The 47,466-nt window shown below is 66.9% G+C and carries 40 protein-coding genes and 1 pseudogene (1 of these 41 only partly in view); 28 read left to right on the top strand and 13 right to left on the bottom strand.

Features of this window, described 5'->3' with window-relative positions; genetic code table 11:
* Positions 1–111 precede the first annotated feature (111 nt).
* Entirely contained in the window at positions 112–2,250 is a 2,139-nt protein-coding gene (locus C0541_RS04365) for a TonB-dependent receptor family protein (protein WP_161959878.1), read from the bottom strand.
* Between the two features lie 156 nt (positions 2,251–2,406).
* Here C0541_RS04365 and C0541_RS04360 point away from each other — a divergent pair, with 156 nt between their 5' ends.
* From C0541_RS04360 to C0541_RS04295, 14 genes and pseudogenes are all read left to right on the top strand, one after another.
* Complete coding sequence (locus tag C0541_RS04360; RefSeq protein ID WP_115046099.1) at positions 2,407–3,609, top strand: aromatic amino acid transaminase; 1,203 nt, start codon at positions 2,407–2,409, stop codon at positions 3,607–3,609.
* A gap of 510 nt (positions 3,610–4,119) precedes the next feature.
* Positions 4,120–5,136: a class 1 fructose-bisphosphatase gene (locus C0541_RS04355; RefSeq protein ID WP_104584495.1), complete on the top strand. Its 1,017-nt coding sequence runs from the start codon at positions 4,120–4,122 to the stop codon at positions 5,134–5,136.
* 309 nt (positions 5,137–5,445) lie between these two features.
* Complete coding sequence (locus C0541_RS04350; RefSeq protein ID WP_115047273.1) at positions 5,446–5,913, top strand: LuxR family transcriptional regulator; 468 nt, start codon at positions 5,446–5,448, stop codon at positions 5,911–5,913.
* Positions 5,914–6,144: 231 nt separating this feature from the next.
* Positions 6,145–6,399: a DUF2164 domain-containing protein gene (locus C0541_RS04345; RefSeq protein ID WP_115046097.1), complete on the top strand. Its 255-nt coding sequence runs from the start codon at positions 6,145–6,147 to the stop codon at positions 6,397–6,399.
* A 94-nt stretch (positions 6,400–6,493) separates the two neighbouring features.
* Entirely contained in the window at positions 6,494–6,859 is a 366-nt protein-coding gene (locus C0541_RS04340) for a hypothetical protein (protein ID WP_193725863.1), read from the top strand.
* Between the two features lie 322 nt (positions 6,860–7,181).
* Complete coding sequence (locus C0541_RS04335; RefSeq protein ID WP_161959877.1) at positions 7,182–8,810, top strand: TldD/PmbA family protein; 1,629 nt, start codon at positions 7,182–7,184, stop codon at positions 8,808–8,810.
* An 861-nt stretch (positions 8,811–9,671) separates the two neighbouring features.
* On the top strand, positions 9,672–11,306 hold the full coding sequence (locus C0541_RS04330) for a TldD/PmbA family protein (RefSeq protein WP_161959876.1): 1,635 nt from the start codon (positions 9,672–9,674) through the stop codon (positions 11,304–11,306).
* A gap of 14 nt (positions 11,307–11,320) precedes the next feature.
* Positions 11,321–12,655, top strand: coding sequence for a TldD/PmbA family protein (locus C0541_RS04325; protein WP_115046093.1), 1,335 nt, complete (start codon positions 11,321–11,323; stop codon positions 12,653–12,655).
* Positions 12,652–13,452, top strand: a complete 801-nt coding sequence (locus C0541_RS04320; protein ID WP_115046081.1) for a DUF4159 domain-containing protein — start codon at positions 12,652–12,654, stop codon at positions 13,450–13,452. Before C0541_RS04325 ends, C0541_RS04320 begins: the two co-directional genes overlap by 4 nt.
* Before the next feature lie 250 nt (positions 13,453–13,702).
* The gene (locus C0541_RS04315; protein ID WP_115046079.1) at positions 13,703–14,695 is read left to right on the top strand and encodes an AAA family ATPase; all 993 of its coding nucleotides are present in this window, start codon (positions 13,703–13,705) and stop codon (positions 14,693–14,695) included.
* Between the two features lie 13 nt (positions 14,696–14,708).
* Positions 14,709–15,605, top strand: a complete 897-nt coding sequence (locus C0541_RS04310; RefSeq protein WP_115047267.1) for a DUF58 domain-containing protein — start codon at positions 14,709–14,711, stop codon at positions 15,603–15,605.
* Between the two features lie 43 nt (positions 15,606–15,648).
* Positions 15,649–16,827 carry a BatA domain-containing protein gene (locus C0541_RS04305; RefSeq protein WP_115046077.1) on the top strand — a complete coding sequence of 393 codons (1,179 nt, stop codon included), beginning with the start codon at positions 15,649–15,651 and terminating at the stop codon, positions 16,825–16,827.
* On the top strand, positions 16,824–19,100 hold the full coding sequence (locus C0541_RS04300) for a DUF4175 domain-containing protein (RefSeq protein WP_161959875.1): 2,277 nt from the start codon (positions 16,824–16,826) through the stop codon (positions 19,098–19,100). The genes C0541_RS04305 and C0541_RS04300 overlap by 4 nt, the downstream gene beginning before the upstream one ends.
* 243 nt (positions 19,101–19,343) lie before the next feature.
* Positions 19,344–21,214, top strand: a pseudogene (locus C0541_RS04295) (carboxypeptidase regulatory-like domain-containing protein).
* A 125-nt stretch (positions 21,215–21,339) separates the two neighbouring features.
* Here the strand turns inward: C0541_RS04295 and C0541_RS04290 are convergent.
* Positions 21,340–21,984, bottom strand: a complete 645-nt coding sequence (locus tag C0541_RS04290; protein ID WP_115046073.1) for a DUF938 domain-containing protein — start codon at positions 21,982–21,984, stop codon at positions 21,340–21,342.
* Between the two features lie 183 nt (positions 21,985–22,167).
* On the opposite strand from C0541_RS04290, the gene C0541_RS20640 reads away from it, so the two are divergent.
* Complete coding sequence (locus tag C0541_RS20640; protein ID WP_153064950.1) at positions 22,168–22,524, top strand: hypothetical protein; 357 nt, start codon at positions 22,168–22,170, stop codon at positions 22,522–22,524.
* 93 nt (positions 22,525–22,617) lie between these two features.
* On the opposite strand, the gene C0541_RS04285 is transcribed toward C0541_RS20640, so the two are convergent.
* Positions 22,618–23,406 (bottom strand): EcsC family protein, encoded by a 789-nt coding sequence (locus C0541_RS04285; RefSeq protein WP_115046071.1) that lies wholly within the window; start codon positions 23,404–23,406, stop codon positions 22,618–22,620.
* 172 nt (positions 23,407–23,578) lie between these two features.
* Between C0541_RS04285 and C0541_RS04280 the strand changes: the two genes are divergently transcribed.
* Entirely contained in the window at positions 23,579–24,052 is a 474-nt protein-coding gene (locus tag C0541_RS04280) for an SRPBCC family protein (protein ID WP_115046069.1), read from the top strand.
* A gap of 129 nt (positions 24,053–24,181) precedes the next feature.
* On the opposite strand, the gene proP is transcribed toward C0541_RS04280, so the two are convergent.
* From proP to C0541_RS04255, 5 genes are all read right to left on the bottom strand, one after another.
* Positions 24,182–25,672 carry a glycine betaine/L-proline transporter ProP gene (proP, locus tag C0541_RS04275; protein WP_115046067.1) on the bottom strand — a complete coding sequence of 497 codons (1,491 nt, stop codon included), beginning with the start codon at positions 25,670–25,672 and terminating at the stop codon, positions 24,182–24,184.
* Between the two features lie 355 nt (positions 25,673–26,027).
* Positions 26,028–26,363 (bottom strand): thioredoxin family protein, encoded by a 336-nt coding sequence (locus C0541_RS04270; RefSeq protein WP_115046065.1) that lies wholly within the window; start codon positions 26,361–26,363, stop codon positions 26,028–26,030.
* Between the two features lie 21 nt (positions 26,364–26,384).
* Positions 26,385–26,783 (bottom strand): host attachment family protein, encoded by a 399-nt coding sequence (locus tag C0541_RS04265; RefSeq protein ID WP_104536642.1) that lies wholly within the window; start codon positions 26,781–26,783, stop codon positions 26,385–26,387.
* A gap of 102 nt (positions 26,784–26,885) precedes the next feature.
* Positions 26,886–28,031, bottom strand: a complete 1,146-nt coding sequence (locus C0541_RS04260; protein WP_161959874.1) for an alpha/beta hydrolase — start codon at positions 28,029–28,031, stop codon at positions 26,886–26,888.
* Between the two features lie 303 nt (positions 28,032–28,334).
* Positions 28,335–28,790 carry an NUDIX hydrolase gene (locus C0541_RS04255; RefSeq protein WP_115046063.1) on the bottom strand — a complete coding sequence of 152 codons (456 nt, stop codon included), beginning with the start codon at positions 28,788–28,790 and terminating at the stop codon, positions 28,335–28,337.
* Here C0541_RS04255 and C0541_RS20635 point away from each other — a divergent pair.
* From C0541_RS20635 to C0541_RS04230, 5 genes are all read left to right on the top strand, one after another.
* Positions 28,783–28,962, top strand: a complete 180-nt coding sequence (locus C0541_RS20635; protein WP_153064949.1) for a hypothetical protein — start codon at positions 28,783–28,785, stop codon at positions 28,960–28,962. The genes C0541_RS04255 and C0541_RS20635 overlap by 8 nt on opposite strands.
* Before the next feature lie 223 nt (positions 28,963–29,185).
* On the top strand, positions 29,186–29,842 hold the full coding sequence (locus tag C0541_RS04250) for an SDR family oxidoreductase (RefSeq protein ID WP_115046061.1): 657 nt from the start codon (positions 29,186–29,188) through the stop codon (positions 29,840–29,842).
* Between the two features lie 110 nt (positions 29,843–29,952).
* Positions 29,953–31,023 carry a M4 family metallopeptidase gene (locus C0541_RS04245; protein WP_115046058.1) on the top strand — a complete coding sequence of 357 codons (1,071 nt, stop codon included), beginning with the start codon at positions 29,953–29,955 and terminating at the stop codon, positions 31,021–31,023.
* Entirely contained in the window at positions 31,020–31,331 is a 312-nt protein-coding gene (locus C0541_RS04240; RefSeq protein WP_115046057.1) for a protealysin inhibitor emfourin, read from the top strand. The genes C0541_RS04245 and C0541_RS04240 overlap by 4 nt, the downstream gene beginning before the upstream one ends.
* 352 nt (positions 31,332–31,683) lie before the next feature.
* The gene (locus C0541_RS04230) at positions 31,684–32,832 is read left to right on the top strand and encodes an HDOD domain-containing protein (protein WP_429001331.1); all 1,149 of its coding nucleotides are present in this window, start codon (positions 31,684–31,686) and stop codon (positions 32,830–32,832) included.
* Between the two features lie 74 nt (positions 32,833–32,906).
* On the opposite strand, the gene C0541_RS04225 is transcribed toward C0541_RS04230, so the two are convergent.
* Positions 32,907–35,195: an ATP-binding protein gene (locus C0541_RS04225; protein ID WP_193725862.1), complete on the bottom strand. Its 2,289-nt coding sequence runs from the start codon at positions 35,193–35,195 to the stop codon at positions 32,907–32,909.
* 177 nt (positions 35,196–35,372) lie between these two features.
* Between C0541_RS04225 and C0541_RS04220 the strand changes: the two genes are divergently transcribed.
* Positions 35,373–35,552, top strand: coding sequence for a CsbD family protein (locus C0541_RS04220; RefSeq protein WP_115046049.1), 180 nt, complete (start codon positions 35,373–35,375; stop codon positions 35,550–35,552).
* A gap of 267 nt (positions 35,553–35,819) precedes the next feature.
* The gene (locus tag C0541_RS04215) at positions 35,820–36,266 is read left to right on the top strand and encodes a hypothetical protein (RefSeq protein WP_115046046.1); all 447 of its coding nucleotides are present in this window, start codon (positions 35,820–35,822) and stop codon (positions 36,264–36,266) included.
* Positions 36,267–36,387: 121 nt separating this feature from the next.
* Here the strand turns inward: C0541_RS04215 and C0541_RS04210 are convergent, their stop codons facing one another.
* Both C0541_RS04210 and C0541_RS04205 read right to left on the bottom strand, forming a co-directional pair.
* Positions 36,388–37,125, bottom strand: coding sequence for an RNA polymerase sigma factor (locus tag C0541_RS04210; protein ID WP_238601256.1), 738 nt, complete (start codon positions 37,123–37,125; stop codon positions 36,388–36,390).
* 60 nt (positions 37,126–37,185) lie between these two features.
* Positions 37,186–37,539 (bottom strand): SymE family type I addiction module toxin, encoded by a 354-nt coding sequence (locus tag C0541_RS04205; protein ID WP_115047263.1) that lies wholly within the window; start codon positions 37,537–37,539, stop codon positions 37,186–37,188.
* Positions 37,540–38,150: 611 nt separating this feature from the next.
* Between C0541_RS04205 and C0541_RS04200 the strand changes: the two genes are divergently transcribed.
* From C0541_RS04200 to C0541_RS04190, 3 genes are all read left to right on the top strand, one after another.
* Positions 38,151–38,372, top strand: coding sequence for an XAC0095 family protein (locus C0541_RS04200; RefSeq protein WP_161959873.1), 222 nt, complete (start codon positions 38,151–38,153; stop codon positions 38,370–38,372).
* A 227-nt stretch (positions 38,373–38,599) separates the two neighbouring features.
* Positions 38,600–39,580, top strand: a complete 981-nt coding sequence (locus C0541_RS04195) for an AAA family ATPase (RefSeq protein WP_115046036.1) — start codon at positions 38,600–38,602, stop codon at positions 39,578–39,580.
* A 144-nt stretch (positions 39,581–39,724) separates the two neighbouring features.
* Positions 39,725–42,133, top strand: a complete 2,409-nt coding sequence (locus C0541_RS04190) for a S8 family peptidase (protein WP_161959872.1) — start codon at positions 39,725–39,727, stop codon at positions 42,131–42,133.
* Between the two features lie 471 nt (positions 42,134–42,604).
* On the opposite strand, the gene C0541_RS04185 is transcribed toward C0541_RS04190, so the two are convergent.
* Complete coding sequence (locus C0541_RS04185; RefSeq protein WP_115046034.1) at positions 42,605–43,294, bottom strand: glutathione S-transferase family protein; 690 nt, start codon at positions 43,292–43,294, stop codon at positions 42,605–42,607.
* Between the two features lie 183 nt (positions 43,295–43,477).
* On the bottom strand, positions 43,478–44,230 hold the full coding sequence (locus C0541_RS04180; RefSeq protein WP_115046031.1) for an SDR family oxidoreductase: 753 nt from the start codon (positions 44,228–44,230) through the stop codon (positions 43,478–43,480).
* 120 nt (positions 44,231–44,350) lie between these two features.
* On the opposite strand from C0541_RS04180, the gene C0541_RS04175 reads away from it, so the two are divergent.
* Both C0541_RS04175 and C0541_RS04170 read left to right on the top strand, forming a co-directional pair.
* Entirely contained in the window at positions 44,351–45,253 is a 903-nt protein-coding gene (locus tag C0541_RS04175; protein WP_115046029.1) for a LysR family transcriptional regulator, read from the top strand.
* A 172-nt stretch (positions 45,254–45,425) separates the two neighbouring features.
* On the top strand, positions 45,426–47,466 hold the 5' portion of the coding sequence (locus C0541_RS04170) for a M13 family metallopeptidase (RefSeq protein ID WP_115046026.1). The gene runs 44 nt beyond the window's last position; 2,041 of the gene's 2,085 nt are visible here — the first part of the coding sequence; the start codon lies at positions 45,426–45,428; its stop codon lies off the right edge, out of view.

Raw genomic sequence — 47,466 nt, 5'->3', positions numbered from 1 at the left:
GTGATGCGCGATGGGGTGGAGCTGCGGGTTTTGGCGGGATGGCTTCGTCGCGCCCGGGTGCGCTCCTACGAGGGGCGGGCCGTTGTTGGGCGCGCGTCGGCTGCGGGTGGCTCAGCCGCCAAAGTCCCATTGCAGGCCGACCGTGTAGGTGCGGTCCGGGCCCGGTTCGTAATAGCGCCCGTTGCCGTCGTTGACGATGACCGAGCCGACGTAGTGCCGGTCCAGCGCATTGTCGATGCGGGCGAAGGTGCGCAGCCCGCCCAGCGTGGTGGTCCAGCGCCGGGAGGCTTCCAGGTTGACCAGCGCGTAGCCGGGCGCACGCTCGCTGGCCAGGTCGTTGACCACGGTGGCGTCGGAGGCCACCGTTTCGGCGGCGAACTGCCATTGCAACGGCTGCCACTGCCAGCGCGCGAACAACTGCTGGCGCGGCACGCCCGGCAGGCGCGCGCCGCTGGCCACCGGCGCGGTGGGCGTGGCGCAGCCGCTGCTGGCGCAGGTGAGGTAGCCCTCGCGCACGCTGGCATCGACAAAGGTGTAGGCCAGCTGCAGTTGCTGGGTGGTGCCCACCGGCTGGTTCCAGCTCAGCTCCGCGCCCTGGCGGCGGGTGGCGCCGATGTTGCGGTAGGTGCTGCGGCCGTTGGTGTTGCTGGCCACGGCCAGTTCGTCGTCGGTGTCGGCGCGGAACAGCGCCACTTCCACCGCTGCGCCGCTCTGCGCGCGCCACTTGCTGCCGATCTCATAATTGCGGCTGGTCGCCGCGCCCAGATCCAGCGCCAGGCCCGCGCCGCCATCGCTGCGATAGCCCAGCTCGTTGAAGGTGGGCGTTTCGAACCCGCGCCCGACCGAGGCATAGAAACGCAGATCCTCGGCAGCCCGGAACACGATGCCGGCCACCGGCGTGGTCGCCGAATACGCACGCCGGCCGCTGTCGTCGGGATTGCGCCCGACGATGTAGCGGTCGTCGGAGTCGAAGCGCACTTCGCTGTGGCGCACGCCCAGCAACGTCGACCAGCGATCGCTCCATTGCCACCACAGCTGCGCGAACTGGTCCACGTTCTCGACCTGGTCGCGCTGATTGCGGCGCAGCGCGCCCTGCACGCCCAGCGTGGTGCCGACGAAATTCTCGTAACCGGTGCGGTGCTGGCGTTGGCGATCCACGTTCGCGCCCACGGTCAGCTGCAGGGGCCGGCCCAGGGCCTGCCCCTGCCAGGCCCAACGCGCGTCGGCACCTTCGTAATTGCTGTCCAGATCGATCACCCCGCCCGAGTGCAGCGGATTGCGCTGCACCGCCACCGGGATCGCCAGGAACTGCTCCACGCTGCGCTGCCCGCCGTAGGCCATCAGCCGCAGCGTCTGGCGGTCGAACTGTTGGGTGAAGATCGCCCCGGCCTGCGCCTGGCGCACCGATTTGCGGGTGTTGAACTGGGTGGCCACCGACGTGGCCTGCGCCGGGTCGGCGTTGAACTGCGCGCGGGTCAGGCCGAGCGGGTCCTGCGCGTCGGGTGCGTCCAGGTAGTTGAGCACCAGGTCCAGCCGGCGGCCCTCGGCCAGATCGAAGCCGAGCTTGGCGTTGACCGACTCGCGCCTGGCGCGGCTATGGGCGCGGAAGCCGTCGGTTTCGAAATGATTGGCAGCCAGGTTGTAGTGCACCGCGCCCTGCTGGCCGAGCAATTGCGCGCCCACGTTGACGGTGGCGTTGCTGCCGTAGGTGGCGCGCAGCCGCCACGGGTCGTTCGGGGCGCCGTCGGCGCTCCACAGCTGCAGCACGCCGCCGGAGGAGTTGCCGTACAGCGCCGAGAACGGCCCGCGCAGCACGTCCACCCGCTGCGCGCCCAGCACGTTGAAATGCGAGAGCTGGCCCTGGCCGTCGGGCATGGTTGCAGGGATGCCGTCGACCAGCAGGCGCACGCCGCGCACGCCGAAGGTGGAGCGCGCACCGAAGCCGCGGATCGACAGCTGGGTGTCCTGCGCGTAGTTCTGGCGGTCGCGTGCCACCAGCCCGGGGATGCCGTCCAGCAGCTCGGACACCTGCGCGCCGCGGCGGTTGTCGTCGTCGGCTGCCACCACGGTGAAGGAGGCCGGCAGGTCGAAGTCATCTACCCCGTGCACGCGTGCGGCATCCACCTGCACGGTGGGCAAGCGCTGGGTCGGTGGGGAGGCGGGCGGCGCCGGATCGGCGGCCAGGGCCAGCGGCGCGAAGCCACCGGCGAACAGGCTGCACGCGGCGGCCAACAAGGTGAGTCTGGGCATGGGCATAGTGTCCCTCATCCGTACTGCGGGCGCATTGTTGCGTACGGAACGAAGCATGCTACGCCCGCCTTGCCCTGCTACGATGAAGTGGTTTGGCCCAGCAGCGGTCAACGATCCGGAAGTACCCCACTCTTTCGTCCTTCAGCGAGTCATGCCGTGTCCTTCTTTGCAAACGTGGAACAGGTTCCAGGCGACCCCATCCTGGGCCTGACCGAGGCCTACAACGCCGACAGCCGCCCCAACAAGGTCAACCTGGGCGTGGGCATCTATTACGACGAAAACGGGCGCATCCCGCTGTTGCGCGCCGTGCACAAGATCGAGCAGCAGCTCGCGCAAGAGGCCAAACCGCGCGGCTATCTGCCCATCGACGGCCTGGCCGCCTACGACAAGGCCACCCAGGAGCTGCTGTTCGGCGCCGAGTCGGCGCTGCTGGCCTCCGGCCGCGTGGCGACCTCGCAGACCGTCGGCGGCAGCGGCGCATTGCGCGTGGGCGCGGACCTGCTCAAGAAGCTGCTGCCCACGGCCACCATCGCCATCAGCAACCCGAGCTGGGAAAACCATCGCGCGGTGTTCGGCGCGGCCGGCTTCGAGGTCGTGGACTACACCTATTTCGATGCCGCCAGCCATGGCCTGAACTTCGACGGCATGCTCGCCGACCTGGCCAGGCTGGAGCCAGGCACGGTGGTGCTGCTGCACGCCTGCTGCCATAACCCGACCGGCGCGGACCTGACCAAGGAGCAGTGGAAGCAGGTTGCCGGCCTGTTGAAGGAACGCAACCTGTTCCCGTTCGTCGACATCGCCTACCAGGGCTTCGACAAGGGCATCGAGGCCGATGCCTACGCGGTGCGCCTGCTCGCCGCCGAAGGCATCGACAGCTACGTGGTCGCCAGCTCGTACTCCAAGTCGTTCTCGCTGTACGGCGAGCGCGTCGGCGCATTGTCGGTGGTCTCGGCCACTGCGGCCGAGGCCAAGGCGGTGCAGTCGCAGGTCAAGCGCATCATCCGCACGATCTACTCCAGCCCGTCCACGCACGGCGCCGCCCTGGTGGCCGGCGTGCTGACCAGCCCGGAGCTGCGCGATCTGTGGGAGCAGGAACTGACCGAAATGCGCGAGCGCATCCACGCCCTGCGCGCGGGCCTGGTGGCCAAGCTCGCCACGCTGGGCGCGCCGGAGTTCGCGTTCATCCAGCGCCAGGCCGGCATGTTCTCGTACTCGGGCCTGACCCGGACCCAGGTCGACCGCCTGCGCGATGAGTTCGCCATCTATGCCGTCGGCACCGGCCGCATCTGCGTGGCCGCGCTGAGCCAGCGCAACCTGGACTATGTGGCGCAGGCCGTGGCGACCGTCAGCCGGATGTAAGCAACCGCATCGCAATCGGCCACACCGGCCAATGCCAGCACACCGGGAGCGCGCCAGCCTCCCGGTTTTTTTGTGCCGGCAGACGCCACTGCCTCCCCCGCCCTCGCCCTCGCCGCCACCTTCCCCCGCCTGCGGGGGAAGGTGCCCGAAGGGTGGATCGAGGCAAGCGCAGCGCAACCATCGCCAATCCACCACCACCCACGCACCGGCAACGCTCCCTTCTCCCGCCTGCGGGGGAAGGTGCCCGAAGGGCGGATGGGGGCAAGCGCAGCGCAACCATCGCCAATCCACCACCACCCACGCACCGGCAACGCTCCCTTCCCCCGCCTGCGGGGGAAGGTGCCCGAAGGGCGGATGGGGGCAAGCGCAGCGCAACCATCACCAATCCACCACCATCCCCATTCGCGCACGTTCGATCAATCACGCTGCAAAACGCGCAGCAAGTGATCGAAATCTAACGGCGCAATGGCGACAATGGCGGACCACTTCCTACACAGGCTGCCCGCCCCCATGTCGCGTCCCTCGCTGACCCGCTTCCTGATCGAAGAGCAACACGCCGGCCGTATCGACCCGGAATTGCGCCAGCTGATCACCATCGTCTCGCGCGCCTGCAAGCGCATTTCCATCGCCGTGAGCAAGGGCGCCCTGGGCGGCGTGCTCGGCGATGCCGGCACCGGCAACGTGCAGGGCGAGGCACAGAAGAAGCTCGACGTGCTCAGCAACGACATCCTGCTCGAAGCCAACGCCTGGGGCGGCCACCTGGCCGCGTGCGCGTCGGAAGAAATGGATCACAGCCAGCCGGTGCCCGACCAGTACCCCAGCGGCGACTTCCTGCTGCTGTTCGATCCGCTGGACGGCAGCTCCAATATCGACGTCAACGTCTCGGTGGGCACCATCTTCTCGGTGCTGCGCGCGCCCAAGGGCACCGAAAAGCCCGGCGACGAGCACTTCCTGCAGCCGGGCACCCAGCAGGTTGCCGCCGGCTACTGCATCTACGGCCCCAGCACGATGCTGGTGCTCACGCTGGGCCATGGCACCCACGCCTTCACCCTGGAGCGCGAGGAAGGCAGCTTCCTGCTGACCCAGGCCAACATGCGCGTGCCCGACGACACCGCCGAATACGCCATCAACATGTCCAACCAGCGCCACTGGGAACCGGCCATGCAGTCCTATGTCAGCGATCTGCTGGCCGGCAAGGACGGCAGCCGCGGCAAGGACTTCAACATGCGCTGGATCGCCAGCATGGTCGCCGACGTGCACCGCATCCTCACCCGCGGCGGCATCTTCATCTACCCCTGGGACAAGAAGGACGCGTCCAAGCCGGGCAAGCTGCGCCTGATGTACGAAGCCAACCCGATGAGCATGCTGGTGGAACAGGCCGGCGGCGCGGCCACCACCGGGCGCGAGCGCATCCTGGACCTCCAGCCGACGCAGCTGCACCAGCGCGTGCCGGTTTTTTTGGGCTCGAAGAACGAAGTCAACGAGGCCACGCGGTATCACGTGGAGTTCGACAAGGCGCAAGGCTGATTGGCGGCGCAAGCCACACGCAGCGCTGATTCACCCACGACACCCGCCCAGTGCGGGTGTCTTTATTTGCGGCAATAACCGACTGCGCAGCACGCGACGGCGCGGCGATCGACGAGGACCGCACCAACCGTCGTCTCCTGCGCGCAATTGACTCCGCGCTGGGCAGCGAGGTATACCGCGCTCGGACCGGAGTGGGACGGTCTACGGGACGTTGATCTACTCACCGTGCCTTGCCAGCCGTCGCATGACGGCCCGCAAGGACCATGTATCGATCAGGGAGTTCACATGAAGACCGCATGTGTTGCACTGGTGGCTGCCGTCATGTTGCAAGCCACACCCGCCTTCTCCGCATCAACCGCAACCTCGCCACTGGTCGGAACCTGGCTGCTGGACACCAGCAGCCTGCCGATGCCACCTGCTGCACGCCCCAAACGTGTCGTCCTGGAGTTCAAGCAGGTCCCCGGCAACAAATGGGCAACCAGCGCCGAGATCATCGAACACGACAACAACACCTTGCAGGCGCAATCCACGCTGTCGCTGGACGGCACGCCGGGCAAGGCATCCGGCACCTACCTGGTCGATCGTGCCGCCGTCAAAATGCCCGAGCCGGGCGTGCTGGTCATGCAGTTGATGTACCAGGGCGTGCCGGCATCCACACGCACCTATACGGTCAGCGCCGACGGCAAGGTCATGACCGAGATCGAAGCGTACTTCAAGGACGGCAACCCGATGATGCGCACGGCGTATTTCAAGCGCGCGCAAAGTCAAACCAGGTAAGCAACCTGGAGCCGCGCCGCATCACGGCGCGGCTCCAGGCGTCTGTGGAGCAGCAGCGGATTGAAGGCAAGCGGGCAGGCAGGCTTTGTCGTTGGCCGGTTGCCAGCTGACCCGCAATCTCAAAAAATGCCGGCCCGGCATGCGGTCGGGTTCGTTCGCCAGAGCAGCCCGAACTATCGGTGTCGTAACGTCAATTATCCCGATACCGTCGTTGAGCAGACCAGAACACCCATGACCGACATCAAATTCACCGACGGCGAACGGGCGGCGATCACCCGCAAGATCCAGCTGTATTTCAGCGAAGAGTTGAAGCAGCAGATCGGGCGCTTCGATGCCGAGTTCCTGCTCGATTTCTTCGCCGGGGAAGTTGGAGCGTACTTCTGCAACCGTGGCCTCTACGATGCACAGGCAATCGTCGCCAGGCAGCTGGAGGATCTGGGGGAGTCGATCTACCAGCTGGAACGTCCGACCGACTTCAGAAAGTGACTGGTCTCACCACGCGGATGCGATGACGAGAGCCAACACCCTCGTTCCTACCAGCAGCGATGGCGTGCGAACGACCATGCGGAGTTGCCGTTTCATGATTGTGCTGGTTGGCGTGCTGCTGCCCTATGCGGCGCGCCTGCCGCACGGGGTGGAATGGCTTGCGCAATACACCGACACGGCTATCGGCGGCTGGTTGCTCCTGGGCGCGTTCAATACGATTGCATGGGGCACGCTGCTCGGCATCAGCTTCCTGTACCGGCGTCCGATCTCGCTACTTGTCCCCTGTGCGTTGGGCTTCGGTACGCTGGCCTGGGCGCACGCCACGCTGGATCTGCATGCTGACGCGCAGTCTGCGCTGGCGCTGATCTTCATCCCGATCCATGCACTGCTGCCCATCGCCGTCGGCGGCGCGCTCGGCTATCTGCTGGACCGGCGATTGCGGCACACGGCAGCACGCTGATGCACTCAGCGCCTACAGCCTGCCATCGCCAGTGGTCGTGCTCGGTTCTGCTACGGCGCTTGACGTTTCGATGTGCCGCAACGCTGAAGTGTGCAAACGGCACATCGGGATCTGGATCGATACGGGCGCTGCCGCTGCCCGCATGTCGGCGCGCCTTTCGACAGCCGCCCGGTGTCCGCATCGTATCGCCACGCACCATGTGATCTGGACACGGACGCCGGCCCGCCGGCGCTGCCCCCTTGACCGCCAACGCCCACACCGGCCAGTCTCGGGGGCTGGCGCGGCGGGGAGTCGTGCCGCTGGCCTTCAACGGAGAACCGCCGTGGACCGTCGTACCTTCCTCACCCTGTCGGGCATCGGTGCTGCCGGCTTGCTGCTGCCCAATACGCGCCTGATCGCGGCCGAGCAGTTGCTCACACCCAACGATGCCGTGCGCAGCCGTCGCCTGTCCGATACCGCGCTGAGCACGGCCAAGGCGGCCGGTGCCAGTTATTGCGATGTGCGCGTGGGCCGTTATCTGCGCCAGTTCGTGATCACCCGCGAGGCGCAGGTGGAGAACGTGGTCAATGCCGAATCCAGTGGCGTTGGCGTGCGCGTGCTGGCCGATGGCGCGTGGGGCTTTGCGGCCACCAATACGTTGACCAGCGATGGCGTGGCCACCGCCACGCGCCAGGCGGTGGCGATCGCCAAGGCCAACGCGCGGCTGGGCGGTGCGCCGGTGCAGCTGGCGCCGGTGACGCCTGCCGGGCAGGTGCAATGGCGCACGCCGATCAAGAAGAACGCGATGGAAGTGCCGCTGGGCGACAAGGTGGCGCTGCTGATGGACGTCAACGCCGCGGCCTTGAATGCCGGTGCGACCTTCGTGGCCTCGCGCATGTTTGCGATCAACGAGCAAAAATATTTCGCCAGCAGCGACGGCTCCTATATCGATCAGGATGTGCACCGGCTGTGGTTGCCGTTCACCGTCACCGCGGTGGACAAGGCCAGCGGCAAATTCCGCACCCGCGACGGGCTGTCGGCGCCGATGGGCATGGGCTACGAATACCTGGATGGCGATGCCAGCCAGAAGCACCAGCTGCCTGGCGGACTCATCGGCTACGGCCGCAGCTACGATGCGCGCGAAGATGCCATTGCCGCCGCAAAGCAGGCACGCGCCAAGCTCACCGCGCCGTCGGTGAAGGCCGGCAAGTACGATCTGGTGATCGACCCGAGCAATCTGTTCCTCACCATCCACGAGTCGGTCGGCCACCCGCTCGAGCTCGATCGTGTGCTCGGCTACGAGGCCAACTACGCCGGTACCAGTTTCGCCACGCTGGACAAGCGCGATGCCGGCTATCGCTGGGGCAGCGATGCGGTGACCTTTCTCGCTGACCGCACCCAGCCCGGCAGCCTGGGCGCGGTGGGCTACGACGATGAGGGTGTCAAGAGCAAGCAGTGGGAGCTGGTGAAGGACGGCATCCTGGTCGATTACCAATGCACGCGCGACCAGGCGCACCTGCTCGGCAAGACCGCCTCCGATGGCTGCAGCTATGCCGACTCCTGGTCCAGCGTACAGTTCCAGCGCATGCCCAATGTGTCGCTGGCGGCAGGCAAGACGCCGCTGGCGGTTGCCGAGGTGATCAAGAACGTCGAGCGTGGGTTGTACATCCACGGGCGCGGGTCGTACTCGATCGATCAGCAGCGCTACAACGCGCAGTTCGGCGGGCAGTTGTTCTACGAGATCGAAAACGGCCAGGTCACGCGCCTGGTGGAAGACGGCGCCTACCAGATCCGCACGCCGGAATTCTGGAATGCCTGCAGTGCGGTCTGCGACCAACGCGATTTCCGTTTGGGCGGCTCGTTCTTCGATGGCAAGGGCCAACCCGGCCAGGTGTCGGCGGTGTCGCATGGATCGTCCACGGCACGCTTCGATGGCATCAACGTGATCAATACCGCGCGTGCGTTGGGCTGAGAGCGGCTAATAATGATGTCGATTCTTAGCGTTGTTGGGTGCGATCAAAAGCTTGGTTAGTCGAGTGCGCGGTGCCCTCGCCGCTCGCGGGACACGCCGCAAGTACATCCATGTAGGCTCGGTGGCGGCATCCATGCCGCCACACGGTCCCGCAANCGCGGTGCCCTCGCCGCTCGCGGGACACGCCGCAAGTACATCCATGTAGGCTCGGTGGCGGCATCCATGCCGCCACACGGTCCCGCAATCGGCAAGGACACCGCACCAGAGAGTGATTCGGTTGCTTTTTTTGAAGCCTCAGGTTGATCGCCTCGCGTTGCGAAGATGATCCGCGGCGTTATTCAACAACGCACGTCATGCTTTGCTCTCACTATGCGTACCGATCATCTCGCCTGGTCCTTGCCCGCCCACCGTCGCGGGACCTTACGCGGCATGGATGCCGCGTAAGAGCCTCCATGGACGGATTCACGGCGTGTCCTGCGATGGTGGGCGGGCAAGGGCCCTGCAGCAACCCCGCAGACCATCGTTTCGTTTTCAGCCGCCGTGGGCCATGTGAAACAGCGACTGCGCGCGATGGCACACGCGCGTGGATGCCACGATCGCCAGCGAGAAAGGCACGCGTGGTATCGATCGCACCGAGGGCATCGCGATGAGGAAGCACCACACGCCGCCAGCCGCGCTCGCCACGCGTGCAGGCAGGTTGCGTCACTCGATTCACGCGGGCACAGCGTTTTGCGCATACCCCTGCCGAAAGTCATTTGACGCAGCGTTCATCGCCCGGCAAGAATCGGCGATACCGTGCAGATAGCGATCTGTGCGTCACCACACTACCTGCGCGCCGCGCGGGATCATTGGGGAGTTGCCGTGCAGCGACGTGATTTCCTGGCCCTGACCGGGCTGACCATGGGCGGGCTGGTGGTGCCGGCCTACTTCGGCAAGGCGATCGCCGCCGAGCAGTTGGTGACGCAACTGGATGTGGGCCGCAAGAAGCGCCTGGCCGATGCCGGCCTCAACGCTGCGCGCCAGGCCGGTGCGAGCTATTGCGATGTGCGTATCGGCCGCTATCTGCGCCAGTTCGTCATCACCCGCGAGGACAAGGTGCAGAACGTGGTCAACACCGAGTCCATCGGTGCCGGCGTGCGTGTCCTGGTGGCCGGCGCCTGGGGCTTTGCCGCCACGAATGTGCTCACCGAACAGGGCGTGGCCAAGGCCGCGGCGCAGGCTGCCGCGATCGCCAAGGCCAATGCCAAGGTGCAGGGCACGCCGGTGCAACTGGCGCCCACACCGGGCGTGGGCGAGGTCAGCTGGAAGACGCCGATCAGCAAGAACGCGATGGAAGTGCCGATCAAGGACAAGGTGGACCTGCTGCTGGGCGTCAACGCTGCCGCCACCGCGGCCGGTGCCAGCTTCGTCAACTCGATGCTGTTCGTGGTCAACGAACAAAAGTACTTTGCCAGCACCGACGGCTCGTACATCGACCAGGACGTGCACCGCATCTGGGCGCCGCTGAGCGTGACCGCCATCGACAAGGCCAGCGGCAAGTTCCGCACCCGCGACGGTCTGTCCGCGCCGATGGGGCTGGGCTACGAGTATCTGGATGGCGCCGCCTCGGGCAAGTTCGTCTCGCCCAACGGCGTGGTCAATTACGGCCTGTCCTACGACATGAAGGAAGACGCGATTGCCGCGGCCAAACAGGCGCAGGAAAAGCTCAAGGCGCCCTCGGTCAAGCCGGGCAAGTACGACCTGGTGCTGGACCCCTCGCACACCTGGCTGACCATCCACGAGTCGGTCGGCCATCCGCTGGAGCTGGACCGCGTGCTCGGCTACGAGGCCAACTTCGCCGGCACCAGCTTCGCCACGCTGGACAAGCTCAAGGCCGGTTTCCAGTACGGCAGCGACAAGGTGCACATCCTGGCCGACAAGCTCCAGCCCGGCAGCCTGGGCGCGGTGGGCTACGACGATGAAGGCGTCAAGACCAAGCAGTGGGACCTGATCCGCGACGGCAAGCTGGTGGACTATCAAGCGATCCGCGACCAGGCGCATATCCTCGGCAAGACCGCCTCCGATGGCTGCTGCTATGCCGACTCGTGGTCCAGCGTGCAGTTCCAGCGCATGGCCAATGTGTCGCTGGCCGCCGGCAAGACACCGCTGAGCGTGAGCGAGTTGATCAAGGACGTGGAAAACGGCATCTACATCATCGGCGACGGCTCGTTCTCCATTGACCAGCAGCGCTACAACGCGCAGTTCGGCGGCCAGCTGTTCTACGAGATCAAGAACGGTGCCATCACCCGCATGCTCGAGGACGTGGCCTACCAGATCCGCACGCCGGAATTCTGGAATGCTTGCAGCGCCGTGGCCGATCAACGCGACTACCGTCTGGGCGGCTCGTTCTTCGACGGCAAGGGCCAGCCGAGCCAGTCCTCGGCGGTCTCGCATGGCTCGTCCACCGCCCGTTTCGACGGCATCAACGTCATCAACACCGCCCGCTCGCTCGGCTGACAGGAGAAACCCACATGAGCATCCTTACCGAAGCGCAGGCCAAGGCCATCCTGGACAAGGTCATCAAGCTGTCCAAGGCCGACGAGTGCACCGCCACGCTCAGCGGCGCGATCGACGGCAACATCCGTTTCGCACTGAACAACGTGTCCACCAGCGGCATCGTCGACAACACCGACCTGCAGGTGCAGGTGGCGTTCGGCAAGCGCGTGGGCATCGCCACCATCAACGAGTTCGACGACGCCGCGCTGGAGCGCGTGGTGCGGCGTGCCGAAGACCTGGCACGGCTGGCGCCGGAAAACCCGGAATTCATGCCGGCGGTGGACAAGCAGACCTATAGACCCAGCCCCACCTTCAGCGACTCCACCGCTGCCATCGACCCGGCATTTCGCGCGCAGGTGGCGGCCGATTCGATCGCCCCGTGCAAGGGCAAGGGCCTGATCGCGGCCGGCTTCCTGGAAGATGGCCAGAGCTTCACCGCATTCGCCAACAGCAAGGGCAACTTCGGCTACCAGCGTGGCGCGCGGTTCGACTACACCTGCACCGTGCGCACCGAAGACGGCCGCGGCTCGGGCTGGGTGGGGCGCAACCTCAAGGATGCCGCCGACTTCAAGGCCGAGCAGGACATCCGCATCGCCATGCGCAAGGCCAGCGATTCGTCCGAAGCCAAGGCGCTGGAACCGGGCAAGTACACGGTGATCCTTGAGCCCGCAGCGGCGGCAGGCCTGATTTCTTTCATGATGCGCTACTTCGATGCGCGCATGGCCGACGAAGGCCGCAGCTTCCTGTCCAGGAAGGGCGGCGGCAACAAGCTGGGCGAACAGGTCTACGACCCGCGCGTGAACATCACCGCCGACCCGTGGGATGCGCGTGCCGCCGTGCTGCCGTGGGACGAGGAAGGCCTGCCGCGCGAGAAGATGGCCATCGTGGAAAACGGCAAGATCGCCAACCTGCAGTATTCGCGGTTCTGGGCGCAGAAGAACGGCAAGCGCGCGGTCGGCGAGCCGGGCAACCTGCTGATGGCCGGCGGCGAGAAGAACATCGCCGAGCTGGTGCGCGGCACCGAGAAGGGCATCCTGGTCACGCGCACCTGGTACATCCGCATGGTCGATCCGCAGACCGTGCTGCTGACCGGGCTGACCCGCGACGGCACCTTCTACATCGAGAACGGGCAGATCAAGTACCCGGTGAAGAATTTCCGCTTCAACGAATCGCCGATCATCATGCTCAACAACATCGACGAGCTGGGCCGGCCGGTGCGCGTGGCCGGCGATGAATCCAGCTACGTGATGATGATTCCGCCGATGCGGTTGCGCGATTTCACGTTTACCTCGTTGTCGGATGCGGTGTGAGTCGGAGCCGGGAATCGGGCGTGGGGATTCGGGAATCGGAAAGCAGAAGCCGCTCTTTGCAGACCGATACCTTGCAGGCGCTCGCGCTTGCGGCTCCCCTCTCGCGGCGCCACGTGCTCGGCCTGCTGCTCGGTAGCGTCGCCACTCTGGCGCTGCCGTTGCGCGTGCGCGCGGCGGGCAACTACGATTTCTGGTTTACCCGGCTGCGGTATGACTCGGGCGACTGGGATGTGGATGCGCGCATGCCGTCCAACCTGATCACCTCGCTGATCGACTACACCCAGCTGCGCGTGGACCCGCAGGAGCACGTGCTGGACCTGGCCGATCCGCGCATGCTGCAGGCGCCGTTCTGCTATCTGTCCGGGCACAAGCTGGTGGAGTTCAATCCGGCCGAGCGGCGCAACTTCGAGCGCTATGTGCGCAACGGCGGCTTCGTGTTCGTGGACGATTGCAATCACGATATCGACGGCCTGTTCGCGACCTCGTTCGAGGCGCAGATGACCTCCATCTTCGGCAAGAGCGCATTGCAGAAGCTGCCCAAAAGCCACCGTTTGTATAGCGCGTTCTTCAAGTTCCCCGACGGCCCGCCCGCCACCAGTTTCGAGCTCAATGGCTGGGGCGACGATCTGGTGCACGATTATCTCAGGGGCATCAGCATCGATGGCCGGCTCGGCGTGTTGTACAGCAACAAGGATTACGGCTGCGAATGGGATTACGACTGGCGCAACAAACGGTTCCTGGCCGAAGACAACACCCGCTTCGGCGTCAACATCGTGATGTATGCACTGACCAACTGAAACCATCGCGTAGGAGCGCGCTGGCGCGCGATGAGGCTTTACCGGTAACGCCTCATCGCGCGCAAGCGCGCTCCTACAGGCATCGCGGAGAATTTTTGCAGCATGACATCACCGCCAGCCGTCGGCCGTCGCTTGCGCAAACTCCACGCCCTCGTAGGAGCGCGCTGGCGCGCGATGAGGCTTTACCGGTAACGCCTCATCGCGCGCAAGCGCGCTCCTACGCCAGCAGCCAGACAACGAGATATCCCCCATGACTTCCCCCAGCGACGACATCCTCACCCGGCAGCTCTCCCAACTCGGCGCGCTGCGTGCGGCCCTGGCCCAGGCGGTGGTGGGCCAGGACGCGGTGGTGGAGCAATTGCTGATCGGCCTGCTGGCCGGCGGCCACTGCCTGCTGGAAGGCGCGCCCGGCCTGGGCAAGACGCTGCTGGTGCGCTCGCTGGGGCAGGCGCTGGAGCTGCAGTTCCGCCGCGTGCAGTTCACCCCCGACCTGATGCCCAGCGACATCCTCGGCACCGAGCTGCTGGAAGAGGAGCATGGCACCGGGCATCGGCAGTTCCGGTTCCAGCAGGGCCCGATCTTCACCAACCTGCTGCTGGCCGACGAGCTCAATCGCACCCCGCCCAAGACCCAGGCCGCGCTGCTGGAGGCGATGAGCGAGCGCACGGTGAGTTATGCCGGCACCACCCATGCGTTGCCGGCGCCGTTCTTCGTGCTGGCCACGCAGAACCCGATCGAACAGGCCGGCACCTATCCGCTGCCGGAAGCACAGCTGGACCGCTTCCTGCTGCATGTGCGGGTGGATTACCCCAGCGAGCAGGAAGAGCGCGACATCCTCACCCAGACCACCGGCACCACCACTGCGCAGGTGCCCAGGGTGATGGACGCCGCCAGCGTGCTGGCGCTGCAGCAGCAGGTGCGGCACGTGCATGTGGGCGCGGACCTGCTGACCTGGATCAATCGCCTGGTGCGCGCCAGCCGCCCCGGCCCGCAGGCCAGCGAGGAGGTGCGCCAGTGGATCAAGTGGGGCGCCGGCCCGCGCGCCGGGCAATCGCTGGTGCTGGCGGCCAAGGCGCGTGCGTTGTTGCACGGCCGCCTTGCCGCCACCCGCGAGGACGTCACCGCGCTCGCCGCGCCGGTGATGCGCCATCGCCTGTTGCTGTCGTTCGCGGCCGAGGCCGAACAACGCAGCGCCGACGATGTGGTCGCCGCGCTGCTGCGTGCCGTGCCGTTCCCGGCGTGAGGCGCGCGGCAACGTGAGCGAGGACGTGCCGGCACTGCTTCCTGCCGAAGTGCGCAGCCGCCTGCGCGGCCTGCAGCTGCGCGCGCGGCAGGCGCAGGGCGCGCAGGGCATCGGCCAGCACGCCAGCCGCAGCCGCGGCGCCGGGCTGGAATTCTCGCAATACCGCGCTTACGAACCCGGCGATGCGCTGCGCCAGATCGACTGGAAGCTCTACGCCCGCTCGGACCGCTTCTTCGTGCGCGAAGCAGAGCGCGAAAGCCCGCTCACCTTGTGGCTGCTGCTCGATGCCACCGCCTCCGCCGGCCAGGCCGACCAGGCGCGCCCGCAGGTCACGCGCCTGCAGGCGATGGCGACCCTGGCCGCGTGCGCTGCCGAGGTCGCGCTGCAGCAAGGCGACCAGGTCGGCCTGTTCGCCGTGCATGGCGGTGGCCTGGTGGCCGTGCCGGCCGCTGGCGGGCCGCGCCAGCGCGACCGGCTGTGGCTGGCCCTGCACGGGCTGCGCGCCGGCGGACGCTGGCCGGGCATGGACGCAGTGCGTCCGCTATGGGAACGCATTGCCGCACATACCCTGGTGCTGTCGATTGGCGACGGCTTCGACGAAGAACTGCTCGGCGCCCTGGAAAAACTCGCCGCCGCACGCCGCGAGGTGATGCAGCTGCAGGTGCTGAGCTGCGACGAACGCGATTTCCCTTTCGACGGCGGGCATCGCTTCCGCGACCCGGAAACCGGCGAAGAACTGCTTGGCGATGGCGCCGCGATGCGCGCGGCGTATCTGCAACGCTTCGGCGCGGCCCAGCGCGCGCTGCAGGCGCGCTGTCAGGCCGCCGGCATCGCGCACGCGGTGCATTATCTGGATGCGCCACCGGATGCGGCATTGCGCGCGCTGTTTGCGCACGGTGCGCGGCGATGAGCCGGCGCACCGGCGCGACCGCCGCAGCAGAGGGGGCCCAGCAGTGAACCTGCTCCTGCTGTTCCCCGCCGGCCTGGCCGCGTTGGCCGCGTTGCTGCTGCCGTTGCTGATCCATCTGGCCCGACGCAGCGAACACCGCCCCACCGACTTTGCCGCACTGCGCTGGCTGCGCGCGCTGCCGCGCCCCCGGCACCGCGTGCGTTTCGACGAATGGCCGCTGCTGCTGGTGCGCCTGCTGTTGCTTGCCGCCATGGCGCTGCTGCTGGCCGAGCCGGCGTTGCGCGAGCACCGGCAGGCGCGCCCGCGCATCGCGGTCAGCCCCGGCGTGGATCTGGCCGCCGCCCGGGCCCTCACCCACGCGGCCAACGCGCAGTGGGTCTGGCTGGCGCCGGGCTTCCCGCCGGTGGATACCGATGCGGCGCGCCCAGCTGCCGGCACCGCGCCGCCGGTCGGCAGCCTGCTGCGCGAACTCGATGCCAGCCTGCCGCCGGACACTGCGCTCAGCGTGATCGTGCCCAGCCAGTGGGGGCCGCTGGATGCGCAACGCCTGCAGCTGTCGCGCAACGTGCAGTGGCAGGTGTTGCCCGGCCGGTCGCCGGCGGCCGCCGTGGCGGCCGTTGCGCCGTTGCGGTTGCAGGCCATCGCCGACGCCCCCGCCGACCCGGCGCTGCGTTATCTGCGCGCCGTCCATGCCGCCTGGGCACTGCCCGGCGCACTGCCGGTGGGCACGCCCGCGGACGCCGCGCCGGCACGCTGGCCGGCCGGCACGGTGGTGGCCTGGCTGTCGCAACGCCCACCGCCGGCACCGGTCATCGCCTGGGTCGCCGCCGGCGGGCAACTGCTGCTCGCGGCGCAGACGCCGGCCCCGCCCGCACTCGCCGGCCCGCTGCAACCGCTGCTGCAGGATGCACACGGCGCCCCGCTGATCGACGCCACCGCCGTGGGTCGCGGCCGCCTGCTGCGCTGGGCCGCGCCACTGCAGCCGCAGCAGCTGCCGGCGCTGCTGGAGGCCGATTTCCCCGCCCGCCTGCACGACGCCCTGCAGTCGGTACCCGCACCACAGCGCGCGCTGGCGCAGACCCAGCAGCCGCAACGCGGCCCCGCCATCCGCCTGGCCAATGCCCCCCGGCCGCTGGCGCCGTGGCTGATCGGCCTGGTGCTGCTGCTGTTTGCGGTCGAACGCTGGCTGGCCACCGCGCCACGCCGGGGCAGCGCGGCATGAGCACGCCTGCCCTGCACCAGGCATGGCAGGCCGCGCGACGACGGCAGGCCGCAGGCGTGCTGCTGTGCGGGCTGCCGCTGGCGGTGCTGCCGGCGCTGCTGGCCTGGCGCGCCGGTGCGCAGCCGGCGCTGTTGCCGATGTTGCTGGGCCTGCTGGGCCTGCTGGTGCTGCTCGGCGTGGCAGTGCTGGCGGCCCGCCGGCTCGACCAGGCCTGGCTGATCCGCCGGCTGGACCGCGATGCGGATCTGGAAGACAGCAGCGACCTGCTGTTCGTCCCGCCCGCGCAGCTGGGCCCATTGCAGGCCCTGCAACGCCAGCGCCTGGAACAGCGCCTGCGCAGCACGCCGCGCGACCTGCGCCCGGCCTGGCCCTGGCGACGCGGCAGGCCATGGAGCCTGCCCGGCCTGCTCGCCTGCGCCGCCGTGCTGCTGTGGCCGCACTCCGCCCACCGGCCCACCGCAGGCAACGACCGGGGCACCGCAGCAGCCGGTGCCGGCCCCGGCGCCCCCACGCTGGGTCAGGCCCGGCTGCACAGCACCCCGCCCGCCTACACCGGCCTGCCGCCCACCCGCCTGCCCGGCCTGGATGCGCGCGTGCCGGCCGGCACCCGGCTGCAGTGGCAGCTGCAGGTCAACCCGGCGCCGCGCAGCGTGGCGCTGCGGCTGACCGACGGCCGCAGCGTCGCGCTGGCCCGGCAGGACGGCACCGATCGCTGGCAGGGCCAGTGGATCGCCGAGCGCGCCAGCCTGTACCGCATCCTCATCGACGGCGCGCCGGCCGACCGCCGGCTGCACCGCCTCGACGTGCTGCCGGACCGCCCGCCGCAGGTGCGCGTGCTGGCGCCCGAACAGAGCCTGGTGCTGTGGACGCCCTCCAATGGCGGCTGGACGCTGCGCTTCGAGGCCAGCGACGACTACGCGGTGGCCGCCAGCGCCGAGCTGCGCCTGACCCTGGCCCAGGGCAGCGGCGAGACCATCACCTTCACCACCCAGCGCCGCACGCTCGGCGGCAGCGGCCCGGCCCGGCAGCGCGGCTTTGCCACCACGCTGCAGCCGCAGGCGCTGGGCATGGCGGCCGGCGACGACCTGATCGCCCAGCTCATCGTCCACGACACCCGCCAGCCCGGCCCGCAGGAAGGCCGCAGCGCCAGCGTGATCCTGCGCTGGCCACCGCCGGAGCAGGCCATGGCCGCCGGCCTGGAGGCCAGCGTCAAGCAGACCTTGCCGGCCTACTTCCGCAGCCAGCGCCAGATCATCATCGATGCCGAGGCGCTGCTGAAGGAAAAACCGCGCCTGGACGATGCCAGCTACCTCAAGCGCTCCGACGCCATCGGCGTGGACCAGCGCCTGCTGCGGCTGCGCTACGGCCAGTTCCTGGGCGAAGAGAGCGAAGGCGCGCCCAAGGGCCCGCCGACCGCCGACGCCCCGCCCACCAGCGACGCCCCGGCCGATGCTCTGCCCACCGCCGACATGCCCACCGCGGATGCACCGGCCGCCCCTGCGGCGGCGCCCGCGCCCGCCCGGGACGAACACGGGCATGACGCGCACGACCACCCTGCCGCATCCGAGGCCGGCGCCGCCGCACTGGACGACCACGACCATGCGCACGGCGACGGCGGGCCGGAACGCCGCGGCTTCGGCCAGGCGCAGGATGTGCTGTCCGAGTTCGGGCACACCCACGACCATGCCGAAGCCGCCACCCTGCTCGACCCGCAGACCCGCGCGCTGCTGCGCGCCGCGCTGGACCAGATGTGGCAGTCCGAGGGCGAGCTGCGCCAGGGCCACCCCGAGCGTGCCCTGCCGTTTGCCAACCAGGCGCTGGGCTTCATCAAGCAGGTGCAGCAGGCCGAACGCATCTACCTGGCGCGGGTCGGCACGCAGTTGCCGCCGATCGACCCCGGCCGCCGCCTGAGCGGCGACCGCGCCGGCCTGGGCGACCGTGCCGCCGGCCTGGACACCCGCCCGGATCCGGATCCGTCCGCGCTGCAGCTATGGGACGCGCTGGGCGAACAGGCGCCGGTGCCGGACGCCACCCTGGCCAGCTACGCGCAGTGGCTGCAGACCCGGCAGGACCGCCTGCCCGATCCGCTCAGCCTGGCCGCCGCGGTGGAAACCCTGCGCGCCGAACCCGATTGCACCGGCTGCCGCGCCCGGCTGCGCGCCCAGGTCTGGCGCACGCTCGTTGCCCCGCCGGCGCCGCCGCACCGACGCGCCACGCCGGACGCGCGCGGCCAGCGCTATCTGGATGCCCTGCGCCGGGAGCCGCCACCATGATGCTGTCCCTGCCCCGGCAGACGACCGTCGCCGTTGCCTGGCGCACCGTCGCGCCACCTCCAGCGCGCCCTGGATGTGGCGTACCTGGAGCCAGGCCATGAACCTCTTTCCACGTTTGCACGCCGGCAAGGCCCTGCGGTTGCCGCTGGCGATGGGGAGCTTGCGGCGGCCGGGCGGGCACGCCGCGCCGCCGCGTTGGGGTGGCCGGCGCTGTGCGGATGCACGCCGCCAGGAGCCGCAGCCATGACGCTTGCGCTGCCCTGGCTGGTCGGCAGTGCCTTGCTGCTGCTGGTGCTGCTGGTGCTGCTGAGCGGGTGGCGGCTGCTGCGCACGCACGCGCAGCAGCCCCATGCGCGCTTGCGGCTGTGGCTGTTGCTCGCCGCCCAGCCGCTGCTGGCCGGCCTGCTTTACCCGGTGCTGCTGCCGCCGCCACGCGCCGGCAGTGCGAGCGAGCTGCATGTCGCCACCGCCGGCACCCAGGCAGATCGGGTTCGCCCCGATGCCGCGGCGTGGGTCGCGCTGCCCGAGGCGCCCGCCTTGCCGGGCGTGACACGCATGCCGGACCTGGCCACCGCGTTGCGGCGTGCGCCCGGCACCACCGCGCTGGTCGTGCATGGCAGCGGCCTGCCCGCACGCGACCGCGCCACCCTGCGCATCCCGGTGCGGCTGGCGCTGGCCCCGGCGCCGGCGGGCCTGGTCGCCGTCTCCACGCCGCCCCCGGTCGCGCCCGGCGAACCCATCGCGATCAGCGCGCGCGTGCAGGGCCTGCCGGGCGCGCGGGTGGAGCTGCTGGATCCCGCCGGGCAGGTGGTCGACACCGCTGCCGCCGATGCGCGCGGCCAGGTGCAGCTGGGTGGCCTGGCGCGCGCACCCGGGCAGGTGCTGTTCGCGCTGCGCCTGCGCGATGCCGCAGGCGCCGCACGCGGCCGCGTGCAGGTGCCGGTGCTGATCGCCGCGGTGCCGTCCGCGCGCGTACTGCTGCTGGCCGGCGCCCCGCAGCCGGACCTGAAATACCTGCGCCGCTGGGCCAGCGATGCCGGCATGCAGGTGCGCAGCCAGATCGCGGTCGGCCCCGGCATGCAGCTGGGCGAGTCAGCCGCGCTGGATGCCGCCAGCCTGGACACGCTGGACCTGCTGGTCATCGACCAGCGCCGCCTGCTGGCCCTGGGCAACGCGCAGCGCCAGGGCCTGCGCGCCGCCATCGGCCGCGGCCTGGGCGTGCTGGTGCGCACCGACGGCCCCGTGGATGCGGCCACCCGCGCCGCGCTCGGCGCACTGGGCCTGGCGGTGACAGGCGGCAGCAGCAGCGCCGCGGTCGCCGCCCCGCTGGGGCTGGCAGCGCCCGGCGCCATCGATCCGGCCGCAGCGCCGGCCGACGCCACGCCCCTGCCGCCGCTGCAACGCCGCAACCTGCAAGCACAGGACGCCGACGCGGTGATCGCCGCACGCGCAGGCGACGGCAGCGCGTTGGGCTGGTGGCGCCAGCAAGGTCGCGGCCGCATCGGCATCGGCCTGGTCGAAGACAGCTTCGCCCTGGTGCTGGCCGGCCGCAGCGACCTGCATGCCGCGCTATGGGCGCAGCTGTTCGGTGCGGTTGCCCGCGCCGGCGGCACGGCGCCCGCGGCGGTACAGACAGGCTGGNGGCCGGCCGCAGCGACCTGCATGCCGCGCTATGGGCGCAGCTGTTCGGTGCGGTTGCCCGCGCCGGCGGCACGGCGCCCGCGGCGGTACAGACAGGCTGGTCGCACCAGCGCATGGCGCTGTGCGACGTTGCCGCAGACGCGCATGTCACCGACCCCACCGGTCGCTCCCAGGCGCTGCTGATCGATGCCGCCAGCGGCGCCCGGGCCTGCGCCGGCTACTGGCCGACCAGCGCAGGCTGGCATCGCCTGCAGACCGGCACCCAACCGCGCTGGCTCTATGTGCGCGCGCCCGGCGACGCCCGCGCGCTGCACACCCAGCAAACCCGCGACGCCACCGTTGCGATGGCCGCCATCGACGCGCGCGCAGGCATCGGCACGCCCACGTCGCTACCCGGTGCCCGCTGGCCCTGGCTGCTGGCCTGGCTCACGCTGGCCACCGCCCTGTGGTGGCTGGAACGGCGCCGGCGCTGACTGCCGCAGCGCAGCGCCCTCTCCGTGCATGATCGGGTGCAGTGCGCTTCCCGGTCTTCGCCCTGGCAATCCACTGCACTGGAAAACAGCAGCGCTGCCGCATCGGCAACGTGTCGGCGACACACTCACCGCGACTGCCGTGACCACACCCGGCAGTCGTTGTTCGCCGGCAACGCCACGTCGTCGATCAGCTGCAATCCCACCGACGCCGCCAGTGCGTCCACGGCCGCCGCATCGCGAATTCCCGACGCAGGGTCGCGCTCGCGCAACATCGCATCGAACGCGCGGTTGCTCTCGCTGGTGAATTGCCCATCGCGATTGAACGGCCCGTACACCACCAGCAGCGCATCCGGCGCCATCACCGCCGGCAGCCCCGCAAACAAGGCCTGCACCTGCGGCCAGCCCATGATGTGCAGGGTGTTGGCGCTGTAGACCGCGTCATAGCCGGCCGGCACACCGGCCCGCGCGGGCGGCAATGGCGGTGTGGGCGCCAGGCCGGGCGTCGGTGTCAGCACCGCCTGCAATGCAATCGGTGGCGGCGTGTTCGGCAGTGCCGCCTCGTCCAGCCACTGGCTCATTCCCGGCAGATGATCGGCATGATCGCTGGCCTGCCAGCGCAGCCACGGCATCGCCGCCGCAAAGTGCACCGCGTGCTGCCCGGTGCCCGCACCGATTTCCAGCACCTGATGTCGATCGGCAAGGTGCCTGCGCAGCACCTGCAGGATCGGGTCGCGGTTACGTGCAGAGGCTGGCGAAAATGGCTTGGTCATAAGGAGCATCGCGAGAAACGTCGGGACATTCCTGCAGTATGGATGCAAAACCTCCAACGAGCTCATCCTTTGCTTGGTGGCTGACACGCAGGTGCAGTCCATCGATTTAGCGATCACCATCCCAACTGCCAGGCTACCGCTTGTGCATGATTGCGCGGGGGACATACTCCAGAGGAAATCCGCATGAACAAGGCCGTTGCTTTTTTGACCACGAGTTTCCTGGCGGTTGTTGCAAGTCTTTCCGCCGCACCGACTGCAAATGCACAAGCCTCAACCGTCATACTCGACTGCACCGGCAGTGATTATTGCTGGGCAGGCGTGGACAGCCCGGGATCGCCGGCGCCATTCAAATATGCATGGAGTTTCAACAATACTGCTGGCGCCATCTTCCCCAGAAATTGCACCAACAGCGTGGACTGCAACTTTTACTGCCCACGCAGCAGTACGTTCATCACCGCCAATGTCGTGGTGAGCGACGCCAACAATCAGTTCATCGGCTCGGCCAGCGCGCGCGCACTCTGTACGCCGCAACCGCTCTGAACCCCGGCAGGAACATCGCCTGCCCGTAGTGACCGTGGCACCGGGCCACAAGGATCTGTCCCCATCCTTGTGGTCCGGTGCCTTCTCACTTGTTTAGTGCGTCAATGCTTCATACGCACGCCGCACCGCGTCCTCGCCATACCGTCGCTCCAGGCGGCGCACGATGAAGTGGCCGCGCGCCATTGCCTGGAAGTGGCGCATGAACACCGTATTGAGCGTCGCCCCGCTGACCGCACCAACCAACGGCACCGCCTGCACGGCGAGTTTTTCGCCGACATTGACCGAGAACCTGGCCGCCACACGCGACACCAGCGACACCAGCACCGGCGCGCCCTTGCTGGCAAACCCGTGCGCGGCGACATGGCGGGCAGCGGCGCTGAGTTGTTGGGCCATCGCCGCGCGCACGGCGAAGTAGCCCGATTCGGCACCGTCGTCGCCGACACTGCGCCCGCCATGCGCCAGCACTTCCAGGCAGGCCAGTGCGGTCTGCGGATCGTGCAGCGATTCGCCTTCGGAACGGGCGATATCGGCGATGGAGCGCAGCATCACCGTGGTGGTCACCGGCAGTTCCACCAACAGGCCGGGCAGGCCGAAGAATCCGCCCGCACCACCGGCAACCGCCACTGCCATGGTGTGGCGTGCGGTGGACGCCGGCTGTTGCGTATCGGTCTTGCCGCGCAGGCTCAGTAGCGCCGATTTCATCGCCACCTGCAGCGCGCGGCGGGTGATGCCGTCGATGTTGCGGGTCACCATCCCGGGCAATCGCCGGGTGATCAGGTTCTCGATCGGCGCGCCCAGCGCATTGGCCAGCTGGGCCGCCACACCGGGGTTTTCCAGCAGCGCGTGCGCGGTGGCCAGATCGCGTTGCGCGGCAACGTCCATCACCGGGATCGGAAGCGTCGTCATGCCTGCTCTTCGTTGTTGGGCTTATGCCGATGGTACCCAGCGCCGTGTGAGCGCCGGACGAGCGGACCCGGCAGTCCAGGACAGGCGCATTCTGCAACTGGCCAGCAAAATGGGCCATCATCGGGATCCACGTCGCCATGCCGGTCAGATGAATCGTGCGATCCGCCACAGCATCGTCATCGCGGCCGCGCCGGAAGTGGTCTGCGTCGCGTTGTCCGAGCCCTTGCAGCTGGCGTGCTGGTGGACGCGCGAGGTGAGCCTGGTCGAGAACCGGGTGCGGCTGGACTGGAGCCGGCAGGGCTGGCGGGTGGAGCTGAGCATCGACGACGGTGCCGACTATCGGCTGGTGCGCTGGCGCTGCCACGCCTCCAACATGCTCGACACCGACGCCTGGAAGGGCACGGTGATGCGCTTCGATCTGCAGTCCACCAGCCAGGGCACGCAGGTGGAGTTCGAACACTCCGGCTATCGCGACTCGCCGTGCAAGGAGGCCTGCGCGCGCGGCTGGCGCTTCTTCCTGGGCAGCAGCCTCAAACGCTACGTGGAAACCGGCGAAGGCACGCCCTCGGCCGACATGCTCAGCCCCGATCGGCCCGACGGCGGCGGCGGCGCGCTGCGCTAAGGGCGGCAACTGCAGGCACGCCGTGGCATTGCGGCACACACGGTCGCCACCGCTGTCCGGGACGTGCGGCCGTGCGCGCCGCCCGCCCCGGCGGCGCGCCGATGGCCAGGCCGCGTGCGCCGAGCCCGCTTAGGCCGTATGCGGCTGGCCGATGGACGGCGCCGTGCTGCCGGGCAGCTGCGCATCCACCGTCACCGGGCTGTCGGCGCGCAGCAAGGCGCGTGCCTCGGCATCGCTGGCCACTGCCGGCGGCGAGCCGCGCAGCGGCAGGCCGGCGGTCTCGCGCACGAACAGCATGGTCACCAGGCCGATCGCCGCCGCGCCCATCAGGTAATACGCCGGCACCAGCGGGTCGCCGCTGCGCTCCACCAGCCAGGCGGTCACCAGCGGCGTGGTGCCGCCGAACAACGACACCGACACGTTGAAGGCGATCGACAGCGCGCTGTAGCGCACCGGCGTGTAGAACAGCGCCGGCAGCGTGGACGGCATCGAACTGGTGAAGCACACCAGCGCCAGGCCGAGCAGCATCAGGCCGGCGAAGATCAGCCCGTCGTGGCCGCTGCCGATCAGCAGCAGGCAGGGGATGGCCAGCGCGAACAGCGCGATGCAGGCACCGATGATCATCGGCCGGCGCCCCAGTCGGTCGCTGAACAGGCCGCCGACGATGTTGAGCGGCATCATCACCAGCATCACCAGGATGATCAGCAACAGGCCCTTGCTCTCGGCATAGCCCATGGTGACGCTGAGGTAGCTGGGCATGTAGGTCAGCAGCATGTAGTCGGTGACGTTGAAGACCAGCACCAGGCCCACGCACTTGAGCAGCTGCGGCCAATGCAGGCGCAGCATGGTCAGCAGGCCCTGCGCGGCGGTTTCGCGTTCGCGCTGTTCGGATTGCTCGGCATAGGCGCGAAACGCCGGGGTTTCCTCCAGTTTCATGCGCATGTACAGGCCCAGCAGCCCCAGCGGGCCGGCAATCAGGAACGGCACCCGCCAGCCCCAGTCGAGCATCTGCGCCGGGGTCACGGTCATGTGCAGCGCCGTCACCGTGGCCGCACCGGCGATGTAGCCGCCCAGGGTGCCGAATTCCAGCCAGCTGCCCATCAATCCGCGATTGCGGTCGGTGGCGTATTCGGCAATGAAGGTGGCCGCGCCACCGTATTCGCCACCGGTGGAAAACCCCTGCAGCAGCCGGGCCAGCAACAGCAGCGCCGGTGCCCACAGGCCGATCTTGGCGTAGGACGGAATCAGGCCGATGCTGAAGGTGCCCAGCGCCATCAGGATCATGGTCGCCGCCAGTACCTTCTGCCGCCCGTAGCGGTCGCCGAGCGGGCCGAACACCAGCCCGCCGATCGGCCGCACCAGAAACGCAACGGTGAACGTGGCAAAGGTGGCGATCAACTGCGCGGTGGGATTGCTGGCCGGGAAGAACACCTGCCCCAACGTCACCGCCAGATAGCCGTACACGCCGAAGTCGAACCACTCCATCGCATTGCCCAGCGCCGCAGCGCCCACGGCCTTGCGCAGCATGCCGCGATCGACCACGGTGACCTCGTCCAGTTGCAGTTGGCGGCGGCGCTTGAACCAACCAAAGTGCGAGGCAATTGCGCGCGTATCGTGCATGTGTCGTGTCTCCAGATGCGGCCATCGCTGCCCGCTCGCCCTGGCAACGCACAGGACACGGCGCATCAGTCAGGCAGGGCAATGGCACAGGCACTGGATGACGCCGGAGGCATTCCCGGACGGCCGCGCGGACTCAGCGACGCTGCGGGACAGACGACCAAGGGATGGGCAATGCCCAAGGGCTTGATCAGCCCGCTATGGTACTACAGCGCGCAGCTCGCTGCAGGCGCGATGCCGCCACATGGCGAAAACCCGCTTGTTTCAAGGCATCTGGCGCAATCAGCGCCTGCCTCGCGCCATGCATGCGCGAGGCATCTGCGCGCCCTGCTGCGCCATCCATCAGGCGCGGTGCGCGCTACATCGGCGCTTGGCCCAGCTGCGACAGCAGCGGCTGCAGGTCCTCGCGCGTCTGCGGGCGCACGGCGCGTGCAACTTCCACGCCGTCGCGCAACAAGATGATGGTCGGCCATAGCTTGACGCGAAACGAGCGGCCCAGGGGCCGCCCTTTTCCATCTTCGACCTTGCGGTAGTCCAGCGCCGCAACGCCGCCCAGCAACTTCTGCAGCAGCGGCTGTGCGGCGATGCAGTGGCCGCACCAGTCGGTACCGAACTCCAGCACCTGCAGGCCGGCCTGTGCATCCACCTCGCCACGTTCGGGCGCCTGCGTGGCGTAGTCGCGAACAAACCCCATCGGCTGGCCGCTCCGGTGCGCTTACGACAATGCGCGCTGGATGTCTTCCAGCGGCAGGTTGGTCAGGTCCTTGGCCAGGTCGCCCACCAGGCGCTGCTGGGTTTCCTTGTGCAGCAGCGGGCGCACACGGCCCAGCGTGGTCGGGTCGGCCACCAGGACCAGATGCGTGTACTCGTGCTTCAGCGCGCCATCGTTCAAGGCATGCGACAGCTGCTTGGCGAAGGTCATCTCGTCCATGTCCGCCTCGCTGAGATCCTGCGGCGCCTTGCCGGCCGGGCCGTCGTCGTCGACGTTCTGCACATCGGTGCGCGCGTGCTGGCGCAGCACCACCTTGGCTTCGTTGCCGGTGTTGGTGAACCAGCGTGCTTCGCCGCCATCGGCCACCACCACCAACGCTCCTTGAGGAATTTGCAGACTCATTCGATTCTCCTGATCAACGGCGGCGTTGCATGTGCAACGCCAGTCGGCCTCAACCTAGGTCAGAGGATGTAAGCGCCGCGCCTAGCCGGCGTCAGCGTGGCGTTAGCGTGGCGCCGCCAGCGGCGGGGGCGGCAGGCCCAGGTGCTTGCTGAAGAAACGCGCGGCCACCCGCAGCGCCTGCTGGCTTTCCGGCAGTGCGCTGGTGAGGTGGAAGGCGTGGCCCAGCCCGTCCCACACATGCAGATCCGACTCGCGGCCCAGATCCACCAGGCGCGCATGCGTATAGGCGGCATTGCTCAGCTCGGCCGCACGCGTGGCGGTGAGGAACAGCGTCGGCGGGAACTGGCGCAGCACCGCATCGGAAAACACCGGCGACACCAGCGGATCGTGGAAGTCCACGTTGTCGCCGTAGTACAGGTCTTCCCAGATCGGCAACGCACCGGCCTTGTCCGGCAACAAGGCATCGTTCACTGCCGCCACCACGATGCGCGAGTCGCCGCGGTAGCGCGCATCGCCTGCGGCGCAGAACAGCCCGGCCGCTGCCGGCATCGGCAATTTTTCCTTGGCGAACCATGCCAGCGATTCGCCAGTGAGCACGCCGCCGGCCGAACAACCGAACACGCCGATGCGCTCGGGCGCGTAGGTCTTGAGCGCGGCGCGATACACCGCCGCCACGTCCTCGCTGGCGGCCGGGAACTGGTGCTCGGGGCCCATCCGGTAATCCACCGCGACCACGGTCATGCCGGTCATTGCCGCCAGCGGAATGGCCTCCATCAACCCGAACGAGGCGGCGCTGCCCATCACGAAGCTACCGCCATGCAGCTCGATCAACACGCGCCTGGCCTGCTCGGGTGTGCGCGTGCGCGGCTCCACCCGCAGCACCGGCACGCCGTTCCAGGTCTCCGGCGTGATCTCCACCGCGTAGCGCGTGCGCAGCTGCGCAATCACGCCCTTGGCCCAGCGTTCGGTGTCGGCACGGATGCCCGGCAGTTGCTTGAGCAAGGTGGCGTTGTCGGCCTTGTCCAACGGATCGGCACGGGCCACCCCGTTGGCCATATGCGCACGTGCAGCCGGGCTCAGAAACTCCGACACCGGCAGGTCGAAAGCAGGCACGTGCCGGATGCCATCCGGGGCGGGTGCGGCGGCCGGTGTGGCCGGTGTGGCCGGCTCGGCGGCGCTTGCGTGCACGCTGCACGCGCTACAGATCAATGTGAGCGCCAGCGTTTTGTGCAACCAATGACGTGTCATGCAGTGCCCTCCCAGGCAAGTCCAACCGGCGAGGATAGCGCCAGCAGACCGCGCACATGACGTGCAGGACGTCGTGCAGACACGCGCGTTGCATGTAACGACGCGATGTAACGCAAATGCTGCAACTACGCACGCCGCAGCGTGCAATCAGGCCATCGCATCAAGCGTGCGCAAGCGGTCGGCGCCGCAGGCAGCGCATGCGTGGCCCTGCATCCGCGCGAACATCGCAAGCATCCGCACCACCACGGCGCATGCCGGTGCATCGCCGCCGGCACTGGCTGCAGCGACATCGAGGCATCGCACTCAGGCGGCAGGTGCCGACGCCGCAGGTGGCAGATGCTGCAACGCCTGCAACGTGGAGGTGGTCAGCGGCGACGGCAGCGCGTCCAGCGCAAACCAGCCGATGTCGGCAATCGCCTCGGGCTCGCGCCGCACCGCGTGCTCGCTGCCCTGGATCGCGGCCAGATACACCGGCGCCACCCAATGCTGCGGCGGCGTCAGCTCCGGCTCGAAGTAGCTGACGATGCACAGCACGCTTTGCAACTGCACGTGCAGGCCGGTTTCTTCCAGCACTTCGCGCACCACGGCATGTTCCACCGTCTCCATCCAGTCCACCTTGCCGCCGGGCAGGCCCCAATGGCCCTGCTCGGGCGCACGCCCGCGCTGCACCAGCAGCAGGCGGCCATCGGCGCGGCGAATGAACGCACCGCATCCAACGCGTGGACGAAGGTCGGTATCGGTGGAACGGGACATGGGCATTCCGAAGGCGTGGCGCCGTAGTGTCCCAGATGTGCGGCAGCCAGGCGCCATCCCGGTGATCGGCAACCGGCTGACCGAAAGGAGCATGGGCAACGATCCGCATTGCATCTGCGCCTTGCACGCCGGCAGCGACGGCCGGGAGATGCCGGCGCTGCTGCACGATGCCGCTTGATCGATGCAGTGCATCGCCTGAGGGTGGCCGCCTGATGCGCAGGGGATCGCGATGACGCTGCACTGCGCGCGTCACCGCCCGATCGCATCCGCACATCCACACGCCACATGCCGGGAACAACGTTTCTCCAGATGTCTCCACGGCCGATAACGCTGCCTTAGCGCCCCGTTGGCGAGGATGCGCGCAGCCCGCGCCGCGATGGCGCACCGTCTTGGAGGTTGGGATGTCCCGTATCGTGTTGATCGGCGGCCATGGCAAGGTCGCACGTCTGCTCACGCCGCTGCTGGTGCGCGGCGGGCATTCGGTCACGGCACTGTTTCGCAATCCTGCACACGCAGACGATGTGATTGCCGACGGCGCCACCCCGCAGCCGTTCGATATCGAACAGGCCGACACCGACGCCATCGCCGCGCAACTGGCCGGCCACGATGCGGTGGTGTGGTCGGCCGGCGCCGGTGGCGGCGATGCCGCGCGCACCTACGCGGTGGACCGCGATGCGGCGATCCGCTCGATGCAGGCCGCCGGGCAGGCGCGCGTGCGCCGCTACGTGATGGTGTCCTATCTCGGGGCCGGGCTGGAACACGGCATCGGCCCGGACGATGCCTTCTTCGCCTACGCGCAGGCCAAGGCCGCGGCCGATGCGCACCTGCGCACCACCGCACTGGACTGGACCGTGCTGGGGCCGGGACGCCTGACCCAGGACCCGCCCTCGGGCCGCATCACCTGCGATCCGGGCGGCGATGCCGACGGCGGCGTGTCGCGTGCCAACGTCGCGCAGGTCATCGCAGCGGCCTTGGCGCTGCCGGCCACCATCGGCAAGACGGTGGGCTTCATCGACGGGCCGACACCGATCCGGCAGGCCTTGTCGCAGCTGGAATGAACGCCAGGCCTATCGCGATGCCAGCGCGGCGCGCACAGTGGGCCGGCCTAACGAATTCCTAAAGCCGGCCTGGGCATAGTCACGGGCGCAGCCCATTGTGGAGGTCGCTTATGTCTGCATTCGTCACGCCACGCCGTGCCGGCATCCTGCCGCCGTACCTGCTGGACCATGTGGCCCAGGCGGCCCCCGAGCATGCGCGGCACTGCGCGCGGCTGTCGCGGCAGATCACCGCCCAGCTGCGGCAGCAGCGCGCGCTGGGCCTGCTCGCACGCACCCGGCCGCCGGCCGCCGATGCCGCGGACACGCCCACCGAGCAAGCAGTGCAGCGGCAGATCCACGACGCGCAACAAGGCACCGCGCTGCCCGGCACCCTGGTGCGTGCCGAGGGCGACGCTGCCACCGACGATGTGGCAGTGACCGAGGCCTACGACTCTCTCGGCGCCACGCATGACTTCTTCCAGACCGTGTACGGGCGCAATTCCATCGACGGCGACGGCATGCCGTTGATCGGCACCGTGCATTACGAGCGCGGCTACGACAACGCCTTCTGGAACGGCGAGCAGATGGTGTTCGGCGATGGCGATGGCGAGGTCTTCAACCGCTTCACCATCGCCATCGACGTGGTGGGCCACGAGCTCGCCCACGGCGTCACCGAGCGCACCGCCAACCTGATCTACCAGGACCAGTCCGGTGCCTTGAACGAGTCGCTGTCGGATGTGTTCGGCGTGTTGATCAAGCAGTACACATTGCAGCAGCAGGCCAGCGAGGCGGACTGGATCATCGGTGCCGGCTTGCTGATGCCCGGCATCAACGGCGTGGGCCTGCGCTCGATGCGCGCGCCCGGCACGGCCTACGACGACCCGGCGCTGGGCAAGGATCCGCAACCGGCCAGCATGGACGGCTTTGTCGACACCCAGGAGGACGATGGCGGCGTGCACTACAACTCCGGCATTCCCAACCACGCGTTCTACCGCGCTGCGGTGGCCATCGGCGGCCATGCCTGGGAGAAGACCGGCCGCATCTGGTACCGCGCGCTCACCGGCGGCGAACTGGCCGCCGGCGCGGACTTCGCCACCTTTGCCGCGCTCACCGTCCGCATCGCCGGTGCGGACTACGGCACCAGCAGTGCCGAGGCAACCGCGGTACAGCAGGCCTGGCGCGACGTGGGCGTGCTCGCATGAGCGCACAGCGTCCGCCGGTGGAGGCAGGCGTGACCCTGCGGCTGGCCCGCGAAGGCGGGGTGGCCGCCTTCCCCGCCATGCGCCGCGAACGGCAGCTGGTGATGGACGACCTGGACGATGCCCAGCGCCTGCAGCTGCGCAGCGTGCTGGACCAGTGCCTGGTGCATGCGCTGCCGCGCCCGCAGGCCGGTGGCGGTGACCGCCGCTATTTCAGCATTGCCTGGGACGGTGCCAGCGAACCACTGCGCATCCCTGAAGAACATGCACCGGCCGCGATCGTGCGGCTGTGGAAACAGGGCACGCTGTAGCGCGGTGGTGCCGCGGTGCCGCCGCGCGCAGCCCAGCACCGCCCACACACGCAGACACCGCGCAGTGCGCGGTGTCTGTGGGTCGAAAGTGGTCCAACTGCGGATGCCTGCACCCTTTAAGCTGCCTAGATGCTCTAGGGCTGCACAGCTGGTAACGCATAGTGCCGCCTGCGGCGTTAGCGCCACGTGCAGCGCAGCGGTCACCTTGAAGACATGCGTTTCATCGCTGCACTGCAGCACGTCGGTGCCGCGGTGCGGGCCTGGCGGTATCGCTCGCCACCGCACACCCGCATTGCCGTCCACACCGGCTTCGCGGATAGTCGCTGCACGATCAGACCACTCCTGGACCTTCGTGATTGCGTTGCTGCTTGCTGCCGGACTGCTTGCCGGCCTGGGACTTGCCGGCGTGCTCGCATGGCTGCTGCTGCGCCACCGTGCGCAGACGACCGCTGCAGCTGCCACCACCCCTGCCGCGCCCACGGCGCCCATGCCGGCACCGGCAGCCGTGCCCGCGCCGGCACCCGAGCATGCACGGGCGCCGGCCGCCGCTGCACCACGGCCCCTGCCGTCCGGGCCGCCGCCGATGCAGCCGCTGCTGCGCCGCATGTATGCCGCGGTGATGTCCACCCCCTCCCTGGCCGAGGGCCGCCTGCCCAGCGACCCGGCCCAGGCCGCGGTGCTGGATGCGGTCGGCGCTGCGCTCGCCCAGGTGGACCTGCGCCCGCAGCTGTTGCCACGCCGCCCGCAGTTGTTGCCGCAGCTGATGCGCGCGGTCAACGACCCGGACGCCTCCGGCCGCGGCATCGCCGCGATCATCGCGCAGGACCCGGCGCTGGCCGCCAACCTGCTGCGCATCGCCAACAGCGCGCTGTACCGCCCGCAGGGCGGCCCGCTGGAAAGCCTGGAGCGCGCCGTGGTGCATATCGGCACCGAGGGCGTGCGCCAGATCGTCGCCGCCGCGGTCATGCAGCCGGTGCTGAGCCTGGAAGGCGGCCTCTACGCACGCCTGCCGGCCGCGGTATGGGACTACGCCCTGCGCACCGCCGCCGCCGCGGCGGCCTACATGCGCGAGCGCGGTGGCGACACCTTGGCGGCGCAGCTGGCCGGCCTGCTGCAGGGCCTGGGCGCGGTGGTGATCCTGCGCGTGCTGCGCGATGCCTATGCCGAGCGCCCCAGCCTACCCTATCGCCTGGACGTGGCCGCCGTACTGGTCGAGCGCCATACCGCCGCCGTCGCCAGGACCATCGCCACCACCTGGGAGCTGCCCGCCGCGCTGGGCACCGCGCTGGACGAGCAACGCCCCGCGCACGACACCACCCTGCTCACCAGCTCGCTCGGCATGGCATTGCGGTACGGCCGGCTGGCCGCCGCACTGGCCATGCTCGCCCGCCACGGCGCCGAGCAGCAGGAGCATGCGCTGGACGTGCTGTCCACGCTGGAGCCGGACCACGCGGCCAACGCCGCGCTCTGGCAACGGCTGGTCGCCGCCAGCGTGGAGTGAGGGGCGGCCCGGCCGCCGCAGGCCGGGCCGCCCACGCGCCCACGTGCACACGCGCCCGCGTCGCACCGCCGCACTCAGCACTCGCTTGCGATCATCTCCTTCACCCGCGTGGACAGCACGCCCACGCTGAAGGGCTTGGCCAGCACCGCCATGCCCGGTTCCAGGTGGCCGTCGTTCAATTGCGCGTGTTCGGCAAAGCCGGTGACGAACAACACCTTGAGGCCGGGCCGGCCCACGCGCGCGGCATCGGCCATCTGCCGGCCGTTCATGCCGCCGGGCAGGCCCACGTCGCTGATCAGCAGGTCGATCCGCACCGGCGACTGCAGGATGCCCAACCCCGCCGCGCTGTCGGCGGCCTCCAGCACGGTGTAGCCCAGCTCTTCCAGCACCTCGGTGAACAGCAGGCGGATGGACGGCTCGTCGTCCACGATCAACACCGTTTCGCCGGCCAGCGACGGCGCCAGTTCCAGCGCGGCGGTGCTGCCATCGCTGCTGTCATCGGCACCGGCGTGCCGCGGCAGGTAGATGCACACCGTCGAACCCTTGCCCACTTCCGAATGGATGCGCACCTGCCCGCCGGATTGCTTGGCAAACCCGTAGATCATCGACAGGCCCAGCCCGGTGCCTTCGCCGAGCGGCTTGGTGGTGAAGAACGGATCGAACGCGCGCGCCACCACCTCCGGCGGCATGCCGGTGCCGGTATCGCTCACGCACAACGACAGGTAGTGCCCTTCCGGCATGCCCAGCTGCAGGCCCATCTCGTGGTCGATCCGGCGGTTGCTGGTCTGCACGCGCACGCGCCCGCCGTTGGGCATCGCGTCGCGCGCGTTGATGCACAGGTTGAGCAGCGCGTTCTCCAGCTGCGGCGCATCCACCAGCGCCAGCCACAGTTCGCCGGCGGCCAAGTTTTCCACGCAGATCCCCGGGCCCACCGTGCGCTGGATCAGCTCCAGCATGTCCAGCACCAGCCGGTTGACGTTGGTGGGCTTGGGCAGCAGCGTCTGCCGCCGCGCAAACGCCAGCAAGCGGTGCGTCAGCGCCGCCGCGCGCGTGGTGGCGCCCTGCGCGGTGGCCAGGTAACGCTCCAGCTCGCAGAAGCGGCCTTGCTCGATGCGCAGGCTCACCAGCTCCAGCGCGCCGGAAATGCCCGCCAGCAGGTTGTTGAAGTCGTGCGCCAGCCCGCCGGTGAGCTGCCCCACCGCTTCCATCTTCTGCGATTGGCGCAAGGCTTCTTCCACCGTCATCAGCTCGCGCGTGCGCTCGGTGACCCGCTGCTCCAGCGTGTCGCTCAGCTCGCGCAAGGCCGCCAGCGCGCGGTCGCGCTCTTCCGACAGCGCGTGGCGCGCCTCGATGTCCAGCAACACCCCGGGAAACCGCAGCGGCGTGCCATCGGCGCCCTTTTCGACCCGGCCATTGGCTTCCAGCCAGTAGTACTTTCCGTCGCACCGCTTGACCCGGTACTGGTGTGCATACGCACCGCCGCGGGCAAGCGCTTCGCCGATGGCCGCGCGCAGCCCCTCGCGGTCGTCCGGGTGCACCATGTCGATCACCTGTTCCAGCGTCAGGCCGGTGCGGCTGATGGACGGATCGAAGCCGAAGTTCTGCGCAAAGGCCTCATCCACCGAGAACGCGTCGGTGCGCAGGTCCCAGATCCAGGTGCCGATGATCGCCCCGGCCGCCAGTGCCAGCTGCACCCGCTCGGCATTGCGGCGCGCCACGGTTTCGGCTTCCAGCGCGCGATCGCGCTCGCTGGTGCGGTTGACCACCTCGTGCACCAGGTGCGTGTTTTCGTCGCTCAACCTCGCGTGCTGCAGCGCGCGGTTGCGCTCGGCCGCCACCTGCGCGGTGGTTTCGATGCCGATGTTCATCAGCCCCACGATGCTGCCGTCCTCGCCGCGGATCGGCGAGGCGGTGGCATTCCAGTAGCTCGTCCCGCTGACGCCGTTGCGCAGCATCGGCAAGGCGATCACTTCCTGCCCGAAGCCCTCGCCGGTCTGCATCACCCGCATAAAGGCCTGCGCAACCGGTGCGTAGGTTTCCTCCCACACCTCGGCCACCGGCTGCCCCAAGGCGTGCGGGTGACGGTCGCCCAGCGATTGCAGGTACACGTCGTTGTAGAGCAGGCGCAGCTCCGGCCCCCACAGCACCGCACCGAGCAGGGTGGAATTGAGCACCACCGACAGCGACGAGCGCAGCGACTGCGGCCAGGTCTCCGGCGCGCCCAGCGGCGTGGCCGCCCAATCGTGGGCGCGCATCAAGGCGCCCATCTCGCCGCCCCCCGCTAGAAACTCCAGGCCGATGGGCTCGATGGCGGGGTGCGCTGTGCTCACGTGACGGCTGTGCCTGGAGAAAAGTGCGCGCATTGTGCAGGCAGCGGTCTCAACAACACGTGCACAACGCCCCGCGCCCTCGCCGGGCTGCCGCACACGCGCCAGCGCAGCCGCTGCGCACTGACGCGCGGATGACGGCGCGCCCACGTCGCACTCACACCAACCGGGTCCAGACTGGTCCGCACCAACCCCAACCGTAAGAGGCACACCATGGACAAGAACCGTATCGAAGGCGCCGCCAAGCAGGTCAAGGGCGCGATCAAGGAAACCGTCGGCCGTGTCACCGGCGACAAGAGCACCGAGCTGGAAGGCGCCGCCGAGAAGAATGTCGGCAAGGTGCAGAACAAGGCCGGCCAGGTCGCCGACAAAGTGCGCGACGCTTCCAAGTAAGTCGGCTTCCAATCAAGCCAATCGAAGGCGTCAACGTCGATGGCAGTGCCGGCGGGCAGCACACCCGCCGGGCCGGAGCAGTGACTGGCCGTCAGCGGCAACGCACCACCGCGCAGACGGCAACGCCCACTTCGGCGAGAGATCGCACCAACGCCCCGACATGATCGGGGCGTTGGCGTTCTAGCCTGCGGTATGGCCAGAACAGGCCGGCTCACGACCTAGGCCCCCGGCGCATGGGCCAGCATGCCTGCTCACAGGGGGGACACCATGGACAGGATCACCATCGCGCGCCGTGTGGCGCTGGCACTGACAACGCTGTGCGCGCTTGCGTGCGGACAAGGCGTCTTGGCGCAGCACATGCGCTCAGCCACGGGCAAGGCGACGAGCACGTACATCCCGCCAGCGCGGCAGCCGTACAACGCCATGGCGCGCGACACCACGCCCTTCAATTGCGAGCAGTACCGCGCGCATCCGCACCCGGGCATGGTGCGTTACTGCCAGGGCATCGAGAACATGACCCTGCGCAACGAGGCGCATCGGCAAGGGCGGCCTGCGCCGTCGGATTCCGTCATCGCGCTGCCCGGCCTGGGCACGGCAGAGGCCAGGCAGCTGGGCGATGCGTGCGTGGGCGGGCAGGCGATGAAGCGGCTGCACAATGGATGGGAGCAGGTGTCGGCCGCTGCGGGTGGGTGGCAGCGGTGCCAGGGCGGATAGACGAAGGAACGCCGTGCTTCCACCAACGAGCAATGGCGCCGACGCGGAGGGTTGCGGAAGGTGCCACTACCTGATGCAGCTGCCCGGCTGCCCGTGATGCACCGACAGCCAGCTCGATGCATTACTCACCCACCGCCGCGCGGCAGGCGGCCAGGGCGCGGCTGATGTGTTTTTCCACCATCTTGACCGAGATGCCCATGACCGCGGCGACTTGCGGGTAGGTGAGGCCGTCGAAGCGGTTGAGCATGAAGGCCTGGCGGCATTTGCGCGGCAGCGCGGGCAGCGTGTGGGTGTGCAGGTGCTGCAGGGTGCGGCGGGCGTCCACCAGCTGGTCCACCGCCGTGCCGGCGGCGGCGAGCGGTTCGCTGTCCTCCAGCGGCACGTGGCGGGCGGCGTGCCTGCGGTGGCGCGTGCGCCAGTGCTCCAGCACCACGTTGTGGGCAATGCGGTACAGCAGCAGCTTGTAGCTGTGGATGCCTGGCGTGTTGCGGTAGGCCAGCAGGCGCAGCAGCGTTTCCTGGGCAAGGTCGGCGGCGGTGTGCGGGTCGCGCAGGCGCCGCCGCATGTAGGTGAGCAGCTCCGCCTGCAGCTGCACCACGGCCTGGTCGAAGCGTTCCCTGGGCGGCGCGCGCTCCTCGCGCACCTGCCAGCGCGTGGTGACGCGGCCAAGCGCGTAGAGACCCGCCGCGGGCGCGCGGGCCGGCAGCTCGCGCACGGCACAGGCGCTGCGGTGGTGCCACGGGCGGCTGCCGTAGCGCTCAACCGGCACCGCGCTTGCGGCGTGCATGCGCGCCGCGACCGCCTGGCTGATGACACCGTGGCGGTCTGCATGCGACACGCCGGTCATGCCCTCACTCATCATGCGACGTCTCCAGCAACGGGCCGGGCGCATGCGGTGCGCGCATGCGCTGCGGCGTGATCAATATGGGTCTACAAGGCTGATGACCAGTTCGCCATCGCGCTGGCGGATGTGCAGCTTGCTGCCGATGGCAAAGCCCAATTGTTCCAGCCAGCGGCCGCGCAGGCGCAGGGTGGGAATGCGCTGGTGACTGTCGGGATAGTACCCATAGCCGACAGTGCACTGCTGCGGCGCACGCGGGCGGCCGGGGCGCCGTGGTGTGCGAGGTTCGGCGCGGGGTTCGGGGATGGGCGTGCGCTCGAGGTAGCGCCGCGGCGGGATCGAGGGATCCAGCGAGCGCCAGACGACTTCGGTAGGCGGCGGCACCGTGGCGCGCTTGCGCGCAGACGCGGGGCGGGATGAGGATCGACGCATGGCAAAGCCCTCCTTGACGAACAGGCCCCGTCGCACGACGCAACGGGATGTCGGGAGGCTAGAAACCACAGACAGACTTCAGAATTGTTTTCCCAAACAGCTTTGTATTAGCTGCACTCCGACATAGGCATTCGCGTCGGCTGCACTCGTACAAAAAATCCAGGCACAAAAAACCCACCGGTTTGACGGAGGTGGGTACCGCTGCCTGAGGAGTTTCTAGGCTCCTTGCAACCGAGATTGCTACCTGTTTGGCGATGTGTCAACTGATAACTAGTGCGTCATTGCCGCCGCGCGTCCATTTGAAAAGATTACGTGCAAAGCCGCACATGTGGGCACCGGACATCGCTTCAACTTGACCCAACTCACCGCCGCACGCACACTTCCGCTCGGAGCCTAGAAACTCCACACAGACAGCGGTACCCACCTCCGAGAATTGGTGGGTTTTTTGTGCTCGGCCATCTGGCCTGGCACTGCTCGGCGTTCCTACGCCGGGAGGGCGGCGAATACAACACCCGCAAGGGGAATAAGCCCGCCGGCTGTCTGCGGTTTCTAGCCTCCCGGCATCCCGCTGCGTTGTGCAGCGGGAGCTGCCTCATGGCAAGGAGAGCGGAATGCACGACGAACCCGGCTACTGGATGTCCGAAGGCACGCAATACCACCTGCTCCGCGTACGCGACCAACTACGCCTGCTCGCCACCCTGGCCGCACCGCGCGCCCGTGACGAAGGCGCCATGGGCATGCCAGCCATTCCATTGCAGCAATGGGCGCACTGCCTGCAGCACCTAGCTGAACGACTAGATGACGTGCTCAACGATCTGGGCGGCGAGTCATAGTGGCATTCTTCTCCGCGCATAGGGGTCGGCACACGTCTGAGATACGCCACTCCATTGGGAGCTGACTGAACCACCTTAGCCTAATACGTATGGCGGTCGGCTTTCGGCCCGACCGGCCGATCAACGCACTGATTGCTCATGCGGTCATTGGGCCTTAAGCTGAGCGGGCCAGCTGAGTGGTTGGCTTGCACTGAGCGATAGCTGCTTAACTACGGACACCACATGTAATGTCCAACGCCGACCAGATCAAGGCGCTTGTAAAATCGTATCGCGATGGCGATGACGAACATTTTTTAGCAGTCGCTCTTCAACTCGCTGCCGCTGAAGCGAAGCGTGGCCATTTCAAAGCAGCTGAAGACATTAAGCATCTAGTAGACAGTGCACGCTCTCGTAAGCCAGCCCGTGCAACTCCACTCCATCAACCCCGCGGAGAGCTTGCAGCTTTACTACAAGCTTCGTATCCGAACACAAGAGTAACGGACCTAGTTGCTAGTGCACGGCTTTCGAGTCAGCTTCAGCGTGTCATAAAAGAGCAAAGGTACGTAACGAAGATTTCGGCGCACGGCCTATCTGCAAGAAGGAAGCTTCTTCTGGTGGGCCCTCCAGGTACCGGTAAAACACTAACGGCGAGTGCTCTTGCTGGCGAACTCGGGATCCCGCTTCTTACCATACGATTAGATGCATTAATCACTAAATTTCTAGGCGAGACCGCTACTAGATTACGACAAGTCTTCGAGGCAATTGAAGCGACTCGGGGCGTCTACTTTTTTGACGAGTTTGATGCTATCGGCTCACAGCGTAGCAACGAAAACGATGTAGGGGAAGCCCGCAGAATACTAAATAGTTTTCTTCAGATGCTAGAGCAAGATACGTCTTCAAGTCTAATATTAGCTGCAACTAATCATCCGAATATATTAGACCATGCGCTCCTGCGTCGGTTCGACGACATTCTTAGCTATGAGTTACCTGACACATCCCAAATATCTAGCCTATTAAAAAACAGGCTTAACGGGCTCACTCCACAAAGAACAAGCTGGGCAAACCTAGCCTCACAGGCTGAAGGACTTAGCTATGCAGAAATCGTACGTGCAGCTGATGATGCAATAAAAGAAACTTTGATTTCTAACGAAAAGAAGGTGCAAGCAAAGACTATCGGCGCAATGATCGCCGAAAGACATGCGATGCATTCGGTATGGACACGCCTTTAAAAACGTGAGCAGGGAATGCCTAAAAATCCAAGGCCGCATATTAAGTTGCCTCCTCAGCTGAGCACGGCGCCAGCATTCGTCCCGAAGACTGGAGGAGAGAAAAAATCAGTACCGCCACAAGATCGACAGCGACACGCTGGAAAGTTGCGAGGCGATCTCGCTAGCGTATCAGCGGCACTGGATGATGCTAAATTTAGTCAAGAAAGTTCCGGCTGGGATGCTGGCTTTGGCCTTATTGTCAGATTTTCTAGTTTTCCCAATATCGAACTTGCAGCTGAATCTTTTGATAGAAGCAGCGACGGCATTGAACTGTTGTGCGTTCAGGATGAAGGTGGTGAGGAATACGCGATTGCCTGGATACCGGAGGGTAAATTGGCAGTTTTTGAAAGAAAAATAACAGACTATCTTTCTTTCAAAAAAACTGCCACAGGAGAATCGAGGGACGGCCAGAAATTAATTGACTCAATTCGTGAAATTCGTGCAGCGGTAATTGAGGATCTCTGGACAGGGTCCACATTGATACCTGACGAAAATTCTGAATGTAAATTCGAAGTTTGGATTGGATCTCCACACTTACGCAAAAGAGGCAAACAATCGACAGAAACTCTCAAAGGCAGAGTCGATCGTTTCCGAGCGGTTGCTACCTTGATTGGCATATCGGTAGCGGAGAAAACTCTTTTCTTTCCAGAAAGAGCAGTCATTCAAATTAGTGGATCCATTTCGCAACTAAAAGGCTCATTAGATCTGCTCGGACAAATCGCTGAACTGCGACTAGCTCCTGAAACAGCAGACTTTTTTATGCATCAAAACCCGCAGGAACAGCGGCATTGGACAGATGAGCTTCTATCTAGAGCTACCTTTAGGGATTACAGGCTCAATCCACCTTACGTATGCGTGCTTGATACGGGATGCGCGTATGCACACCCACTACTCAGAAGCCTCATCTCAGACTTTGATAGTCACTGTTTAGTGCCTTCTTGGTCGACTCAAGATGAAGCCGGGCACGGCACTGAACAATGTGGGATTATTGCGTGGGGTGATTTAACAGACTCACTAAGCTCTAGATTACCCATTGATATACCATATAGGATTGAATCAGTTAAAATCCTGCCCGATAACTCTTCCGATTATCATGAACATTATGGTTATGCCACATCTCAAGCAGTAGCTCTTCCTGAGATTAGACACCCCTTTAGAACACGCATATTTTCATTAGCTATAACGTCCACAGCTAGTACTTATTTAGGAAAGCCTACAGCTTGGTCTTCTGAAATAGACGCCATAACGTCCGATTGGGCCAATGATGGATCCACGCCTCGCTTAATGATACTGAGTGGTGGAAACATTCAGGCTCGAACGTCTACTTGCTACCATTCATTAAATAGCTCAAGTGGAATCGAAGATCCGGCACAATCTTGGAACGCCTTAACGGTCGGGGCAATAACTCATAAGACCTCTATCACTGAAGAGGATGCGGCACATTATTCCCCTATAGCTAGCCCTGGCGGACTTAGTCCTTTTAGCACTACGTCACGACCCTGGGACAGGGAGTTGCCGTTTAAGCCTGATGTAGTGTTTGAAGGCGGAAACATGGGGCTCGATGGTGACTTTGCTAGTCGTTTCGATAGCCTGAGCCTGCTCACTACATCCCACAAGCCTACAGCTTCCCATTTTTCAACTACAGAGGCGACGAGTGCAGCATGTGCTTTGGCTTCGGGTTTCGCAGCTAAACTACAGGCTCAATATAAAAATTTTCGGGCCGAGACAATTCGGGGGATAATTGTTCACAGCGCTGAATGGAATGATTCTCTATTGAATCAATTTCCTGGGGCCTCGCATGAAGCTGTCGAAAATCGGCTTAGACACTGTGGGTGGGGTGAGCCAAACTTAGAGATCGCACTGCATAGCGACTCAAATTCAGTTACGCTAATAGCAGAAAGTGAGCTCACGCCATTTTCGCGCAAGGCTAAGAAAGTAGTTAATGGAAAGACCTCAGGGGGTGGAGTTACATCACATGAGATGCGACTCCATAAACTGCCATGGCCTGATGCGCTTGGCGCCTTGCTTGACAAAGATGTGGAACTTCGGGTCACACTATCTTATTTCATAGAACCCAATCCAGGTGAGCGGGGAAGAAACAATAGATTTTCATATGCGTCTCATGGATTACGCTTTTCTCTCCAGAAGAGCGCCGAATCTCTACCGAGCTTTCTCGCAAGAATTAATAAGGCTGCCAGTCAAGGAGAAGAGGAAGATCCGAAGATAATCGGTTCACAGGGATGGGCTTTGGGTGAAAAGAAAAGGTTTAGAGGGTCGCTACACCACGACAGGCTCACTTGCAGTGCTGCTTCTCTAGCAGGCTCAAAGCATCTTGCGGTTTACCCGGTGGGCGGATGGTGGAAAACGAGAGAGTCCCACGAGAGATTTAACCGCAGCGCCAAATATTCTTTAATTGTTTCCGTCACTTCTCCTGAACTATCAGTAGACATAGATCTTTATAGCGCGATGCAACTAGCGATTGAGGCAGAAATTGCAACAATTGTGGCTACTTAGGCCAAAGCGATGCTGTCCAAGACCTGGTGATTTTTCGGTAGATATTTAAGGGGCGGTGTGCAACAGCAGTCGGCCAAACGATCACTGCGACACGGCTCAAGCAACGGCTGCCGCGCCTGGTCATGGGTGAGCGTGGCAGCCAGTGCGGGGCAATAGGACTTGGATACAGGGCGCCAGGCGTTAATCCACCTGCGGAAGTACCTGTGCATATAAGGCGCACCACCAGACTGTTACGTTCAAACTGACATAACTTCGGCAAGCTTCTGCGAGATGGCGGGAATAAGCCGTTCTTAGTTCGGGTAGCGCCGTACTTGGCCGCCGAACAGTCGGAATAGCAGCAGTTTCCGACAGCCTTCCATGAGTTTGAGTAGGGCTTTGGCAGAGCATTGCCTGCCGCAGCGCCTGCGCGTCTATGCACCGCGCGCCAAGTAGCGCAGGCAGGCGATCAGGCCTGCACGGAGCATTGGCTGCTTACGCGGGCACAAGCACCGCCTCTGCCAGCAGGGCGCGCTGCCTGTGCAGATGCTGCTGGAAGCGGCTGGCGTAGTCCTGCCCCACCGCGCCGATGACGCTGGGCCGGGCGGCCAGGGCGGCGCGCCAGGCGCCGATGCGCGGCAGCCCTTCAAAGAGGGGTGCACAGACATCGGCGGGCAGCAGGCCGAAGTAGCGCAGTAGCGGGGCGAACACCACATCGACCATGCCAAATGCCGAGCCTGCGAAGTAAGGACCTTCGCCCAGCACGTCTTCGAGCTTTTGCAGCTTGCCGCGGAAGGCGGCGCTGGCGGTGTCGGCGCTGGCCTGGTCGCTCGCATTGAGGAACTGCCAGGCGTCGGCAAAGGTGGGCGCGGCAAACTCGATCCAGGCGCGTTGCTGTGCACGTTGCAGCGGGTCGCGCGGGTACAGGCTGGTGCTGCCGCTGGTCTCGTCGAGGTAGTCGCAGATCACCACGCTCTCGAACAGGGTGGCCACGCTGCCATCCGGCTGGCCGATGCGCAGCAGCGGCACCTTGCCGGTGGGCGACAGGGCCAGGAACCAGTCCGGCTTGGCGTGCAGGTCGATATCCACGCGCTCGAAGGCGACCGCGTGTTCCTGCAGCACGATGGCGGCGCGTTGCACGAACGGGCACAGCGGGTGGCTGATCAGGGTGAGGGTGTTGGGCATGGGCAATGGCTCGCGTTGCGAAAGGGGGGGGCCAGGGCAGCCGTGGGCCGGCCTTGCCTGCATGGCAAAAAGACGCCTGCGCCTCGCCATGCAACCGGTGCAGGGCGATGCGCAGGCGCAGGTGGGTGCCGGCAGGGCGGCGATGCGCGGCGCCTGCCGGCGCCTGGCGGGTGCGCGCGGGGCTCAGCCGTTGAGCAGGCGCCCGCCGTCGACCACGAGTTCCGACCCCACCGTCCAGCTGGATTCGTCCGAGGCCAGGTACAGCACGGCCTTGGCCACCTCTTCCGGGGTGCCGAAGCGGCCCATCGGGATGCTGGCGGCGATTTCCTCGTTGAGCTTTGCACGGTAGGCGTCGGGCACGCCGAGCTTGTCGTACAGCGGGGTTTCCACCGGGCCGGGGCTGACGGCGTTGACGCGGATGCCGCGGCCCAGCAGTTCGCTGGACAGCGTCTTGGTCATGCTGAGGAAGGCGGCCTTGGTGGCGGCATACACCGACGAGCGGGCCATGCCGGCATGCACGTTGACGGAGGTGTTGAGCACCACCGAGGCGGGGTTGGCCAGCACCGGCAGCAGCGCCTGCAGCAGGAAGTACGGGCCCTTGACGTTGATGGCGAAGGAGGCGTCGAAGGCCTGCTCGGTCCACTCCTCGATCGGCACCCAGACCGAGACGCCGGCGTTGAGGAAGACGACGTCCAGCTGGCCGTAATGGGCCTGCACCGCCTGCGCCAGCTCCTGCTGGGCGGCAACGCTGGCCGAGTCGGCGCGCAGCACCGGCACGTCCGGCCCCAGGATGGCCTGGGCCTTGGCGATGGAGTCGGGGTTGACGCCGGTGACGATGACGCGGGCGCCTTCGGCGAGGAACTGCTTGGCGGTTTCCAGGCCAATGCCGGTGGTGCCGCCGGTGATGAGGGTACGTTTGCCTGCAAGACGTGACATGGTGTGCTCCTGATGGTGCGGTGCCCGGCCGCCGTATGGCGGCCTTCGATGCGGCATCTTCGCCCCATGCGCCTGCTGCTATAAGATCCAGCGGGAACATAACCTTCATGCGCTGTGCGCATGAATCGAGGACGCATGGACCGGTTTTTGCTGATGACCTGCTTTGCCCGCGCGGTGGAGACGGGCAGCTTTTCCGCCGCCGGGCGCGACCTGGGGCTGGGCCAGCCCAACGTCAGCCGGCATGTGGCGGCGCTGGAGCAGCACCTGCAGACCCGGCTGCTCAACCGCTCCACCCGCAAGCTGGTGCTCACCCCGGAGGGCGAGCGCTATTACGCGGAGGTGCGCCGCATCCTGGATGCGGTGGGCGAGTCTGAAATGGCGCTGCGCGACGATGTGCAGCCATCCGGGCTGCTGCGGGTGGCCTGCCCCACGGCGTTGTCGCATACCTTCGTGCTGCCGCTGGTGCCGGCGTTCTTGCAGCGGTTTCCGGCACTGGAGCTGGACCTGCAGATCAACGACCGCTACGTGAACCTGCTCGACGAAGGCGCGGAGCTGGCCATCCGCATCGGCCACCTGGACAGCAGCGCGCTGCGCGCACGCCGCATCGGCGCGTTCACGCGGGTGACGGTGGCCAGCCGCGCCTACCTGGACAGGCGCGGGGTGCCGGCCGTGCCCGAGGACCTGCGCCACCACGACTGCGTGCTGTACACGCTGCTCAGCACCGGGGCGAGCTGGCGTTTCCGCGAGACCGACGTGCCGGTGTCCGGCCGCTTTCGGGTCAACTCGCCCGAGGCCGCGCGCGCGGCGGTCAGCGCCGGGCTCGGCATCGGCCAGGGACCGGCGTGGCTGTACGAACAAGGCCTGGCCTCGGGCGAATTGCAGACCGTGCTGGATGCCTTTGCGCCGCCGCCGGCGCCGATGCAGATTGTCTACGCCGCCAACCGGCTGGTGCCCAAGCGCGCGCTGGTGTTCATGGATTTCATTGCCGAGGCGTTTGCGAAGATTCCGCAGCTCAATCGCTAGCGACACCTGCGCTGCGGTGGTGCCGGTGCCGGTGCGCCGCCGGCGCTTCGCTTACCTGCACGCGTGTGCCGTTGCGGGCGCGGGAATCCTCAACTTTGTTCGCCCGCGCGCAGCCTGCGCGCAAGGCTCGCCTAAGCTCGCGGCACCTTCCCCATGCACGGCTGCCACGCCCATGTTGAGCAGACACAGTCTCGCGCTTGCCACCTTCATGGCATTGAGCGGTTGCAGGCAGGCCAGCGAGCAAGCGACCGCGCCCACCGCATCCACGCCCGCGGCGGCGGCGGCCACTGCGGCTGCACCGGCATTGGATATCAGCGAACTGGATCGCGCTGCCAACGCCTGCCAGGATCTGAATGCCTTTGCCAACGGCAAGGCGCTGGCCAGGGGCATCCCCGACGACGAGGTGGGCATCGGCACCTCGTATGACGTCTACAACGCCAGCTATCGGGATCAGCACGCCATTGCAGAGGCCTTGCTGAAAGCGCAGCCGGCCAGCGGCTCGGTGGAGCAGCTGGTCAGGACGTTCTACGCCTCGGGCATGGACGAGGCAGGCATCGAGCGCCTGGGCGCGGCGCCCATCCAGCAGCGGCTGGCGGTGATCGATGCCTTGACGAATGCGGGCGACATTGCCGGCTTCATCACCCAGCGCCATGCCGAGGGCGACAGCGTGCTGTTCCAGTTCATTGCCCAGCCCGACGCGCAGAGCGTGTCGAAGATGGTGGGCTATGCCCTGGTCGAAGGCATGACGCTGCCCGCAAAAAATTATTATATGGACGCGCAGTACGCTCCCATCCGCAAGGCCTACCTTGCGTACATCCAGCGCACGTTCGTCCTGGCCGGCGTGCCGGCCGAGCAAGCGGCCGAGCAGGCCGGGCAGGTGCTGCAGCTGGAAAGCCGCCTGGCCGCCGCGCTGCTCGCGCCGGCCGAGCAGCGCGAGCCGAAGAACATGTACCACTGGCTCACCACCGCGCAGGCCAATGCACTGACGCCACACTTTGCCTGGGACCGCTTCATGGCCGCGCAAGGTGTCACCGGGGAAAGCGGCCTGGCGCTGTCGCAGCTGGCGTTCTTCAAGGCATTCGATACGCAGTTGCAGCGCGCGCCGGTGGCGCAATGGAAAGCCTATCTGCGCTTCCGCACCATCGACGATGCGGCGCCGGCACTGAGCAAGCCGTTCGCGCAGAACCACTTCGCGTTCCACTCCACAACGCTGGAGGGCCGGCAGGTGCAGCAGCCGCGCTGGAAACAGGTGATCACCACATTGAACCAGACGATCGCCGAGGCGATGGGCCAGCTGTATGTCGCCCAGAAGTTTCCCCCGGCCTCCAAGCAGCAGGTGCTGGCGCTGGTGGAGAATGTGCGCGCCGCCATGAAGCTGCGCATCACGCACGCCGACTGGATGAGCCCTGCGACCAAGGCCAAGGCATTGGACAAGCTGGCCAACATGATGCCGAAGATCGGGTATCCGGACACCTGGCGGGCGTGGTCGGGCCTGCAGCTGGACACCGGCACCTACCTGCAGAACATCGAGCGGGCGGCGGCGTTCAATCACCGCGCCGAGATGGCCAAGGTCGGCAAGCCGGTGGACCGCAAGAGCTGGGGCGATGTGGCGCCGCAGACCGTGAATGCCTTCTACGCACCAAGCGAAAACAGCATCTACTTTCCCGCCGTGATCCTGCAACCGCCGCTGTTTGCGGCCACGGCCGACGATGGCCTCAACTATGGCGGAATCGGCGGCATGATCGGTCACGAGATCAGCCATGCCTTCGATGACGAGGGCAGGCAGTTCGATGCCATCGGCGCCACCCGCAACTGGTGGTTGCCCGCGGATGTTGCCGCGTTCGACACGCGCACTGGCAGGATCAAGCAGCAGATGAGCCGCTACGTGCCGCTCAAGAGCAGGCCGGACCTGCACGTCAACGGGCAACTGGTGCTGGGCGAGAGCATCGCCGACTTCACCGGAATCACCATCGCCTACGACGCGCTGATGCTGGAGCTGCAACAGCACCCCGAGCGCAATGTCGCCATCGACGGCTATACGCCCGAGCAACGGTTCTTCATCAACTGGGCCCGGCTGTATCGCAATGCCCGCCGCGAAGAAGCCCAGGTGAAGGCACTCAACGCCGACCCGCACCCGCCCAGCGTGGTACGCGTCAATGCCGGGCCGTCCAACCTGCCGCAGTACGCCAAGGCGTTTTCCTGCAAGGCGGGCG

The sequence above is a fragment of the Xanthomonas arboricola genome (genome assembly GCF_003353015.1).
Lineage (GTDB): Bacteria > Pseudomonadota > Gammaproteobacteria > Xanthomonadales > Xanthomonadaceae > Xanthomonas > Xanthomonas arboricola_E.
This window is presented reverse-complemented; position numbering and strand designations above follow the sequence as displayed.

Coding starts and splice junctions, on each gene's coding strand:
- C0541_RS04195 (WP_115046036.1), top strand. CDS start 38,600: ATGTCCAACGCCGACCAGATCAAGGCGCTTGTAAAATCGTATCGCGAT.
- C0541_RS04245 (WP_115046058.1), top strand. CDS start 29,953: ATGTCTGCATTCGTCACGCCACGCCGTGCCGGCATCCTGCCGCCGTAC.
- C0541_RS04240 (WP_115046057.1), top strand. CDS start 31,020: ATGAGCGCACAGCGTCCGCCGGTGGAGGCAGGCGTGACCCTGCGGCTG.
- C0541_RS04205 (WP_115047263.1), bottom strand. CDS start 37,539: ATGCGTCGATCCTCATCCCGCCCCGCGTCTGCGCGCAAGCGCGCCACG.
- C0541_RS04280 (WP_115046069.1), top strand. CDS start 23,579: ATGAATCGTGCGATCCGCCACAGCATCGTCATCGCGGCCGCGCCGGAA.
- proP (WP_115046067.1), bottom strand. CDS start 25,672: ATGCACGATACGCGCGCAATTGCCTCGCACTTTGGTTGGTTCAAGCGC.
- C0541_RS04175 (WP_115046029.1), top strand. CDS start 44,351: ATGAATCGAGGACGCATGGACCGGTTTTTGCTGATGACCTGCTTTGCC.
- C0541_RS04315 (WP_115046079.1), top strand. CDS start 13,703: ATGACTTCCCCCAGCGACGACATCCTCACCCGGCAGCTCTCCCAACTC.
- C0541_RS04340 (WP_193725863.1), top strand. CDS start 6,494: ATGATTGTGCTGGTTGGCGTGCTGCTGCCCTATGCGGCGCGCCTGCCG.
- C0541_RS04355 (WP_104584495.1), top strand. CDS start 4,120: ATGTCGCGTCCCTCGCTGACCCGCTTCCTGATCGAAGAGCAACACGCC.
- C0541_RS04285 (WP_115046071.1), bottom strand. CDS start 23,406: ATGGACGTTGCCGCGCAACGCGATCTGGCCACCGCGCACGCGCTGCTG.
- C0541_RS04265 (WP_104536642.1), bottom strand. CDS start 26,783: ATGAGTCTGCAAATTCCTCAAGGAGCGTTGGTGGTGGTGGCCGATGGC.
- C0541_RS04250 (WP_115046061.1), top strand. CDS start 29,186: ATGTCCCGTATCGTGTTGATCGGCGGCCATGGCAAGGTCGCACGTCTG.
- C0541_RS04300 (WP_161959875.1), top strand. CDS start 16,824: ATGAGCACGCCTGCCCTGCACCAGGCATGGCAGGCCGCGCGACGACGG.
- C0541_RS04260 (WP_161959874.1), bottom strand. CDS start 28,031: ATGACACGTCATTGGTTGCACAAAACGCTGGCGCTCACATTGATCTGT.
- C0541_RS20635 (WP_153064949.1), top strand. CDS start 28,783: ATGGGCATTCCGAAGGCGTGGCGCCGTAGTGTCCCAGATGTGCGGCAG.
- C0541_RS04365 (WP_161959878.1), bottom strand. CDS start 2,250: ATGCCCAGACTCACCTTGTTGGCCGCCGCGTGCAGCCTGTTCGCCGGT.
- C0541_RS04210 (WP_238601256.1), bottom strand. CDS start 37,125: ATGAGTGAGGGCATGACCGGCGTGTCGCATGCAGACCGCCACGGTGTC.
- C0541_RS04290 (WP_115046073.1), bottom strand. CDS start 21,984: ATGACCAAGCCATTTTCGCCAGCCTCTGCACGTAACCGCGACCCGATC.
- C0541_RS04255 (WP_115046063.1), bottom strand. CDS start 28,790: ATGCCCATGTCCCGTTCCACCGATACCGACCTTCGTCCACGCGTTGGA.
- C0541_RS20640 (WP_153064950.1), top strand. CDS start 22,168: ATGAACAAGGCCGTTGCTTTTTTGACCACGAGTTTCCTGGCGGTTGTT.
- C0541_RS04325 (WP_115046093.1), top strand. CDS start 11,321: ATGAGCATCCTTACCGAAGCGCAGGCCAAGGCCATCCTGGACAAGGTC.
- C0541_RS04185 (WP_115046034.1), bottom strand. CDS start 43,294: ATGCCCAACACCCTCACCCTGATCAGCCACCCGCTGTGCCCGTTCGTG.
- C0541_RS04220 (WP_115046049.1), top strand. CDS start 35,373: ATGGACAAGAACCGTATCGAAGGCGCCGCCAAGCAGGTCAAGGGCGCG.
- C0541_RS04225 (WP_193725862.1), bottom strand. CDS start 35,195: ATGCGCGCACTTTTCTCCAGGCACAGCCGTCACGTGAGCACAGCGCAC.
- C0541_RS04180 (WP_115046031.1), bottom strand. CDS start 44,230: ATGTCACGTCTTGCAGGCAAACGTACCCTCATCACCGGCGGCACCACC.
- C0541_RS04345 (WP_115046097.1), top strand. CDS start 6,145: ATGACCGACATCAAATTCACCGACGGCGAACGGGCGGCGATCACCCGC.
- C0541_RS04270 (WP_115046065.1), bottom strand. CDS start 26,363: ATGGGGTTTGTTCGCGACTACGCCACGCAGGCGCCCGAACGTGGCGAG.
- C0541_RS04200 (WP_161959873.1), top strand. CDS start 38,151: ATGCACGACGAACCCGGCTACTGGATGTCCGAAGGCACGCAATACCAC.
- C0541_RS04215 (WP_115046046.1), top strand. CDS start 35,820: ATGGACAGGATCACCATCGCGCGCCGTGTGGCGCTGGCACTGACAACG.